This window comes from Streptomyces sp. UF-297 (assembly GCF_058245575.1).
Genome location: NZ_JBSIBZ010000009.1, coordinates 1 through 54,700, shown reverse-complemented (window position 1 = coordinate 54,700; position 54,700 = coordinate 1). Strand labels below are relative to the sequence as shown.

The following is a 54,700-nucleotide window of genomic DNA, read 5'->3' as shown; positions in this document are numbered from 1 at the left end:
AAGCTGTACGAGCTGCGCGACCGCGAGGTGGCCGCCCGCCGCCGCGACATCGGCATGGTCTTCCAGCGCTTCAACCTCTTCCCGCACATGACGGCGCTGGAGAACGTCATGGAGGCGCCGGTGCAGGTCAAGGGCGAGTCCAAGGCCTCGGCCCGCGAGCGCGCCGGGGCGCTGCTGGACCGGGTGGGCCTGAAGGACAAGGCCGGCAACTACCCCTCGCAGCTCTCCGGCGGCCAGCAGCAGCGGGTGGCCATCGCCCGCGCGCTGGCCATGGAGCCCAAGCTGATGCTCTTCGACGAGCCGACCTCGGCGCTCGACCCGGAGCTGGTGGGCGACGTGCTGGACGTGATGCGGGACCTGGCCGCCGACGGCATGACGATGATCGTGGTCACCCACGAGATGGGCTTCGCCCGCGAGGTCGGCGACGCGCTGGTCTTCATGGACGACGGCGTGGTCGTGGAGTCGGGCCACCCGCGCGACGTGCTGGGCAACCCCCAGCACGAGCGGACCAAGTCCTTCCTGTCCAAGGTGCTGTGAGGATCGGCGGTACGGGCCCGCCCGGGCCCGTACCGCCGCGGCCGCCCTGCTACTTCAGGGCCAGCACCAGCGCGTCGGACGGGGAGCGCCACACCGCCCGCGCCTCGGCGAAGCCCGCCTCGCGCAGCACCCGGGAGTGCCACTCCACCGGCGGGGTGTCGCCGTCGGCGTGCTCGCCGTAGATCACGAAGCGCTCGGCGGTCGGCCCGGCCAGCAGCGGGTCGGCGGCGGCCAGCTCCCACCACTGCGCCCAGTCCAGCGCGCCGTCCCGCTTGGCGCGGTCCATCCGCGCGTGCCGGAAGGCGCGGTCGGCGGCGTTGATGCGCTCGGTGCCCTCGTCCGGCATGTGGTCGGCGTTCATGAAGACCCCGCCGTCCCGCACCAGTTCGGCGACCTGCCCGTACAGCTGCGTCAGCGGACCGCTGTGCAGCCAGTGCAGGGCGGTGGCGGTCAAAACGGCGTCATAGGAGTCGTGCGGCAGCTTGCGCGTCCACTGCGGGTCCTTCAGGTCGGCGCGTACGAACGAGGCCCGCGGCTGGTTCGCGAAGTACCCTTCGGCGATGGCCAGCAGCGCGGGGTCCAGGTCCACGCCCACGCTGGTGGCCCTGGGGAATCTCTTGAGGAGCCGGTCGGAGATGCTGCCCGTGCCGCACGCCAGGTCCAGCACCCGGGGCTCGGGGCCCACGGTGGCCTCGACCATGTCGAGCATGACCCGGAACCGCTCCTCGCGGTCGGGCATGTACCACTCCTGCTGGCGGTCCCAACTGCCCTGCCAGGCCTGCCAGTCCGCGCCGGACACGGTCTCGGTCATCGCTCCGCCTCCACCCTGTAATACTCTCTATACGAGAATGCCCATTACCCCTTCGCTCAGCACGATAGACCGCCGTCGTAAGGACTACAAGTGGAACTGGCCTATTACTCGGACTATGCCGTGCGGTTGGTCAACAGCGAGCAGCCCGAGCGCGGCGGCGACACCCTGACCTCCGTCGAGGCGGTGCGCGAACTCTTCGGCGACAGCCAGATGGCCCGGCGGGCCGCGGACTCCGACGTGACCCGGCTGCGGGCCGTGCGCTCCCGGCTGCGCGCCGTCTTCGAGGCGGCCGACACCGGCGACGAGGTCCTGGCGGTGGACCTGCTCAACGCCCTGCTGATGGAGTTCCCCGTCAGCCCGCAGATCTCCGGGCACGAGTACCGCGACGAGGACGGCCGCCCCAAGTGGCACCTGCACATCGCCGACCACGCGGCCAACGCCACCGCCGGCTACACCGCCACCGCCTGCATGGGCCTGGCCGTGCACCTGACGGTGCTGGGCATCGACCGCCTGGGCATCTGCGAGGCAGCGCCCTGCCGCAACGCCTACCTGGACACCTCGACCAACCGGTCGCGGCGCTACTGCTCCGACCGCTGCGCCACCCGCGCCAACGTCGCGGCCTACCGCGCCCGCAAGCGCCGGGAGAGCGGCCGTCCAAGCGCCCCCGAACGCACCGGGCGTACGGGCCTGACGGCCGAGGCCACCCAGGACAGCACCCCGCCCAGCGAGCGCTGAATCTGCCGCGGCGGGCGGACCCGTACCCAGGCCCTGGCGACCACCAACTCGTCCGGCACGGTGCCGAACTCACGGCTGTCGTTCTCCACGAAGGGGTTGTCGCCCAGCACCCACCAGCCGCCCTCGCGCCGCTCCACGGCCCGCTTGACGATCAGCAGGTCCTGCCGGAAGGGGTGCCTGAGCACCACCACGTCCCCCGGCCGCACCGCCGCGCCGTACTGGACCACGAGCTGGTCACCCGGCTCCAGGGTCGGCACCATCGACGGGTTGTAGACCTCGGCGAGCCCGAACGCCCTCAGCAGTCCCTTGCGGTCGCCCTCCCGCTCCTCCTGCTCCGGCTCCCCGCGCTCGTACACCTGCTCCGGCATTCAGCACCTCCCGGCCCGTACCCGGCCGATCCCCAACTTCCGGCCTCCCCGTCCCATACTCCCTCAGTCCCAGCTTGGCACCGGACTTTTGCCCTAAGACCTCCGGGGCACCCGCGAAAAGGCTTCCCGTACCGAGTAATCTCGCACCTGAGAAGACGATCACGAGGAAGGACCGACCATGCTTTCCCGCCTGTTCGCCCCCAAGGTGAAGGTCAGCGCACACTGCGACCTGCCCTGCGGCGTGTACGACCCGGCCCAGGCCCGCATCGAGGCCGAGTCGGTCAAGGCCGTGCAGGAGAAGTACCAGGCCAACGAGGACGCGGACTTCCGCACCCGCGCCGTCCTGATCAAGGAGCAGCGCGCGGAGCTGGCCAAGCACCACGTCTCGGTGCTGTGGAGCGACTACTTCAAGCCCCCGCACTTCGAGAAGTACCCGGAGCTGCACCAGCTGGTCAACGACACCCTCAAGGCGCTCAGCGCCGCCAAGGGTTCCAACGACCCGGCCACCGGCCAGAAGGCGCTGGACTACATCGCCCAGATCGACAAGATCTTCTGGGAGACGAAGAAGGCCTGATCGCGTCGGTGCGCCGCACCGTACGCAACGAGGGGCCCGGCCGCGGCGACGGCCGGGCCCCTTGCCGTGCGCGGCGGGCAGTGCCGGGCCCGGCGCTTTTGGGCTAGGCGGGGGTTAGCGACGGCGGGCGGGTGGGACCTATTGCGCGCCCGGCCCGCGACCGCGCGGGCCCCGAACCGAAGGCGCAGCCATGGCCATTCCCGTCGAGCAGCTCTCCCACCCCGCCGTACGCAACCTGATCACCGCGATCAACGCCAACGACCGGCAGGCCTTCGCCGCCGCGCTCACCTCCGGCGCCACGATGTCCGACGACGGCTCGGACCGGGACCTCCAGCAGTGGGCCGACAGGGAGATCTTCTCCTCCAACGGCCACATGGACATCGAGTCCGAGTCCGACGACGGCCTCTCGCTGGTGGCCGACTACCGCAACGACACCTGGGGCGCGATGCGCACCCGCTGGCAGTTCACCGTCGACGGCGACCGGGTGAGCCGCTTCGAGACGGGCCAGGCCTGACCGCTCCGCTGCGGACGTGGTCATGAAACCGCAGGCCGGCAGGGGCCGGTCGCGCGGTTCCCCGCGCCCCTTCCGGGGCACGCAAGCACTGGGGCCGCTGATCCCCTCGGGGGGGGAGCGCGGGGTGCCTTATAGGGTCGTGGCGAGCCCTGCCGCATCACCCTGGAGCGTTCCCCCATGTCCGCCGACACCGTATTGATCCTGCAGCACGTCGAGGTCGAGAAGCCCGGACTGATCCTGGACGCGCTGCGTGACTGCGGTGCGCGGGTCGAGATCCGCAATCTGCTCGACGAGCCCGGGGCCGCGGCCGACGGCCTGCCGTCCGCCGCCTCGCTGGCGGGGCTGGTGGTGATGGGCGGCCCCATGAACGCCGACGACACGGCCGCGTACCCGGCGCTGCGGCTGGAGCGGGACCTGCTGGCCGACGCGGTGCGCGAGCAGGTCCCCACCCTCGGCATCTGCCTGGGGGCCCAACTCCTGGCCCGCGCCCTGGAGATGGAGGTACGGCCGGGCGCCGCGTGCGCCGGCGGCCCGGAGATCTGCTGGGCGCCGCTGGAGGACGTGGACCGCACGGACCCGGTGCTGGGGCCGCTGGCCGAGGCGCCCGCCGTGCTCCACTGGCACGGCGACCGCATCGTGCCGACGCCCGACGCCCGCGCGCTGGCGAGCACCGGGACCACGCCCTGCCAGGCCTTCCGCGGGGGTCCGGCCGCCTGGGGGCTCCAGTTCCACCTGGAGGTCACCCCCGAGCTGCAGGACGACTGGCTGGCCGAGCCGTCCTTCGCCGCCGAGGCCCGCGCGGCGCTCGGCCCCGACGCGCTGTCCCGCCTGCGCGCCGATGCCCGCGCCGCCGCCCCGGCCCTGCGCCCGCTGGCCGAGCGCAGCCTGTCCGCCTTCCGCGACCTGGTCACGGCCCGTACGTCCACCGCGGCCGCGGCGCACTGACCGGGCCGTACGCAGGCGAACGGCCCGCGCGCCGACTCGGCCCGCACCGACTCCGAACAGCCCGCGCGCCCACCGGCCGCGTACCGGCCCCGAACAGCCCGCGCGCCCACCGGCCGCGCACCGGCCCCGAACGGCCGCGCGCCGTCCGTCCCGTACGCGCTCCGGGCCGCCCCTCCGCTCCGCTCACTCCAACCGGCTTGCCCTGCCCAGCAGATAGCGCTTCTCCGGGAGGCTGAGGGTGGCCTCGGCGGCCAGCCGGTAGGCGGCGTCGGCGGCTCGGTGGTCGCCGCCCATCTCCAGGAGATGGGCGCGGACGGCCGCCAGGCGGTGGTGCCCGGCGAGGCGCCCGTCCGACTCCACCGCGCGCAGCATCTGCAGGCCGGTCTGCGGGCCGTGCACCATGGCTGCGGCGACGGCGTGGTTGAGGGCCACCATGGGGCCGGGGGCCAGGCGGGCCAGCACGCCGTACAGCGCCAGGATCTGCGGCCAGTCGGTCTCCTCGGCGCTCGCCGCCTCGCCGTGCACCGCCGCGATGGCGGCCTGGAGCTGGTACGGGCCCACCGGGCCGCCGGAGCGCAGCGCCCCGGTCACACGGGCCACGCCCTCCTCGATGGCCGCCCTGTCCCAGCGCCCCCGGTCCTGTTCGGTCAGCGGGACCAGTTCACCGTCCGCTCCCGTGCGCGCTTCCCGGCGGGCGTCGGTGAGCAGCATCAGGGCCAGCAGGCCCGCCACTTCGCCGTCCTCGGGCAGCAGCCGGGCCACCTGGCGGGTCAGCCGGATCGCCTCGGCGCACAGATCCGCGCGGCGCAGGCTGCTGCCGGAGGTCGCCGTATGGCCCTCGGTGAAGATCAGGTACAGCACCTTCAGGACGGCCGCCAGGCGCGCGGCGCGCTCCTCGCCCACCGGCTGCTCGAAGCGGAAGTGGCCGCCCGCCGCCCTGACCCGCTGCTTGGCGCGGGAGATGCGCTGGGCCATGGTCGCCTCGGGCACCAGGTGGGCACGGGCGATCTCGGCGGTGGTCAGGCCGCCGACGGCGCGCAGGGTCAGCGCCACCTGGGCGGGCGGCGTCAGCGCGGGGTGGCAGCACAGGAACAGCAGGGTCAGGGTGTCGTCCTCGGCGGGCGTGCGGCTCTCACCGGGCGGCGGCGCCCAGAAGGAGTCCCGCGGCGCCAGCGCGGCGGCCGTCTCCTCCCGGCGGCGGCGCGCCTCCTCGCTGCGCAGCAGGTCCGTCAGACGGCGCGCGGCGACCTTGATCAGCCAGCCGCGGGGGTTGTCGGGGCGGCCCTGGCGCGGCCATTGCCCGGCCGCCGCGAGCAGCGCTTCCTGTACGGCGTCCTCGGCCAGGCCGAAGTTCCCGTACCGCCGCACCAGCGCGCCCAGGACCTGCGGCGCCAGCTGCCGCAGGTCCTCGGGTTCGCCCCGGCTCACGTCCGGTCCCCCCTCACCGGTGCGCGCGGTTCAGCACTCCACGCCGCTCGGCGCCTCGCCGATGGGCCGTACGACGACGGGGTACTCGGGCACGCCCGCCGGGACGGGGCACTCAAGGACCCGGCCCGCGATCTCGGTGACCCGCTCCAAGCTCGCGCAGTCCAGGATCCAGTACCCGGCCAGGACCTCCTTGGCCTCTCCGTAGGGGCCGTCGGTGACCTGGGGCGTGCCGTCGGGGCCCCGGGTGACGAGCTTGGTCTGTGCGGGCTCGGACAGGCCCTGCGCGTCGACCAGCTCACCGGACTCGGCGAGATCGTTGTTGATCGACTCCATGTGGTCGAACATCGCCTTGATGTCCTTCTGCGTCCACACCGGGCCGCCCTCGGGGCGCTCGCCGCTCATCGCGTCGTAGTCGGCCTGGCTGCTGAGAATCATCACCATGTACTTCATCGCTCTCATCTCCCACTCGGGGTTCCGGCGCCCGCGTGAGCGCCTCTCGCATGAGACGTCGGAGGGGGCGGCCGCTTCTCGACAGGCGCGAGGAAACTTTCTTCGGCAATCCCGCCCAAGGCCGTGCGCCCTTTCAGCATGCCGCAGCGGCGCCGCGCGGGCACGGTGTTCAGGTGGCGATCGGCAGCGGGCTGTCGTGGCGGATGAGCCACTCCCGGTAGGCGGCGCTGGCCCAGGCCACCTCCATGTAGGAGGCCTGGAGGTCGGCGAAGAGGGCATCGGTCAGAGCGGGCTCGCCCGTGCCGGGCCGGTGGGCCATGAACAGCCGTACCGCCAGCGGGTCGCCGAGCAGCGGCCGGATCACCATGCCGTGGCGCGGCCGGGAGGTGGGCTGGCAGGGCGTGATCACCTCGCCCGCCGCGACCAGGTCGGCCGCGGTGAGGTAGTCGCCGTGCAGCACACGGGGGTTGAGACCGGCCGCGACGAAGATCCGGCGCAGCCCGGCCCACTCGCCGTCCACGGAAGGGTCGACCATCCACTGGTCGCCCGCCAGGTCCTCCAGGGCGACCACCGGGTGCGCCGCGGCGGGATGGGTGGCCGGCACGGCGACGAACTGCGGCTCCCTGGCGATCAGTTCGCGCTCGGCCAGGCCCACCGGCATCCGCAGCGGCGCCCCCTCCACCTCGTGGACGAAGACCACGTCCAGCTGCCCCATGGCCAAAAGCTGCAGCAGCGCGTTGGCGGAGACGTCGATCCGTATGGTCGTGTCGGTCTCCGGCAGCCGGGCCCGCAGCCTGCGCAGCCAGCCGGCGACCGCGCGGCTGCTGGTGCTGCCGACCCGCAGCCGGGCGCCCTGGGCGGGCAGCGACACCGAGGCGATCTCGTCGACCAGCGCCCGCATCTCGGCCACGATGGGCCGGGCCCGGCACAGCACCGTGTGCCCCAGCGGGGTGGGCCTGCTGCCCGTGCGCTCGCGGAAGAACAGCGCTCCCCCCAGGGCGTTCTCGATGCGGCGGAGCTGGGTCGTCAGGGACGGCTGGGTCATGCCCAGCTGGCGTGCGGCCTTGCGTACGCTGCCGGTGTCGGCGATGGCGCACAGTGCGCGAAGATGCCTCACCTCTAGCTCCACGACCGGAGCATAACGACGTTCGCGCACGTCACACCAGACTCCCAAAGCGCGCGAACTCCCCCTTTCACGGCGGACTCCCACCGCCAAACGCCACGGGGATACGACCGTCGAACGGGTATTGCACGGTCCTATCGCCCTGCTGGCATCTCCGTACGCCCCATGGACTGCCTCCAGACTCTGCGGCACCAAGAGTTCATCCGCAGGGCCCCGGCCGCCGCCCCACACGGCGACCGTACGGCCCCACGGACGAGAAGGAGCCCCCACATGAGATCTCCCAAGACGGCGCTGTCGGCTGCGCTGGGTCTGGGCCTCGCCGCTTCTCTGGCCGCCGCGGTCCCGGCCGCTGCCTCCCCCGCCTCCACTGCTTCCTCCCAGGCCTCCCGCGTCACAGCCGCTGCCTACGTGGGCTCGGCCGCCGAGAAAGCCGACACCAAGGCCTTCTTCCAGGCCGTACTGAAGTCGGCGCTGGCCAAGCAGAAGGCCGACCCGGGCGCGCAAGCGGTCACCGTCACCTACAACCCCTCCGGCGCGCCGACCTTCCAGAGCCAGATATCCCAGAGCGCCCAGATCTGGAACAGCGCCGTCTCCAACGTCAAGCTCCAGGCGGGCGGCGCGGGTTCGGACTTCTCCTACCGCGAGGGCAACGACCCGCGCGGCAGTTACGCCAGCACCGACGGCCACGGCCGCGGCTACATCTTCCTGGACTACCAGCAGAACCAGCAGTACGACTCCACCCGCGTCACGACCCACGAGACGGGCCACGTGCTGGGCCTGCCCGACCACTACGAGGGCCCGTGCAGCGAGCTGATGTCCGGCGGCGGCCCCGGCCCGTCCTGCACGAACTCCCAGCCGGACGCCAATGAGCGCGCCCGGGTGAACCAGCTGTGGGCCAACGGTCTGGCCCGCACCCGCTAAAACGCGCCGCAGTCCGAGGACCGCAGCAGTCGGCGAACGAAGCGGTGGGGTGCCCAGGGGCTCCCCACCGCTTTCGCCTGCGCGCTCTCAGTGTGTCAACGCCCGGCTCCACGCCTCCATTTCGGGCGGCTCGTCGGGCCGGCGCAGCCGTCCGGCGGGCGTCCAGCCCCACGCCTGGCACGCGGAGCGGGCCGGGATGTTCTCCGGCTCGACGAAGGTGACCACCAGCTCGGCGCTGCTGCGGGTCAGCAGCGCCTCCTGGAGGCGGGTGGCGACCCGGCCGCGCCGGTGCGCGGGCAGCACCATCAGCTCGCCGACGACGAACACCCGCCCGGAGGCGGTCAGTTCCTCCAGCTCGCGCGGCATCGCGCCGAGAAACCCCTGCCACCACCGGCCGTCGCGCTCGGCGGGGAAGCCGTAGCAGCAGCCGACCAGCGCGGGTGCGCAGGCCACGACCATGTCGAAGCCGGGGCGCTGGACGTGTTCGGCCAGCCGGCGCAGAAAGGCGTCGCGCCCGCGGAACTCCCTTCCCGTGCCGCCGCGTCCGGCCGCGGCGCCGTCCGCCCGGTACGCCTCGGCGTACAGATCCGCCAGTTCCTCGCGCTGCGCCTCGGCCTGCCATCTGGTCAGCCGCCGCAGGAACACCTCTGCCATACGGTCCTCCCCCGAGGTCCAGGTCACTACTGGATGCGCTCCTTGATCAGGGCACCGTCGATCTCGCCGTCGATGACCTGTCGGGCCAGGTCCGACAGCCGCAGGTGGTGGCTGCGCGCGTAGCGCCGGAAGGCGTCGAACGCCGCGTCCATCGAGACCTGCCAGCGTTCGGCGAGGACACCCTTGGCCTGCTCGATGACGATACGGGACGTCAGCGCGTTCTCCAGCTGCATCTTCTCGACATGTCCGCGCTCGATGCTGCGCTGCTGAAGGATCGTCACCGTCGCCATGTCGGCCAGCGCCTGGGCGAGCGCCACGGCGTCGGGTCCGAGCCGGGAGACCGAGGTGGTGAAGAGGTTCATCGCGCCGATGACCTCGCTGCGCAGCCGTAGCGGTACGACGTGCGTGGTGACGAAGCCGGCTTCCCTGGCGCGTACGGCGAAGCGCGGCCACTGCGCGGCCACGGCCCGCACGCTCAGGTCGATGTCGGTCCTGGAGCGGCCGCTGCGGTAGCAGTCCACGCACGGCCCCTGTGCGTTCTGCAGCGCGAACAGCTCCAGCAGCCGGGTGTTCTCGTCGGATGCCGCGATCGTCTGCAACTCGCCGCGCGCGTCGGCCAGCAGGATGCCGACGGCGGACACATCCAGGAGCTCGACACAACGGGCGGAGAGCCGCTGCAGGAATTCGATGGCGTCGAAGTCCTCGATCAATCCGCCTGCCACCTCGACGAACACCTCCGCAAGACGCTGTTCCCGGGCCATGCCGATCATCCCTCTCCGCCTTCGGCCACATGTGGCCCAGGCCCATGGTCGTCCCATCGCGGGCGCCTGGCTACCACGCGGCGGGCGACGGCCCGGCGCAACACCCGGGACATACCGGCCCATTGGGCTGCGTACGCCGGGCTCGGCCCGTGGGGGCGGTGCCCGCCCGCTCAGTCCGCCACACGGCCCCGTCGCGCCTCGCGCACGCTGGCATACCGGGGGAAGCGCTCCACCAGCCGTGTCACCCGCATCAGCACCGCCACACTGCGGCGGGTGTGCACCACGCGCACCCAGCCGCCCTGCTGGCCGGCCCAGGTCTGGGCCGCGCACAGCTCGCGCAGGCCGGCGCAGTCGATGAAGGTCACCCCGGTCAGATCGACGATCAGCCGGGGCGGGGCACCCGCCGGCCCCTTCCAGTCCCGCAGCTCCGCGTGGAAGCCGGGAGCCGACGCGAGGTCCAATTCGCCTTTCGGGCACACCACTTGGACGCGATCACAAACCCGCCGCAGATGGGTTCCCATGCGCCGCCCCTCCTCGATCCGATGGCCTGAGCCGGTGAGCCGATCGTGCAGCCGGGGTCCGGGGCGCTGTACGGGCAGAGTACGGCCATCAGGGCAGATCGCACCCCCGAAGAAAGGATCCGTCCACAAGCCGGACGCCCCGCATTACCCGTACGGGTGGCTCATCGAACACCTGCCCCCACGACACGCTCAGCCCCACAGCACCCGCGCCAGTGCGGCGCCCGCGTACACCGCCCCCAGGCCCGCCGCCACACTCCCCGCGACATTGGCCGCGGCCCGCCCCCGCGCCCCGCCCTGGGTCAGCCGCAGCGTCTCGTAGGAGAAGGTGGAGTACGTCGACAGCGCCCCGCACAGGCCCGTACCCAGCAGGAGTTGGAGAGGGGAGGAGGCCGCGCCGGCCGCCACCGCGCCGGTGAGCGCGCCGAGCACCAGACAGCCCACGGCGTTGACCGTGAAGGTGCCCCACGGGAAGGCCGTGCCGTAGCGGGCCTGCGCCGCGCGGTCGGTCAGATAGCGCAGCGGCGCCCCCACCATCGCGCCGGCCACCACCAGCAGCCAGTTCACCGCGCACCCCGCTCCCGGCGGGCCGCGAACGCCCGCCGGGTGAGCGCGAAGGCGCACCACACCCCGGCGAGCGCACAGGCGGCGGTGGCCGCCAAGTAGCCCGCCGCCAGAGCCGGTTGGCCGCCTTCCAGCAGCTGCCGGATGTCCAGGGCGTACGCGGAGAAGGTGGTGAAGCCGCCCAGCACGCCGGTACCGAGGAAGGGCCGCAGCAGCCGGTGCGGCGCGGGCCGGGCGGTGATCAGCGCCATCAGGACGCCCATCAGCGCGCAGCCGGCGGCGTTGACGGCGAGGGTCGTGGCGGGAAAGGAGCCGGCGGCGGTCGGCCACAGCAGCGTGACGCCGTAGCGGGCGGCGGCGCCGAGCCCGCCGCCGAGCGACACCGCGGCGACCACGGGCCACTGGCCGGGCGGTGGCGCCGCTTGCCGTGCGGCCTGCGGCGGCGCCGTCGCACCGGTCCGCGGGGCTCCCCTGGGCATGCGTCTCCTCCTCGCAAGGCAACGGCGGGCCCCACCGCCGCTCGGCGCCGAAGAAGATCACCGATCGCTTCAGGCTAACCCCGGGCATTTGACACCACCAAACATGGGATGTTCCCATCACCGGTGGAATCACAAGGGAGGACGGTGCCCATGCCGCTGCGCAACACCACCCGCACCAATCTGGTCGAGCTGGTCATCGAGCAGATGGAGAGCCTGATCGCCGACGGCGAGTGGCAGGTCGGCACGAAGATCCCGGCCGAGCCGGTGCTCGTGGAGAAGCTGGCCGTGGGCCGCAACACCGTCCGCGAGGCCGTGCGCGCGCTGGTGCACACCGGCATGCTGGAGCCGCGCCAGGGCGACGGCACCTATGTGCGCGCCAGCAGCGGCTTCGGCGCCGCCGTACAGCGCAGGCTGCGCCGCTCCGACGACCTGGAGGCCTTCGAGGTGCGCGCCTGCCTGGAGCGCGACACCGCCCGCTTCGCCGCCCTGCGCCGCACCGACGAGGACCTCGCCGCGCTGCGCTGCGCACTGGCCGAGCGCGAGCGCGCCTGGAAGAGCGGCGACGAGTCCGCCTTCATCGACGCCGACATGGACTTCCACCGCGCGGTGGCGGCCGCGGCCCACAACAGCGTGCTGGCCGACCTGTACGAGCACCTCAGCGACGCGCTGCGGGCCACCCTCCAGTCCGTCATCGGCGCACCGGTCCCCGACTCCGTACGCAACCAGTACGACGCGCACGCCGCCATCGTCGACGCCATCGAGGCCCGCGACCCGCAGGGCGCCGAGCGGGCCGCGCTGGCCCACCTCACCGAGGGCATGGAGGCCCTGCGCGAGCCCGACGGCGAGGAGTGGGCCGCGGCGCGCGAGACCACAGGAGCAACACATGACTGACGCCTCGGCCGCCACGGCGGACACCGGGACCGCCGTGCCAACCGCCCCCGCCCACCGGCCGGACCCCAAGGACCTCCCGCTGGGGCCCACCGGCCGCCGCGCCCTGTACCTGGCCGTCGGCGTCGTCCTGCTCGCCCTGAACCTGCGCCCCGCGCTGGTCGCGGTCTCCCCGCTGGCCGACACCATCCGCGTGGACAGCGGCATGTCGGCGGCGGCCACCAGCCTGCTGACCGCGCTGCCGCTGCTCTGCTTCGGCCTGCTGGCGCCCATCGCGCCGCGCCTGGGCCGCCGCCTGGGCATGGAGCGCTCGCTGCTGGCCACCATGGCGCTGATCTGCGCCGGTACGGCCCTGCGCCTGGTGGACTCGGTCGTCGCGCTGTTCGCCGGCACGGTCGTCATCGGCGCGGGCATAGCCGTGGCCAATGTGCTGCTGCCCGGCCTGATCAAGCGCGACTTCCCCGCCAGGGCCGGGCTGATGACCGGCCTGTACTCGATGTCGCTGTTCGGCGGCGCGGCGCTGGCCGCGGGCGTCACCGTACCCGTCAAGGACGCGACGGGCCTGAGCTGGCAGGCCACGCTGGCCTGCTGGGGCGCGCTCGCCCTGGTCGCGCTGGTGGTGTGGCTGCCGCAGACGCTCTCCCGTACGCGGGTCTCGGCCGAGGCCGCGCGGCAGGCGGCGCACCCCGTGCGCGGGCTGTGGCGCTCCCCGCTGGCCTGGCAGGTCACCGGCTACATGGGCCTGCAGTCCCTGAGCTACTACGCTGCCGCCGCCTGGCTGCCGACCATGCTCAAGGACGCCGGGCTGGGCGCGGGCGACGCGGGCTGGATGCTCTCCTTCTCCTCGCTGCTGGGCATCGCCGGGTCCTTCCTGGCCCCCGTGATCGTGGGGCGGCGGCTGCGCCCCGGCGTGCTCTCCGCGGTGGGCGCCGCGCTGTGCGCGCTGGGCTTCGCGGGGATGCTGATCGCCCCGGCGGCGGGCGCGTACCTGTGGATGGTGCTGCTGGGCCTGGGCCAGGGCGCGGCGATCAGCCTCGCGCTGCTGTTCATCGTCCAGCGGGCGCCGGACGCGCGGCACACCGCGCAGCTGTCCAGCATGGCCCAGTGCTTCGGCTACATCCTGGCCGCGACCGGCCCCGCCGTCCTGGGCGCCATCCACGACGCCTCGCACAACTGGACGGTGCCGCTGATCGTGCTGCTGGTGCTGCTGGTGCCGCAGGTGGTCCTGGGCTTCGGCGCGGCGCGCGAGAAGCACGTACAGGTCTGACCCGTACACCAGCGCCTGACCCACCCGGAATCCGGCGATACGGCCGATACCGTACGGCCCCAGCACCCGCCCTGTGCGCGGGTATTGGGGCCGCTGCCGTTTCACCCGGGCGGTCACGGCAATACTGGCTCCGTGTCAGTGATCCGTAACCTCCGCAAGGCGGCCCACCTTCCGCGCCAGCGCAGCCGCGGCGTGGACCTCAGCCACCCGGCCCGCTCGCCGCTGGGCACCGCCGTGGTCAACTGCGCCGTGTACGTGGACGGGGTGCGCCAGAGCGGCGACCACCGGGCCGAGGACGCCGTCCGCCAGGTCCGCGAGTCGGGCAGCGGCTTCGTGTGGATCGGCCTCCACGAGCCCCAGGAGAAGGAGTTCGCGGGGATCGTGGAGCTGTTCGGGCTGCACCCGCTGGCCGTCGAGGACGCCGTGCACGCCCATCAGCGGCCCAAGCTGGAGCGCTACGACGGCTCGCTGTTCACCGTCTTCAAGACCGTCCGCTATGTCGCGCACGACCGGCTCACCGACACCAGCGAGGTGGTGGAGACCGGCGAGATCATGGTCTTCACCGGCGCCGACTTCGTCATCACCGTCCGGCACGGCGGCCACGGCTCGCTCGGCCCGCTGCGCGAGCAACTGGAGTCGGTGCCCGAGCAGTTGGCGATCGGCCCGTCCGCCGTCCTGCACGCCATCGCCGACCTGGTCGTGGACGACTACCTGGAGGCCACCGCCGCCGTCCAGGACGACATCGACGACGTGGAGAGCGAGGTGTTCGCGCGCAGCAGCAAGGGCGAGGCGGGCCGGGCGGCGCGCTCCTCGGGCGCCGACGCCGGGCGGATCTACCAGCTCAAGCGCGAACTGCTGGAGCTGCGGCGCGCGGTGGCCCCGCTGGACCGCCCCCTGCACGCGCTCTCCACCCAGCCCATCGCCCTGGTGGACCCGCGCACCACCACCTACTTCCGCGATGTCGCCGACCACCTGAGCCGGGTCACCGAGCGCATCACGGCCTTCGACGAACTGCTCAACTCGATACTCCAGGCCCACCTGGCGCAGGTGACCGTCGCCCAGAACGAGGGCATGCGCCGCATCAGCGCCTGGGTCGCGATCCTCGCCGTCCCCACCATGGTCACCGGCGTCTACGGCATGAACTTCGACTACATGCCGGGCCGCGACTGGCCCTACGCCTACCCCCTGTGCATGGCCGTCATCCTGACCATCTGCGTCACCATCCACCGAGCCTTCAAACGCAACGGCTGGCTCTGAAGGGGCTCTGGGAACTCCGCAGAAGGGGGCGCGGGGAACTCCGCAATCATGAGGGGCGCGGGGAACTGCGCGAAAAGGGGCGCGGGGAACTGCGCGCCCAGCCCCCACCGCCCCGCACTGTCACCACAGCGCCGCACCGCCACGCACAAGGCGCCCGCGAGCACCGCGACCCGATGCCCACGAACGCCCACGCGCAGAATCAGCCGCGCCGAATCAGCCGACCAGCACCGCCTCATCCGCCTCCCGCACCGGAGCCGCCGCTTGATCGTCCTGAGCCCCGGCGGCAGCCCCCCGCTTCGGCAGGACGAAGAGCAGCCCGAAGATGACCACCAGCCCCGCCGCAACCCACCACAGCGAGTTCACCGCCGCGTCGATCACGGTCGTCCCGGCCTCCCGCAACGCCGGCGCCGCGTCGTCGATGACCCCGAAGTAGGCCACCGAGGACAGCGCCAGACCCAGCGCACTGCCCAGCTGCCCGGTGGTGTTGAAGATGCCGGACGCGGAGCCGGAGTGCTCGCGCGGCACCTGGGAGATGGCCATGTCCGTGATCGGCGCGACGATCAGCCCCATGCCCAGGCCCATCAGGACCATCGGCGGGATCATCAGCCAGGAGGTCATGTCCGTGCCGAAGTGCTCGGCCTCCCCGATGTAGAGCAGCACACCGGACAGCATGATCAGCGCGCCCGCCTGCATCACCTTGCGCCCGAAGCGCGGCACCAGCTTCTGTACGGACATCCCCGCGGCGGCCGAGGTGGCCAGGGAGAACGGCACCCCGGTCAGACCGGCGTGCAGCGGGCTCCAGCCCAGGCCCATCTGCATGTAGAGGGTCCAGATCAGGAAGAACAGACCGGAGACCGCGCCGAAGGTGAGCTGGACGCCGGAGCCCGCCGCGAAGCTCTTGACCTTGAACAGCGACATCTCCATCAGGGGCGAGCCGTCCTTGCGGGCCTTGGCGCGCTCGTACCGTACGAAGACGGCGAAGACCAGCGGGCTCGCGGCCATGGAGACAAAGCCCCACACCGGCCAGCCCAGCTCGCGCCCCTGGGTGAGGGGGTAGAGGACCATCAGCAGGCCGAGGGCCACCAGGACCGTGCCGACCAGGTCCAGGCGCAGCGCCTTGGGGGCCTTGGACTCGGTGATGAAGCGGCGGCCCAGCACGATGCCGAGGGCGCCGACGGGCAGGTTGATCAGGAAGATCGGGCGCCATTCCAGGCCCGCGATGTTCCACTGGGTCAGCAGCGCGCCGATCAGCGGGCCGCAGACCGCGCCGAGCCCGATGACGGCGCCGAACATGCCGAAGACCTTGCCGCGCTCGTGGGCGGGGAAGCTGACGTGGATGATCGCCAGCACCTGCGGGACCATCATCGCCGCCATCGCGCCCTGCAGGACGCGCGCGGCCACCAGCATCTCGGGGCCGGAGGCGAAGCCGCACAGCGCGGAGGCGACGGTGAAGCCGCCCATGCCCAGCAGGAAGAGCCGGCGGCGCCCGAATATGTCGCCGAGGCGTCCGCCGGTGATCAGGCCGACGGCGAAGGCGAGGGCGTAACCGGCGGTGATCCACTGGATGGCGCTGAAACCGGCGCCGAGGTCCTCCCGGATGCTGGGGATGGCGATGTTCACGATCGTGGCGTCGACCAGGTCCATGAAGGACGCGGTCAGCACAACGGCCAGCGCCAGCCAGCGTCTGCGGTCCGCCGTATCGGGGACGGTCATGGTTCTACTTCTCCTGACAAGAGCAAAGGGGAGGAGCGTCGTCGCCCCGTACGCAGTCGACAATAAGCGCCGTGTAGGACAGTTCTCGTCCTATTTATCGCCCCATCATGGGAGGCATGAGTGAGACCTCGGCACGACTGCTGAACCTGCTGTCCCTGCTCCAGACCCCGCGCGAATGGCCCGGCAGCGAACTGGCCGGGCGCCTCGGGGTCACCTCGCGCACCATCCGCCGTGACATCGAGCGACTGCGCGATCTCGGCTATCCCGTGCACGCCACGATGGGCTCCGAGGGAGGTTACCGCCTCGCCGCCGGTACGGCCCTGCCGCCGCTGCTGCTGGACGACGAGGAGGCAGTGGCCATCGCGGTCGGGCTGCGCTCGGCGGCCGGGCACACCGTCGAGGGCATCGAGGAGGCGTCCGTACGGGCCCTGGCCAAGCTCGAACAGGTGCTGCCGTCCCGGCTGCGGCGGCGGGTGGGCACGCTGGGCAGCGCCACCGTCCCCGCGCCGTGGGGCGACGGGCCCACCGTCGACCCCGAGGTGCTGACCGCGCTGGCCGCCGCGATCGCCAACCACGAGCGGGTGCGCTTCGCCTACCGCGCGGGCGACGGGGCGCGGACCAAGCGCCTGGTGGAGCCGCACCGCCTGGTCTCGGCCGGGCGCCGCTGGTACCTGGTCGCGTACGACAACGACCGCGAGGACTGGCGCATCTTCCGGGTGGACCGACTGACCGAGCCGCACCCCACCGGCGTACGGACCCCGCCGCGCGAACTGCCCGCCAAGGACGCCGCGGCCTACGTCACCGAGCGGATGCAGGGCATGAGCACCACCTACCGCGCCGTGGCCACCGTCCACGCCCCCGCGGCCGAGGTCGCCGCCCGGCTGGGCCGCGCCGCCGAATCCGTCGAACCCCTCGACGCCACCTCCTGCCGCGTCCGCACCACCCCCGACTCCCTGGAGTGGCTGGCCATGCGCCTCGCCACCCTCGGCCACGACTTCACCCTCCACGAGCCACCCCAACTGGCCGACTACCTGCGGCAGTTGAGCACCCGCGTCAACCGCGCAACGAGCAACGAGTAACACACCAAGCACCGGACCGACCCCTGCACGACAGCGCCCGCCCCCGGCGGCGGCCGCACCGCAACGGCAGAAAAGAATCCCCACCGCCACACCGCGCAGCCACAACATTGAGGAACCAACGGAACCCCCACCAAGACACGGACCGCACGAGGAACGACCGACCCCGCACGACACCATCCGGCCCCGGCCAAAGCCCGGCGCCGCAGCGTCAGAAAGAATCCCCGCCGACACGGCGCGCAACCACAACGGCGAGGGACCGGCGGAATGGTCACCGGCCCGCGCCACGACGTCCGGTCCGCCTGCGGCAACTACGGCAACAGCAGCGTCTTGCCGAGCGCCCGTCGCCCCTCCATCCCCGCGTGCGCCGCCGCGGCCCCCTCCAGCGGGAAGGTCTGGCCGATGACCGGCCGCAGGCCGCCCGCCGCCGCCAACTCCATGGCGCGTACGGTCCGTTCGCGGGAGAGCGCGGCGAAGCCCGCCAGCTGCTCGAATCCGGTCACCCGCACACCGCGCCGCTGCGCCTCGCCCGGTTCGATCACCGTCGCCGCGCCGGACGCCGCGCCGTGCATCGACAACCGGCCGCCGGGCGGCAGCAGTTCGAAGGCGGCCCGCCCGATCTCGCCGCCCACTCCGTCGAAGGCGAGATCGGGCCCGGCCCCGCCGGTGATCTCCTTCACCCGCCGCGTCCACCCGGGATCGGAGTAGTCGACCGCCGCCTGCGCCCCCAACTCCCGTACCAGCGCCAGCTTGCGCTCACCGCGCGCGACGCCCACCACCCTGGCCCCGGCCGCCCGCGCCAGCTGGACCAGCAGGCTGCCGACGCCGCCGCCCGCGGCCTCCACCAGCACCCACTCCCCCTCCTTGACCCCGGCCACTTCGCACAGCCCCACCGCCGTCGCACCGTCGTCGATCAGAGCCGGCGCCTCGGCGAACCCCAGCCCGTCCGGTACGGGTATCAGCTCCCGCTCCTCGGCCACGGCGCGCTCGGCGTGCGCCCCCTGCCGTCCGACGCTGCCCGTCACCACGCGCCGCCCCACCCACGCCGCGTCCACGCCGTCACCCACGCTCAGCACCCGCCCGGCGAGCGTCCCGCCCGGCACGTACGGGAGCCGCGGCAGCTCGGGTCCGGGCGAGAAGCCGGACCGCAGCTGCGTCTGGACGAAGTCGATGCCCGTCGCCGCGACCCGCACCACCACCTGCCCCGCCCCCGCGACCGGCTCCGGCACCTCACACGTCACCAGCACCTCGGGCCCGCCGAACTCCGTCACCCGTACCGCACGCATACCCCGCACCCCATCCGCTCCCAGTGATCTTCGCTCCGCACACACCCTGACCCCTCAACCTTGGTCGAGGTCAACCCGAAGGCCAGGGGCAGAAAATCGCTCACGCCGCGGAACCCTGCGCGCCCCGCGGCCGGGGCGGCCGGGCGCACGAGCAGGGCCCGGGTGCCCGACGGCACCCGGGCCCCGGAAGCCCGCAGCTACATCCCCGACAAGGCCCGGGTGCCGCCCGGCAGGTCGCCGCCCAGCAGGCTCGCACCGGTTTTGGCTTCCTGCTCCTGCTGGAGCTTGCCCATCACCGTGTCCACCAGCTCGTTCGTCGACCCGGAGACCTCGTCCAGCTCGACCGGCTCGTTCACCTTGGCCTTCGGCAGCGCCGTGTCGAGCTCGGTCAGGCTCTTCTGCCGCGGGCCGGGCTCGCCCGTAGGCGCGTCGGCGGCGTGCGCGGCGGGCGCGGCCAGGCCGATCAGCGCGGCCGAGGCCAGCACACCGAGGGTCGTACGGGAAACGGTCATGAGGGTCCTTTCGGGATCCTTCGGAGGAATACAGGCGGGCCTGTTGTAGCGATCCGGCGCCCCGATACCCCGCTATCCACCTCCCGTGGGCGCGGCGTGGCGGTCGGAAATCTCCAGATCTGACGGCTGAAGATTGGTAGATCACGCAACCTCCACCAGGCCCGTCACCGCCAACACTGGTGACGTACAGTTCCGCCCACGCCCAAGGGGAACCCATGACGGGGTCACGCGTTCTGGCCCTCGGCCACTATCAGCCCTCCCGAGTGCTCACCAACGACGACCTGGCCGCGATCGTGGACACCGACGACGCCTGGATCAGCAGCCGCGTCGGCATCCGCACCCGCCACATGGCCGCGCCCGAGGAGAGCGTGGACTCGATGGCCGCGGCGGCTGCCGCCAAGGCGCTGGCCGCGAGCGGGCTGTCCGCGCACGACATCGACCTGGTGCTGGTCGCCACCTGTACGGCCACCGACCGCAGCCCCAACACCGCGGCGCGGGTCGCCGCCCGGCTGGGCCTGGGCTCCCCCGCCACGATGGACCTCAACGTCGTCTGCGCGGGCTTCACCCACGCCCTGGCCACCGCCGACCACGCCATCCGCGCCGGTGCGGCCCGCCACGCGCTGGTCATCGGCGCGGAGAAGTTCACCGACGTCGTGGACTGGACGGACCGCACCACGTGCGTCCTGGTCGGCGACGGCGCGGGGGCCGCGGTGGTGTCCGCGGCGCCGGAGCCGATGATCGGTCCCGTGCTGTGGGGCTCGGTGCCCGAGATGGGCAACGCGGTACGCATCGAGGGCGAGCCGGCCCGCTTCGCCCAGGAGGGCCAGGCCGTCTACCGCTGGGCCACCACCCGGCTCCCGGCCATCGCCCGGCAGGTGTGCGAGCGCTCCGAGGTACGGCCCGAGGACCTGGCCGCCGTCGTCCTGCACCAGGCCAACCTGCGGCTGATCGAACCCCTCGCGCAGCGGATCGGCGCGGTCAACGCCGTCATCGCGCGCGATGTGGTCGACTCCGGCAACACCTCGGCCGCCTCCGTACCGCTGGCCCTGTCCAAGCTGGTCGAACGGGGCCGAATCCCCTCCGGCGCGCCGGTGCTCCTGTTCGGCTTCGGCGGCAATCTCTCCTACGCGGGCCAGGTCATCCGCTGCCCATGAGCGGCCCGCCGCGCACCGCCCGGTGTCCGATCCGTTCAAGACGGGCGCCGGGCCCGCGGCCTAGCCTCGCGGCATGACGACTCGGTTCTCAGCGATCGGCATGGCCACCGCGGACATGCCCGCCACCCTCGCCTTCTACCGCCGCCTCGGCCTGGACATCCCGGCCGCGGCCGACTCCGCCCCGCACGTCGAGGCACAGCTCCCCGGCGGGCTGCGGCTGATGTGGGACACCCACGAGACCATCCGCTCCTTCGAGCCGGACTGGACCCCGCCGCAGGGCCCCGGCGCGATCTCCCTGGCCTTCGAGTGCGCGGGCCCGGCCGCGGTCGACAAGCTGTACGCGGACCTGGTCGGCGCGGGCCATACGGGGCGGATGGAGCCCTGGGACGCCGCCTGGGGCCAGCGCTACGCCGTCGTCGCCGACCCCGACGGCAACGGCGTGGACCTGTTCGCCCCGCTGTCCTGACGACCGGCGTCAGGGGACCTCGCGCAGATACAGCGCGCCGCAGGAGTGGCAGAAGGGCTCGCCCTCAGGGGTCCCCCAGGCGTCGGACGGCTGGGTGGCGGAGTCCGGCGCCAGTTCGCGGCCGCACATCGCCTGGGTGCCCTCCAGGCGGACCATGTGCCAGATCCTGACGTGGCCGTCCGCCTGCTGGGGCGAGGCGCCCTCTTCGTACTCAGCGCGCATCTCGTGCTCCATGGCGATGCACCTCCTGCCCCCACGATGCGCCCGCCGCGGCACGGCCCGCCACTCATGGTGACCCGCGCCGGGGTCAGAACGCCGACCACCCCGTAAGCGACGTGCTGCACCTCCCGGGGGACGACCCCCGCACCCCCAGCCGGACCGCGCCCGGACCTCAGAACACCGACCACCCGGTCAGCGACGTGAAGTGGTCCAGCGCCGCCGCGCCCGCCACCGAGTTGCCGCGGGAGTCCAGACCCGGGCTCCATACGGCCAGGGTGCAGCGGCCGGGGACGACGGCGACGATGCCGCCGCCGACGCCGCTCTTGGCGGGCAGGCCCACGCGGTAGGCGAACTCGCCCGCCGCGTCGTAGGTCCCGCAGGTCAGCATGACGGCGTTGACCCGCTTGGCCTCGCGGGCCTCCAGCAGCCGGGTGCCGTCGGTGCGCAGCCCGTGCCGGGCCAGGAAGCCGCCGGCCAGCGCCAGGTCCTTGCAGCTCATCTCGATCGAGCACTGCCAGAAGTAGTGCTCGATGACGCTGGGGACGGGGTTCTCCAGATTGCCGAAGCTGGACATGAAGTAGCCCAGCGCCGCGTTGCGGTCGCCGTTGTCGGCCTCGGAGGTGGCGACGGCCTGGTCGAAGGCGAGGTCGGGGTTGCCGCTCTCCTCGCGCAGGAAGTGCAGCATCGTCGTGCTGGCGTCGCCGGTCAGCGTCTGCAGGCGGTCGGTGACCACCAGCGCCCCGGCGTTGATGAAGGGGTTGCGCGGGATGCCGTTCTCCCACTCCAGCTGGACCAGGGAGTTGAACGGCGTGCCGGAGGGCTCGCGGCCCACCCGCTTCCAGATGTCCTCGTTGTCCTGCGCCATCACCAGCGCCAGCGAGAAGGTCTTGGAGATGGACTGGACGGAGAAGGGCACCTGCCAGTCGCCGACGCCGTAGACCTCGCCGTTGATGTCGGCGACGGCCATGCCGAAGCGGTCGGCGTCCACACACGCGAGTGCCGGAATGTAGTCGGCGACTTGTCCCTGTCCCGCGTAGGGCCTCGCGTAGGCCGCTACCTCCTCGAGAACGGCCTGGTAGTCCATGACGCAGAGGCTAACCCGCGCCGAGGATCACTCCCAGCGGGGCCCCCGCCAGCGACTTCACCTCGCGGGCCAGATGCGCCTGGTCCGCGTACCCGGCGCGGGCCGCCACCTCGGCGTAGGGCGTGCCGGCCCGGGCCAGATCCAGGGCGCGTACGAGCCGCAGGACCCGGGCCAGCGTCTTGGGGCCGTAGCCGAACGCCTCCAGGCAGCGGCGGTGCAGCCGACGCTCGCCGTACCCCAGCGAGCGGGCGACCTGGGCCACAGGGCTGCCGCCGGCCAGCGCCCCGGCGATCGCGGCCCGCGCGGGGTCGGGCGGGCCCGTCTCCCGTAGCCGTACTCGGGCGATTTCCTCAAGCGACTGTCCGGGCGATGCACTCTCGGCCAGCCGCTCGGCCATGCGCAGCACCTCGGCGCGCGGCCACAGGTCCTCCAGCGGGACGCGCAGATCGCGCAGCCGGTGGGCGGGTACGCCGAAGACGGCGGGGCCCTGGCCGGGGGCGAAGCGCAGGCCCACGACGCGGGAGCCGGGCGCCGTCCGTGGCAGGTGCGCGTGGGTGTCGGGACCGGCGACGACCAGGCGGCTCTCCATCCAGAGCAGGTCCGTGCAGCCGTCGGGCAGCACCCGCTGGGGCGTGCCGGGCGGGTGCGGCGCCGTCTTGGACCACACCACTGCGCCATGCAGGCGTGAGGCTCGCTCCCGGTACATGACGCAAGCCTGGCATGGGAACCCCTGTGCTGTCCGGGCCGTTGATCCGGTACGTAACGATCTCCCCAGGAGGCAGCAGATGGCAGGGTTCCTCGACCGCGCCAAGGAGCAGGCACAGAGCGCGCTTCAGCAGGGCAAGCAGAAGGTCGACGAGGTGCAGCAGCAGCGCGCGGGCGGCGACCTCCTGAAGAAGCTGGGCGCGGCGTATTACGCGGAGCGGCGCGGCAGCGGCTCGCCCGACGCCACCCAGCAGGCGCTCAGCGCCCTGGAGGCACACATCGCCACCCACGGCGACGGCTTCCTGCGCGGCTGACGGCGGCCGCCGCCCGGCCGCGGCCGAATCCGCTCGCACACGCGACGAACGGCTGGTCCGCGCCTCTGCGTTCCAGTACAAGCGTGGTACGAGGCGGTGCGCGGTCGGCGTCCGCCGCGCACCGAACGGAGGCGGCCATGGCCCCACCCATGTCCGCGAACAGGTTCCTCCAGGCGCTCCAGGACGAAGGTCTGCGGGTCGTCGAGGTCCGCGAGTGGCGTACGCACAACCGCAACCACAAGGGCCCGTGGGGGCCGGTGCACGGCGTGGTGATCCACCACACCGTGACCTCCGGTTCCGAGCGGACCGTACAGATCTGTTACGACGGCTGGCCGGACCTGCCCGGACCGCTGTGCCACGGCGTGATCACCAAGGACGGCACGGTCCATCTGGTGGGCTTCGGCCGCGCCAACCACGCCGGGCTGGGCGACGACGACGTGCTGCGCGCGGTGATCGCCGAGAAACGCCTGCCGCCCGACAACGAGGCCAACACCGACGGCAACCGCCACTTCTACGGCTTCGAGTGCGAGAACCTCGGCGACGGCGCGGACCCGTGGCCCGAGGCCCAGTTGGAGGCCATCGAGAAGGCCGCCGCGGCGGTGTGCCGGGTGCACGGCTGGGGCGAGCGCTCGGTGATCGGGCATCTGGAGTGGCAGCCCGGCAAGGTCGACCCGCGCGGCTTCACGATGGACGCGATGCGCGAGCGGATCGCCGAGCGGCTGAAGTAGCGGCGGCCCGGGCAGCCCCGGGCGGCTGAAACAGCGGCGGCCCGGGCAGCCGGGACCACCGGGCCCGCCGGAGGCGGAGGCAGCGCCGACAATGGGTGCATGACCAGCACCGCTCCCGGCTCCCCCGCCCTCCAAGCGCTGCGGCCGCGCCTGCCCTCCCCGCTCCAGGAGGCGGGGGACGAGCGGTTCGCGCGCCGCGGCGTACGGCTGCTGCTCAAGCGCGACGACCTGATACACCCCGAGATACCGGGCAACAAGTGGCGCAAGCTCGCGCCGAATCTGGGCGCCGCCACCGCGGCGGGCGAGCGCACCCTGCTCACCTTCGGTGGCGCCTACTCCAACCACCTGCGCGCCACCGCCGCCGCGGGCCGCCTCCTGGGCCTGGCCACCATCGGCGTCGTACGGGGCGAGGAACTGGCGGACCGCCCCTACAACCCCTCCCTGGCGCGCTGCGCAGCCGACGGCATGCGGCTGCACTTCACCGACCGCGGCAGCTACCGCCGCAAGGACTCCCCGGAGGTCCTCGACGCGCTGCGCGAGCGCTTCGGCCCGTACTTCCTCATCCCCGAGGGCGGCAGCAACTCCCTTGCCGTGCAAGGCTGTACGGAGCTGGGGCGGGAGCTGGGCGAGGCCTCGCGGGACGGCGGGCGGATCGACACCGTCGCGGTGGCCTGCGGCACCGGCGGCACCCTGGCCGGGCTGGCCGCCGGGCTCGCCCCCGGGCAGCGGGCGGTGGGCTTCGCGGTCCTCAAGGGCGGTTTCCTGGGCGAGGAGACCGAGCGTCTGCAGCGGGCCGCCTTCGGGCGGCGGCGCGGCGACTGGCACGTGGAGGAGGACTTCCACTGCGGTGGCTACGCCCGCCGCACCCCTGAACTGGACGCCTTCGCCGACGACTTCGAGGACCGGCACGCCCTGCCCGTGGAGCGCCTGTACGTCGCCAAGATGCTGCTGGGCCTGACGACGCTGACCGAAGCGGGCGCCTTCGCACCGGGCACGACCCTGGCCGCCGTGATCACCGGCACCCCCTGAAGCACCGCGGGCGCCCGCCGCGGGTCACCCGATCGGCCCCGCCCCGAAGGTAGCGGCGTCCGCGCGCTGATGGGCTGGCACCCGGGACTGTCCACGCACCGCGTGCCAGAGGAGGGACCGCATGACGCCGCCCCGCCCCGACGCGCCCGCCGCCCTCGCGTCCGGCCCGCTGGACTGGTCGCTGACCTCGGGCCCCGTGCCGCTGGTCGTGCAGATCGTGGGCCTGTGCGCGCTGGCGGCGCTGCTCTTCTCGCGCGACCGCCTCTGGTGGCGGCGGTGGGGCCCCGTCGCCGTAGTGGTGGCGGGCCTGGCGACGTACCTGGTGGGCACGGCCGTCGACAGCTGGTGGCGGCCCTTCCCCGACCCGCTGCCCACCGAGGTCCTGGTGTGGATCGGCATCGCCCTCTCGGGCGTGGTGCTGGCGCTCTTCCGGCTGCCCCGGCTGCGCCTGCGGGGCCGCCTGGCCGCCGTGCTCGGCGCCGTACTCGTCCTGCTGCTGGGCATGTCGCAGGTCAACAGGTACTACGACCAGTACCCGACGCTGCGCACCATGCCCGGCCCCTGGGCGCAGAAGACGGTCGACCTCAGCGCCGCCATCGGCTCCAGGAAGCCCGTACTGGAGGTGCCGGCGGGCCGGGCCGTCGCACAGGTGTGGAAGCCGCCGCCGGGCCTGCCCGACAAGGGCACGCTGTCCAAGGTCTCCTTCCCCGCCGCCAAGTCGGGCTACAAGGCGCGCCAGGGCCTGGTCTATCTGCCGCCCGCCTACCAGGCCTCGCCGCGCCCGCTGCTGCCCGTACTGCTGCTGATCCCGGGCCAGCCGGGCGGCCCCGACGACTATGTGCAGTCCGGCCGGCTGGTCCAGAGCATGGACACCTTCGCCGCCGAGCACCAGGGGCTCGCGCCCGTCGTGGTCATGGCGGACGCCAACGGCAGCCAGTTCGCCAACAACCTGTGCGTGAACTCCAGGAAGGGCCAGGTGCAGACGTATCTGGCGCAGGACGTGCCCGACTGGGTCCGCGGCAATCTGCAGACCGCCGCCGGGCGCGGGCAGTGGGCGGTCTCCGGCTACTCCTTCGGCGGCACCTGTTCCCTCCAGCTGGCCGTCAACGCCCCCGAGGTCTTCGGCCGGTTCATCGACATCTCGGGCCAGGACGAGCCCACCCTGGGCAGCCGCAGGAAGACCGTGGACGAGGCCTTCGGCGGGGACGCCACGGCCTTCGCCCAGGTCAACCCCATGGACGTGATGGCCCGCAAGAAGTTCCCCGACACCGCGGGCGTCTTCGTGGCCGGCACCGACGACAGCACGTACGGACCCCAGCAGCGCAAGGTCTACGAGGCGGCGAAGCGGGCGGGCATGAGCGTGGAGCTGGTGCGGCTGCCCGGCGGCCACAGCTGGCAGGTCTGGCGGCCCGGGCTGGTCACCCAACTCCCCTGGCTGGCACGGCAGACAGGACTCACCCCGTGAGCGCACCCGCCGTCTCCCCGGACGACCCCGGCGCCGCCGCCGCGCCCGAGGCCCCGCACACCCTCGCCCCCGAGCGCGGCCCGGTGCGCTGGCTGCACGCCGTCGGCCCCGTCCTGGCCCCCGTACGCAAGGCCCCCGTCACCCTCGGCCTGATCGCCGTCCTGTGGATCGTGGGCGGCGCCACCGCCAGCCTGGGCACCGGCCCGGGCGCCGACCGCCTGGACCGGGTCGGCATGGGCGTCCCCGCCCTGGCCGACGGCCACTGGTGGGCCCCGCTGACCTCCCTGGTCTGGTCCTCCGGCATCGGCAGCTACATCGGTACGACCCTGCTGCTGCTCCTGCTGCTGGCCCCCGCCGAGCAGCGCATGGGCTCCGCGCGCACCCTCTGCGTCCTGATCGCCGGCCAGGTCCTGGGCACCCTGCTGGGCACCGGCGTCATCGCGCTGGGCTCGGCGGCCGGCGAGAGCTGGCTGGCGGTGCTGTCCGGCTACAACACCACCGCCCCCAGCGTGGGCATCCTCGCGGTGGCGGCCGTCCTGTCCTACGAGCTGACGGCCCTGTGGCGGCGCCGCGTCCGCCTGCTGATCACCGTCGTCCCGCTGGTCTTCACGCTGTACGTGGGCCATGTGCAGGGCGTCCTGCGGCTCGGCGGGGTCGTGGTGGGCTTCGCGCTCGGCGCACTGGTCCACCGCGGCACCAGCCACCTGCGGGCCCGCCGCTCCTCCAACGCCGAGGGCCGCGTCCTGGTGGCCCTGGTCCTGGCGGCCTTCGCCGTCGGCCCGGCCATCGCCTCCCTCTACAAGGACTCCCTGGGCCCCTTCGCCCTGATCTCCAACCTGTTCTTCTCCAGCGGCCCCGACCGGGCACAGATCGACGAGTACTGCGCCGCCTCCACCCAGGACTGCAACCTCGTCCACGCCATGGACCACTTCTACGGCTCCCCCGCGCTCCTGATGGGCGCGGTCGTGCCCGCCGTACTGCTGGTCCTGGCCGAGGGGCTGCGCCGCGGCCTGCGCGCCGCCTGGCGCCTGAGCGTGGTCGTGCTGGCCATCTGGACCGCCCTGCTGTCCTACCTGGCCGTGGACATCAACGCCGACCCCGGCCTGTACGGCCTGGACCCCGGCGACACCACGCCCACCACCCAGGCCCTGGTCGAGCAGATCGCGCTGATCCTGATCGTGCTGCTGATGATGGTGCTGACCCGCACCCTGTTCGCACTGCGGCTGCCGGGCGCGGCGCTACGGCGCCTCGCGCTGGTCATCGGCGGCGCGCTGCTGGCGGCCTGCGCCGTCTACGTCGGCGTCGGCCTGGCCGTACGCGACCAGTACGACCCGCCCGCGACCCTCGCCCAGCTGCTGGCCGGGCTGCCCTCCGAGTTCCTGCCGCCGACCTACGACGGCCTGTTCTGGGACACCCCCGTGCCGGTCGGCGGCACCGCGCTGGCCCTGTACGAGTACGTGGGCCTGTGCTTCTGGGCCGTCACCCTCGTCGCGCTGCTGCTCGCCTTCCGCCGCCCCCGCGTACGCCAGGAGGACACCGACGCCCAGCGCGCCCGCGAACTGCTCGGCGCCCACGGCGGCTCGACGCTCTCCTACCTGACCACCTGGCCCGGCAACCACTACTGGTTCGACGAGGCGGGCCGCGCCGCCGTCGCCTACCGCGTCCACTCCACCGTCGCGCTGACCACCGGCGACCCCTTCGGCGCCCCGGACGCCCGGGCCGCCGCCGTCGAGGGCTTCGCCCGGTACTGCGACGCGCACGGCTGGACGCCCGCCTACTACAGCGTCACCGCCGAGACCCGGGCCCGTACGGACGCGCTGGGCTGGCGGTCCGTCCAGGTCGCCGAGGACACCGTCGTCCCGCTGCCCGGCCTCGCCTTCACCGGCAAGAAGTGGCAGGACGTGCGCACCGCCCTGAACAAGGCCAAGAAGGAGGGCATCACCGCCGAGTGGTGCACCTTCCCCGACGCCCCGCTCGCCCTGAAGGACCAGATCCGCTCCATCTCCGAGGAGTGGGTCTCCGACAAGGGCCTGCCGGAGATGGGCTTCACCCTCGGCGGCCTGGACGAGCTGGACGACCCGCGGGTGCGCTGCCTGCTCGCCCTCGACACGGACCGCACGGTGCACGGCATCACCAGCTGGATGCCGGTGTACGAGAGCGGCGAACCCGTCGGCTGGACGCTGGACTTCATGCGCCGCCGCACCGAGGGCTTCCGCGGCTCGATGGAGTTCCTCATCGCCTCGGCCGCCCTCGGCTTCCAGGAGGAGGGCGCCCGCTTCCTGAGCCTGTCCGGCGCGCCCCTGGCCCGCAAGGCCACCGACAGCGCAGAGAGTCCGTCGATCCCCCTCCAGCGCCTCCTCGACTACGCGGGCAGGGCCCTGGAGCCCGTCTACGGCTTCCGCTCCCTGCTCAACTTCAAGGCCAAGTTCCAGCCCGAGTACCGCCCCCTGTACCTCGCCTACCCCGACCCCGCCGCCCTCCCCAGCATCACCCGGGCCATCGGCAAGGCCTACCTGCCCCACCTGTCCCCGGCCCAGGGCTTGCGCCTGGCCCGCAAGCTGTCGTCATAGCCCCACTGCTTCCAGCGGCTCCGGCCCGCCCGGCACACCCCGGCCCCGCCGGCATACGGCTACGCCCCCGCGTCCCGGTAGGCCGCCGCCTCCTCCAGATCCAGCCGCCGCAGCAACGTCCGCAGCATCTCGTCGTCGATCCGCCGCTCGTCCCGCAGCTGCACGAACACCTCCCGCTCCGCCGAGATCACCTCCCGCGACAGCCGCCGGTACGTCTCGTCGGCCGACTCCCCGGTGACGGCGTTCACCGTCCCCAGGCGCTCCCAGACCGCGTTGCGCCGCCGTTCCACCACCGTCCGCAACCGCTCCGCCAACGGCCCCGGCAGCGCGTTCCCCTCGTCGGCCAGCAGCGCCTCCAGCCGCGCCTCCGCCGCCCGCGACGCCTCGCTCTGCGCCTGCGCCTCCGCGAGCGTCGCCGCCTTCGCGTCCCGCCCCGGCAGCTTGAGCGCGCGGATCAGCGGCGGCAGCGTCAGCCCCTGCACCACCAGCGTGCCGATCACCGTCGTGAAGGTCAGGAAGAGCACCAGGTTGCGGGCGGGGAAGTCCGCGCCGCTGTGCACCGTCACGGGGATGGAGAAGGCGATGGCCAGCGAGACCACACCGCGCATCCCGGCCCAGCCGACGACCACCGGCGCGGTCCACCTCACCCCCGGCTCCCGCGCGCGGATACGGGCCGACAGGGCGCGCGGCAGGAACGTCGCGGGAAAGACCCACACGAAGCGCGCCGCCACCACCACGGCGAACACCGCGAGGGCGTACCACGCCGCCTGCGCCCCGCTGAATTCGCCGAGGCCCCCCAGCACGTACCGCAGTTGGAGGCCGATCAGCGCGAAGACGGCGGACTCCAGCACGAAGGAGACCATCTTCCACACCGCCTCCTCCTGGAGGCGCGTCTCGAAGTCCACCTGCCAGGAGCGGTGCCCCAGATAGAGCCCGACGACCACGACCGCGAGCACTCCCGAGGCCCCGACCTGCTCGGCGGCCGCGTACGCCACGAAGGGGATGAGCAGCGAGAGGGTGTTCTGCAGCAGCGCGGAGTCCCGCAGGCAGCGCCGCAGCCAGTGCAGCGGCACCATCAGGACCAGGCCGGCGCCGATCCCGCCCACCGCCGCGATCGCGAACTCCTTGATGCCGCCCGCCCAGGTGGCGCCCTCGCCGACCGCGGCCGCCAGCGCCACCTTGTAGGCGGTGATCGCGGTCGCGTCGTTCACCAGCGACTCGCCCTGCAGGATCGTGGTGATGCGGCCGGGCAGCCCGAGCCGGCGGGCGATCGCGGTGGCGGCGACCGCGTCCGGCGGCGCCACGACCGCGCCCAGGACGAGTGCCGCGGTCAGCGGCAGGTCCGGGATCAGCAGATACGCCGCGTACCCGACCACGAGCGTCGCGAAGAGCACATAGCCGACCGACAGCAGCGCCACGGGCCGCAGATTGGCCCGCAGGTCCAGATAGGAGCTCTCCAGCGCGGCGGTGTGCAGCAGCGGGGGCAGCAGCAGCGGCAGGACGACGTGCGGGTCCAGGGTGTAGTCGGGGATGCCGGGGATCCAGGAGGCCGCGAGCCCGGCGGCGACCAGCAGCAGGGGTGCCGGTACGGGCGTGCGGCGGGCCGCTCCGGCGACCGCCGCGCTCCCCGCGACCAACAACAGCAGCGGCATCACGTCCATCGGCTGTGCCCCGTTCCCCTTCGGCTCCCCGCCGGCGGGCCGCGCCCGCCCGGCCACATGATCGAGTGTCGATCTAACCTGGCCATCATGAGTGAGTGTGCGCACCTTGCCGAACTGCCGCGCCCCGAGCCCGCTCCGCTCGGCGCCACCTGCCCGCAGTGCCAGGCGCTGGGCAGCCACCCCGTACAACTGCGGCTGTGCCTGGTCTGCGGCCATGTCGGCTGCTGCGACTCCTCGCCCTACCGCCACGCCACGGGCCACTTCGAGGAGAGCGGACACGCCGTCATGCGCTCCTTCGAGCCGGGCGAGAGCTGGCGCTGGTGCTTCGTGGACCAGCAGGTGGTGTGAGCCACCGCCGGGGCGTGCCGCCGTCCGCGGTACGGCTGTCAGTGGTGCCCGCTAGCCTTCGGGCATGATCCGTACTGCGACGCCTGCCGACGTCCCCGTGATCCACGCCATGGTCCGCGAACTGGCCGCCTACGAACGCGAGCCCGACGCGGTCGAGGCCGACGCGGAGCAGTTGCACGACGCCCTGTTCGGGGACCACCCGGCGGCCTTCGCGCTGATCGCCGAGGAGGCCGGCGAGCCCGTCGGCTTCGCGGTGTGGTTCCGCAACTTCTCGACGTGGACGGGCACGCACGGTGTCTATCTGGAGGATCTCTACGTCCGCCCCGAGGCCCGCGGCGGCGGCCACGGCAAGGCGCTGCTGGCGGCCCTGGCCCGGATCTGCGTGGAGCGCGGTTACCGGCGTTTGGAGTGGTCAGTCCTGGATTGGAACGAACCGTCCATCGACTTTTACCGGTCGATGGACGCCCGCCCCATGGACGAATGGACAGTCTTCCGGCTCACTGGAGATGCGCTGTGCAACCTCGCAGGCGTCTCAAGCGTCAACAGAGCGTAATCAGTGCCGATTTGGCAGTGCAGACCCCTAGCCACTGTCCGTGCCCGTAGGCTTACAATCAGTGACACTCGCGGGATTGCGGGACACTGCGGGCCCAACTGTCGTGCCGGAAGGCAGCCATGCCCCGCCCGGGCGACACCGTCCCACAGATCGCGATAGCGTCGCAGGCGAACCATGTGCCGCGCCGAATCGTTCTCCTGACGCCAAGGAGGAGATACGACCGGCGCGAAGATCAGCTCAACCAGCTTGTGCCACCTTGGAGGTGAGGGTGTCCCAGATCGCAGGCGAGCCCGGGAACCAGGACTTCGTGGAAGTCCGGCTGCCCGCCGCGGGTGCCTACCTGTCGGTGCTGCGTACGGCCACGGCCGGGCTCGCAGCCCGCTTGGACTTCACCCTCGACGAGATCGAGGATCTGCGCATCGCGGTTGACGAGGCATGCGCGATCCTGCTGCAGCAAGCCGTTCCCGGCAGTGTGCTGAGCTGCGTCTTCCGCCTGATCGACGACGCACTGCAGGTGACCGTTTCGGCCCCGACGACCGACGGCCGTGCCCCCGAGCGCGACACCTTCGCCTGGACGGTGCTCTCCGCACTGGCCGGCAAGGTCAACTCCACCGTCGCCGAGGACCGCACGGTCAGCATCAGCCTGTACAAGGAGCGCGGCGCCGGTCCCGGACCGTCATGACCGAAGAGGGGGCCCCGTGAAGGATCTGGAGCGCGGCGCGCGGATGGCGCACAGGGTGACCATCCCCGAGCAGCAGGCCCGGCCGCACCCGGTGGGCGTAGACGACCTGGGCGGCCACTTGGACGCGGCGGAGCAGGTAGAGCGGGCGGACCACATGGACCAGAGCGAGCAGCAGCGGCATCAGCACGATCCGCACAACCCGCACACCGGCCATGATCCTCATGACCGCAGTGGCGCGCGGGCGATGTTCTACGAGCTGCGCAAACTCCCGCAGGGCTCCGCGGAGCGCGCGGAGCTGCGCAACACCCTCGTGCGCATGCACCTGCCGCTGGTCGAGCACCTGGCCCGGCGGTTCCGCAACCGCGGCGAGCCGCTGGACGACCTCACCCAGGTCGCCACCATCGGCCTGATCAAATCCGTGGACCGCTTCGACCCCGAGCGCGGCGTGGAGTTCTCCACGTACGCCACCCCGACGGTGGTCGGCGAGATCAAGCGGCACTTCCGCGACAAGGGCTGGGCGGTCCGCGTCCCGCGCCGCCTCCAGGAGCTGCGGCTCTCGCTGACCTCCGCGACCGCCGAGCTCTCCCAGCGCCACGGCCGCGCCCCCACGGTCCACGAGCTGGCGGAGCACCTGTCCATCTCCGAGGAGGAGGTGCTGGAGGGCCTGGAGTCGGCCAACGCGTACAGCACGCTCTCCCTGGACGTCCCGGACACCGACGACGAGTCCCCCGCGGTCGCCGACACGCTCGGCGCCGAGGACGAGGCGCTGGAGGGCGTGGAGTACCGCGAGTCCCTCAAGCCGCTGCTGGAGGATCTGCCGCCGCGCGAGAAGAAGATCCTGCTGCTGCGCTTCTTCGGCAACATGACCCAGTCCCAGATCGCCCAGGAGGTCGGCATCTCCCAGATGCACGTCTCCCGGCTGCTGGCCCGCACCCTCGCCCAGCTCCGCGAGAAGCTCCTCGTGGAGGAGTGAGCGGGCGCCGCCGCCCGGCCCCGGCCGTCAACGGGCGCCCTGTGCGCCCCGTACCCCTTCGGGGCGTGCTCCACGGACCATACGGGGCCGCCCCGCCGGCCCGGCACATCCGGCCGGGGCCCCGCCGCGGGCTCTCGCTCCCGCTACTCCCGCGGACCGATGCCCAGCGCCTGGGTGGCGGTCGGATTGACCAGCAGCGCCAGCACCGCGACCGCGACCACGCCCAGCCCGATACCGGCCGCGATCAGCGCGCCACCGCCCTTGATCAGCGTCCAGACCACGGGCAGCGCCACGATCTGCGTGATCAGCGCCGGGCCGCGGCTCCAGCGGCGCAGCAGCCACAGACCGCGGGCCGCGAACAGCGGCAGCAGCCCCAGCGCGATGATCGTCGCCCCGCCCGTCTCGGCCTGCCGCGGGCTGTCGGGCGAGCCGGTCAGCCCCATCACGAGCATGTAGACGCCCATGCCCACCAGCACCGCGCCCTCGGCGGCGGTGAGCACCGCCGCGACGGTCAGCCGGGCCGGGCGCGGCCCGCTCGGCTCGGGGGCGGCGGGTGCGGGGGCGCTGCGGGGGCCGGTCGCGCCCGCCCGGGGGCGCTTCTGCTTGCTGCTCACCCCAGCAGGGTAGCCCCGCCCTCTCGGGGTAACGCAGGGGAGGGAGTGGGTCCGGTACCGGCAGGTAGGTAGTCTGCTGCCCATGCGCGCACTCCTCGTGGTCAATCCCGCAGCAACCACCACCAGTGCCCGCACCCGTGATGTACTCACCCACGCGCTGGCCAGCGACCTCAAACTGGAGATCGCCGAGACGCAGTACCGCGGCCACGCCCGTGACCTGGCCCGGCAGGCGGCCGAGGGCGGCCAGATCGAACTGGTCGTCGCACTCGGCGGCGACGGCACCGTCAACGAGGTCGTCAACGGACTGCTCACCCAGGGCCCCGCACCCGAAGCCCTCCCCCGCCTCGGCGTCGTCCCCGGCGGCTCGACCAATGTCTTCGCCCGCGCCCTCGGTCTGCCCAACGACGTCGTGGAGGCGACCGGCGCCCTGCTGGACGCGCTGCGTGACGGCCGGGAGCGCACCGTCAGCCTCGGCCTGGCGGCGGGCACCCCGGGTACGGAGGACGAGGGCGTACCGCCGCGCTGGTTCACCTTCTGCGCGGGCTTCGGATTCGACGCGGGCGTGGTGGGCCGGGTCGAGCAGCAGCGCGAGCGCGGCAAGCGCTCCACCCACGCGCTCTACATGCGGCAGCTGCTGCGCCAGTTCCTGGGCGAGCCGCACCGCCGGCACGGCACGATCTCCCTCTCGCGCCCCGGCGAGGAGCCCGTGCAGGACCTGGTGATGTCCATAATCTGCAACACCGCTCCCTGGTCCTACCTGGGCAATCGCCCGCTCTACCCCTCACCGGAGGCGTCCTTCGAGACGGCCCTGGACGTGTTCGCGCTCACCAAGATGTCCGCCCCCGCGGTCACCCGTTATGCGACCCAGCTGCTGACGTCAACACCCGAGCGCGGCCCCCGCGGAAAGCACGCCGTCTCGCTCCATGACTTGACGGACTTCACCTTGCAATCGCAGGCTCCACTGCCCTTCCAGATGGACGGCGACCATCTTGGACTGCGTACGAGCGTGACGTTCACAGGCGTACGCCGTGCACTGCGTGTGATTGTGTGAGCAGTAGGGCCTAAAGTCCTTTCAGTCGAACGTTTAGGCTGACTTCCACCCCCTAGAAGTACGGCTGTGACCTAGGCGACACCAAGGAATCAAAAAAAACTTTCCGGAAGGGGTTGTATCCGCCGCCGAGGTTTGCGAGTCTCTTCATGGCGATCGGGACGGCCGCTCTTCGGCCCCCTTGAGAGCCCGAATCCTCCTCCTCATTCCTCAGGACCGCACCAGTTCCTCAACTGGGGCTCGGCCCTTCCCTTGTGGAGGGATTCGTGAAAGCGTTCACATTCACAAGCAACGATCCCGCAATACGAGGAGATGGAGCAGCCATGGACTGGCGTCACCGCGCCGTTTGCCGCGAGGAAGACCCCGAGCTCTTCTTCCCTATCGGCAACACCGGTCCTGCGCTGCTGCAGATCGAGGAAGCCAAGGCCGTCTGCCGCCGCTGCCCCGTCATGGAGCAGTGCCTGCAGTGGGCGCTGGAGTCCGGCCAGGACTCCGGTGTCTGGGGTGGTCTCAGCGAGGACGAGCGCCGCGCCATGAAGCGCCGCGCCGCTCGCAACCGGGCGCGCAACGCCAGCGCCTGACACCAGCCTTCACCACCCCGTGGCTTCCGAGCCGCAGCGCGCAGTACCCCCCGATGCGCATAGCAACGTGAGCCTTAGGCCCCGGACCGTGATCACGGTCCGGGGCTTATTGCTGTGCGCCGGCGCTTTCCGCCCGGCGCCCGCCGGTCCGCTCAGTGCTTTTCGGCGCGTACGGGGATATCGAGAATGACCTTCGTGCCGCGCTCCTGTGCGGGCACCATGTCGAACGTCCCGCCCAACTCCCCTTCCACCAGGGTCCGTACGATCTGCAGGCCCAGGTTTCCGGCCCGGTGCGGATCGAAACCCTCGGGCAGACCGCGGCCGTCGTCCTGGACGGTGACCAGCAGGCGCGGCTCGGTGCGGCTGCCGCCGCGCACCGCGCCGACCTCGACGGCACCCTGCTCCCCCGGCGCGAAGGCGTGTTCCAGGGCGTTCTGCAGGATCTCGGTCAGCACCATCGACAGCGGGGTGGCGACCTCGGCGTCCAGAATGCCGAACCGGCCGTTGCGGCGGGCGCTGACCTTGCCCGGGGAGATCTCGGCGACCATCGCCAGCACCCGGTCGGCGATCTCGTCGAACTCCACGCGCTCGTCCAGGTTCTGGGACAGCGTCTCGTGCACGATCGCGATCGAACCGACCCTGCGCACGGCCTCGTTGAGGGCTTCCCTGCCCTGCTCGGAGTCCATCCGGCGGGCCTGGAGGCGCAACAGGGCTGCCACCGTCTGGAGGTTGTTCTTCACCCGGTGGTGGATCTCCCGGATGGTGGCGTCCTTGGTGATCAATTCGCGCTCGCGGCGCCGCAGTTCGGTGACGTCGCGCAGCAGCACGAGCGAGCCGATGTGCGTGCCCTTGGGCTTGAGCGGGATGGCGCGCAGCTGGATCACCCCTTCGTCGCCCTCGACCTCGAACTCCCGCGGGGCCCAGCCGCTGGCGAGCTTGACCAGCGCTTCGTCCACCGGGCCCCGGGCCGGGGCGAGTTCGGCGGTGGCCCGGCCCAGGTGGTGGCCCACGAGGTCGGCGGCCAGGCCCAACCGGTGGTACGCGGACAGCGCGTTGGGGCTGGCGTACTGGACGACGCCGTCCGCGTCCAGCCTGATCAGCCCGTCCCCGGCGCGCGGCGAGGCGTCCATGTCGACCTGCTGGCCCGGGAAGGGGAAGGCCCCCGCGGCGATCATCTGCGCGAGGTCGGAGGCGCTCTGGAGGTAAGTGAGCTCCAGGCGGCTGGGCGTCCGTACGGTCAGCAGGTTGGTATTGCGGGCGATGACGCCGAGGACCCGGCCCTCGCGGCGCACGGGGATGGACTCGACGCGTACGGGCACCTCCTCGCGCCACTCCGGGTCGCCCTCGCGCACGATGCGACCCTCGTCCAGGGCGGAGTCCAGCATGGGGCGGCGGCCTCGCGGGACGAGGTGGCCGACCATGTCGTCCTGGTAGGAGGTGGGGCCGGTGTTGGGGCGCATCTGGGCGACCGAGACATACCGGGTGCCGTCGAGGGTGGGGACCCACAGGACCAGGTCGGCGAAGGAGAGGTCGGAGAGCAACTGCCACTCCGAGACCAGCAGGTGCAGCCACTCGAGGTCGGAGTCGCTCAGAGCGGTGTGCTGGCGTACGAGATCGTTCATGGAGGGCACACATCGGAGCCTACCGGCGTACGGTATGTGCAGTTCCCCCGGACGGGTTCGCAAGGGTGGGACGCAAGGGCATGGACAGATGAGAATGGTCTAGTCCACAATGACTTGGCACGCATCTTCCGGGGATCTCCCCGGATCCCGAACCTCCGCCCTCCCCGCACAGGAGGGTGGATAGAGGACCGAAGCGCTCTCTGCCCTGACTGCGCCGAGGCCCTCAGATCGGCCCGACGTCCACCACGGGGACCGCACACCCCGCGGCGGGGACGGCCGATGGAAGCTCCGGGCTGCGGTGCCGGACAGGCTGAGGGTCCTGTCCCGGCGCCGCGGCCCGCGGGTGTTTTCGAGGCGGATCCAGCGGCCATGGGGCCCTATCCGCCCGCCCCCTGCCGGGAGTTGGCGGGCCAGGCGCCGAGCGCCGTGCGCGCGACCCCCTCCAGGGCCGTACGGCCCTCGCCGTCCCGGGACAGCTGGGACATCCCCTGCAGGACGGCGGCCGCATAGCGGGCCAGGGCGCCCGCGTCGGTGTCCGCCGGCAGCTCGCCCGAGGCGATGTCGGCGCGGATCTTCTCCTCGTAAGCGCGGATGTTGCGCTGCCTCATATCCCTGAGGGAGTCGGCCACTTCGGCCGAGGCGGCGGTGGTGTTCAGGGCCGCGCTGATGATCAGGCAGCCGTGCGGCCGGTCCGGGGCGGTGTATTCGGCGGCCGCCTCGTGCAGCATCCGCTCCACCGCGCGCCGGGCGGTGGGCTCTTCCTGTACGGCGCGCAGCGTGAAACCGCCGTAGCGCCGCCCGTACTCCACCACCACCTCGCCGAACAGGGCCTGCTTGTCGCCGAAGGCGGCGTACAGGCTGGGCGCGCTGATGCCCATCACTCGGGTGAGGTCGGCGATCGACGTGGCCTCGTAGCCCTGCTCCCAGAACGAGCGCATCGCCTGCTCCAGGGCCGTCTCGCGATCGAAGGAACGGGGGCGGCCGCGCCGCTTGCCCGCCTTCGCGTCTGCCGGGTTCGTCGTCATGCCCAGAATTTTATAGCGGTCGCTAGAAAAACTCTGCTACCGTTCTTTCTGTAGCAACCGATACATAAAGGGGAGGGCGTAGCCATGGGCGCGCTTACGGGCAGGACGGCGCTGGTCACGGGCGGCAGCAGGGGGATCGGGCGGGCGATCTCGCAGCGGCTGGCGAAGGACGGCGCGCGGGTCGCGGTGCACTACGGGCGCGACGAGGCCGCGGCCAAGGAGACGGTGACGGCGATCGAGGAGGCCGGCGGCCAGGCCTTCGCCGTCCGGGCCGAGTTGGGAGTGCCGGGCGGCGTCGAGGAGCTCTGGGCCGCGTTCGACGAGCAGGCCGACGGCCTGGACATCCTGGTCAACAACGTCGGCACGGACGGCACCCGCGACTCCATCGCACACGTCCGCGAGGAGGACTTCGACCGGGTCTTCGCCCTCAACGCCAAGGCCCCGTTCTTCATCACCCAGCAGGCCCTGCCCCGGCTGCGGGACGGGGGCAGGATCGTCAACATCTCCACGGGCCTGACGCGCGGCGCGGCCGTGCCGGAGCTGATCGCCTACTCCATGACCAAGGGCGCCATCGACGTCTTCACCATGACGCTGGCCAAGGAGCTGGGCGCGCGCGGGATCACGGTCAACGCGGTGGCTCCGGGCGTCGTCGACACGGACATGAACGCCGGCTGGCTGCGCGGCGAGGCCAATGCTCCGGCGCGCGAGGCGGTCAGGGCGATATCCCCGCTGGGGCGGATCGCGGACGCCACGGACGTCGGCGACATCGTGGCCTTCCTCGCCTCGGACGACAGCCGCTGGGTGACGGGGCAGTGGATCGACGCCACGGGGGGTGCGCTGATCTGACGCGGCAGCGGCGGGCCGGAAAGAGCGCAGGTGTCCGGCCCCGGAACCGGGCATCCGGGGCCGGACAGGGAAAGCCGGGTGTACGGCCGGGGGTGCGGGGCCGGGTCAGCGGCCGCCGCTCACCGTGCGCCGGTCACGCATCGGTCCACTGGGGCATGTCCCCCTTCGTCGCCTGGAGGTTGATCACGGAGAAGGCCGCGCCCTGCGAGTCGGTGAGCGCCGCGAAGCGGCCGAAGGGGCTGTCCATCGGACCGAAGTGCAGCTTCGCTCCGCGCTTGGTCGCCTTGGACACCGCGGCGTCGCAGTCCTCCACGCCGAAGTACACATTGATGTAGGGCCGGACATCGGGCGGGAAATCGTCCGTCATCTTCATCCGCCCCAGGACGGTGTCGTCGCCGACCTGGAAGACCTTGAAGTCCATGGTGTCGTCCGCCATGCTCTGCGCCCGGTAGGGGAAGACGGCGGAGAAGAAGGCGTCGGACTTCTCGGGTTCGCGGGTGTAGATCTCGGCCCAGGCGTAGGAGCCCACGGTGTTCTGCGCCGCGAACCCCTCGTGGCTGCCCGCCTGCCAGACCCCGAAGCGCACTCCCGTGGGGTCCTGGGCGAGCACCATCGTGCCGAAGTCGCTGACCTGCATCGGCTCCATCAGCAGCGTGCCCTGGTTGTCCCGGATCTTCTGGGCGGTGGCGGCGGCGTCCGTGGAGGCGAAGTACAGGCACCAGGCCGACTGCTCCCCTTCGCTGCCGGGCATCGGGGGGACGACGGCGGCGACGGCCTGCCCGTCCTTGTACGCCTCGGTGTAACTGCCGAATTCCGTCTTGCTCTCACCGAAGGTCCAGCCCAGCACATCACCGTAGAAGGCCTTCGCGCCCTCGAGATCGGTGAACATCGCATCGGCCCAACACGGTGTGCCCTCTGGTCGTGCAGCCATGGCCCCGGCTCCTTCCTTCCAGGCGGGCCCTCCGCTCGGTGGACGGCCCGCCTCATCACGCTAGCCAGTTACTCACCGGTCCGCGTGCGCGGAATGCACCATCTCCCGAAGCCCCACGCCCGCCCCCGGCCCCCGCACTTCCCACCGGCGCACCACACTCTGCCGGTGCCCGGCCCCCACGCCCGGCGCTCCGGCAGAGCCACGCCGAAGCGGAAGCCGTAGCCCCTCCCCCGCCGCGCATCCCCGTCGCCGGAACCGGGCCGGGGCCCACCCGCCACCGGTCTGCCGGGCGTGGTCCACGAGATGCCCTGCCCGCAAGGCCCCGCCGTTCAGCCGATCGCCCGGAGAGCAGGGCGATCGGCGGTCGGCAGGACGGGGCGGTCGACGGTCGGCGGAACGGGGCGGTCGACGGTCGGCGGAACGGGGCGGTCGGCGGTCGGCGGAACGGGGCGATCCGCGGTCGGCGGGACGGGGCGATCGGCGGAACGGGGCGATCCGCGGTCGGTGGAACGGGACGTTCGGTGGCCGATGGGTCATTGTGGGCACGGCCTGAGCGGCCTTGCCGACGTCCGGTGCGGTCCGGTCCGGTCGTGTCCGGGAAGGGCGCGGGGCTGTGTCGATATCGGCTCCGTCGCGTGGGCGCGAGCGGCCGCGACGTGGCCGCGGACGGCGCACCGGGCAGTCGGCGGGGCGCTCAGTGGGTTTCGGTGATCTTGGCCAGGGAGCGGGGGGCGTCGGGGTCCTGGCCGCGGGCGATGGTGACTTCGTAGGCGAGACGTTGCAGGGGGAGGATTTCGAGGATGGGCTGGACCTCCTCGGCGACGCCGTCGGTCGGCAGGGCGAAGCCGGCCGCGGCCTTGTCGGCCTCGGCCCGGTTGCCGATGACGACGAGGTCGGCGCCGCGGCCGCGCAGGCGTTCCAGTACGGGCTGCAGGGCCTGGCCGCCCTTGCCGTCGGTGACGATCGCGATGACCGGGGAGATGTTGTCGACCATGGCGAGCGGGCCGTGCAGCAGATCCGCTCCGGAGTAGGACAGGGCGGGGATGTAGCTGGTCTCCATCAGCTTCAGGGCGGCCTCCTTGGCCGTCGGGTAGCCGTAGCCGCGGGAGGTGAGGACCATGCGTTCGGCGAAGCGGTAGCGGGCGGCGAGCGCCCTGACCTCGTCCTGGCGGGCGAGGACCGACTCGGCGAGGTGGGGCAGCACCTCCGCGACCGGGACTCCCCCGGCCCCCGGGGCGCCGAACTCCCGCTCGCGCAGACCCTCGACGAAGAGGTAGAGGGCCAGCAGTTCGGCGGTGTAGCTCTTGGTGGCGGGCAGTGCCTTCTCCGGGCCCGCCAGCACATCGATGTGGAACTCGCTGACCTTGGCCAGCGGGGAGTGGGCGTTGTTGGTGACCGCGAGCGTGATCGCACCCGCCTTGCGGGCGGCCTCGGTGGAGGCCACCAGGTCGGGCGAGCCGCCGGACTGGCTGACGGTGATCACCAGGCAGTCGGTCAGGTCGGGCCGGGCGCCGTAGGCAGTGGTGGTGGACATGGAGGTGAGGCCGCAGGGCTTGCCGAGGCGCACTTCGAGCAGGTACTTGGCGTACAGCGCCGCGTTGTCGGACGTACCGCGCGCGGTGAGCAGAACGAATCGCGGCCTGCGGACGGCGATCCGCCCGGCGACCTCATGGATGCACGGCGCCCCCTCGTCGAGGACGCGCCGCAGCACGGCGGGCTGCTCGGCCATCTCACCGGCCATGATCCGGCCGGGCATCTCGCCGTACGAAGCGACTGACGTGACGGACATGCTGACTACCTCCCGATAGTTGTGGCTGAGCACGGGGCACAGGTGGGACCGTCGTGGATACCGGCGCACAGCGGAAGTCCCACCGGCGCCGGCGGATGACTCGTACTCGTAGGCGGTCAGAACTTGTACGCGCCCAGGTCCCACAACCGACTCAAGCCTGCGCTCGACCGACTACCGGGACCGCGCCCCGTACACAGCCAACCCCCGCACCACGTACAGCTCGGCAAAGCCCTGGAATCCACCAGAGCAGCGCCGGAACTGCGGCCCTGCCCTGGTCAGGCCCCGTACACGGCACGAGCCCGGCGAAGCTCTGGGAATCCACCAAGGCAACACCGGGACCGTGACCCCTGTGCGGTCTTGGCCACACAAGGGCACAGGATCGGAGGAGCTCTAGGGGTCCACCAAGGCGGCGCCGGGCCCCTTGCCCTCGTGCGGCCAGGACCGTACACGGCGCGGCCCCGACGGAACCTTAGGGACCCACCAGGGCAGCGCCGGAGCTGCGGCCCCGACGTGGTCAGGACCCATACGCGATACAGGCTCGGCGAAGCCTGGGGATGCACCAAGGCACCGTCGGGGCACCTGCCCTTGCGCGGCCAGGACCGTACGCGGCGCGGGTTCGACGGAGCCCTGGAGTTCCGCCAAGGCGGCGCCGGGCCCCTTGCCCTCGTGCGGCCAGGACCGTACGCGGCGCGGCCCCGACGGAACCCTGGGGACCCACCAGGGCAGCGCCGGAGCTGCGGCCCCGACGTGGTCAGGAGACCCGTACGTGACACAGGCTCGGCGGAGCCCCGTGGGTGCGCCAAGGCAGCATCGGGGCACCTGCCCTTGCGCCGTCAGGACCGTACGCGGCGCGGGCTCGGCGGAGCCCTGGGGGTCCACCAGGGCGGCGTCGGGGCTGCGGTCGTGGCCTGGTCAGGACCCGTGCGCGGCGGGCTCGGCGGAGCCCTGGGGTTCCGTCAAGGTGGCGCCGGGGCCGTGGTTGTTGTGCGGTCAGGGTCCGTACGTGGCACGGGCTCGGTGGAGTCCTGGGGATCTGATGGGGTGGTGTCGGGGCTGTAGTGCTGGCGTGGTCAGGGCCCGTGCGTGGTGCGGGCTTGGCGGAGCGTTGGGGATTGTCGGGGCGGCGGGGCGGGCCCCGGACGGCCGTATCGGGGCCGCCTCGACTTCGCTCGCCGGGGGCGGAGCACAGAGCATGGACGGACGGGGGCGGCAGTGTCGGGCAGGACCGGGCTCGCAGCGGGCGGGCCGGGCGTTCACCGGAAGGACCGGCAGGTGAAGGACCGGCGGGTGAAGGACCGGTATGGGTCCGGTGGGCCGGGTTCCTCGTCGTTTGCGGCCTGGGGCGTCCGGAGCACTCCGGACACGTCGTGTGCAGCACGCGTCCCGGCCGCCGGGAGCGGCGGTCCTCGCGGTCGCTGTCCCGGCAACCACCGCGGCCGCTGCCCGGACCATTGCTGTGGTCGCTCCCCGACCACCACCGCGGTCGTGGCCCCGGCCACCACCGCGGCAACCGCCGTGGCCGCCACCGCACCCGCACCCGCACCCGCACCCGCACCCGCACCCGCCGGGACTACCACCGCCCCCGGGACCGCCACCGCACCCATCGCCAGGCCCGGCGCCGCGCACCCACCACGCCCGGTTCCACGACAGGCGCCGGCGCCCACCACGCCCGGCTCCACGCCCGGCGCCACGCACCCACCACGCCCGGCGCCGCGCGACCGTCGCGCCCGTCATCACGCCCGGCGCCGCGCAGGTGCTGTGCGGCCGCTGTGCGGGGCTCGGGGGTGGCCCCTCTGCTAGATTGGTCTATACCACATACCGTCCCCTCTAGATCGGCAGGCCAGCGTGGAAGTTGTCATCGTCCCGGACGCCAAGGCAGGCGGCGAGCTCATCGCCGAGGCCATGGCCGAGCTGCTGCGGCGCAAGCCCGACGCCCTGCTCGGCGTCGCCACCGGCTCGACCCCGCTGCCCATCTACGAGGCGCTGGCGGCGAAGGTCGCGGCCAAGGCCGTGGACGCCAGCCGCGCCCGTATCTGCCAGCTGGACGAGTACGTCGGCCTGCCCGCCGGCCACCCCGAGTCCTACCGTTCGGTGGTGCTGCGCGAGGTCGTCGAGCCGCTGGGGCTGAGCCAGGAGTCCTTCATGGGCCCCGACGGCAGCGCCGAGGACGTCCAGGGCGCCTGCGAGGCCTACGACCGCGCGCTGGCCGAGGCCGGCGGCGTGGACCTCCAGCTGCTGGGCATCGGCACCGACGGGCACATCGGCTTCAACGAGCCGTGCTCCTCGCTGGCCTCCCGTACCCGCATCAAGACGCTGACGCAGCAGACCCGGGTCGACAACGCCCGGTTCTTCGACAGCCTCGACGAGGTGCCGCACCACGTCATCACCCAGGGCATCGGGACGATCCTGGAGGCCCGTCACCTGGTGCTGCTGGCCACCGGCGAGGGCAAGGCCGACGCCGTGGCGCAGACCGTGGAGGGCCCGCTGTCCTCGCTGGTGCCCGCCTCGGCGCTGCAGCTGCACCCGCACGCCACGGTCGTGGTGGACGAGGCGGCGGCCTCCAAGCTCAAGCTCGCCGACTACTTCCGCGACACATATGCGGCCAAGCCGCAGTGGCAGGGTCTGTAGGCGCGCGGAGCGGCACGACGAACGGCTCGGCCGGGGCCCCTTGAGGGGTTCCCCGGCCGAGCCGTTCGTCGTGGGTGGCGCCTGAGCGCTCCACTGGGGGTGCGGTCATGTCACCGCGGGCCGGTGGGGGCCGGTCGCGCGGTTCCCCGCGCCCCTACGGAGCGCTACGGCCGGTGAGGGCCTCGGCGGCGGCCTGGCCGCAGACCCGGGCGGCACCGTGCGTGGCGAGGTGCGGCGCGCCCACCGGCGGCGCCTGCGGTACGCCCATCTCGACCACGGCCGTGTCGGGCCGCGCGGCGACCAGGGCGTCCAGGGCCTGGGCCATCCACGGGTGGCGGTGGGCATCGCGCACGACCGCCACGATCCGGCGCCCGGCCGCGGCGGCCAGCACCTCGGCGGCCAGCGCGTCCGTGCCGTTGGCCACCGCCTGCTCGGCGCCGTACGTGCCGGTCTCGGTGCCCGGCAGCAGCCGGGTCAGCTCGGCGGCCACGCCCCAGGGGGTCTCCTCGCCGACCGCGATGTTCGCGACCGGGGTGAAGGCCGCGACGTACGCGGGGCCGTCGAGCGGCGCGTACGGGGTCTCGGAGCTGACGCGCAGCGCACGGCGGGCCGCCGTCAGGCCGACCTCGGGTGCGGGCGCGGTCCCCTCCGCCGCGCCCGCACTCCGGGTCCACCGCGCCAGTGCGCGCACCCGTGCCGCGGCGTCGGCGAGCCGCTTCTCCGACAGTTCGCCGTCGCGCACGGCGCCCACCAGCGCGTCGCGCAGCCGCAGCACGGTGTCCTCATCGGCCAGTCCCCCGCCGACGCAGATGGCGTCGGCGCCGGCGGCGAGGGCCATCACGGTGCCCCGCTCGATGCCGTACGTGGCCGCGATGGCCCGCATCTCGACGGCGTCGGTGACGATCAAGCCGTCGTATCCGAGACCGCCGTCGGCGACCGGGGCCCGCAGGAGGCCGGTGAGGACGTTCCGGCTCAGGGTGGCAGGCAGGCTGCCGTCCAGAGCCGGAAGCAGGATGTGGGCGCTCATCACGGACTTGGTGTCCGCGGCGATGGCGGCCCGGAAGGGGACGAGTTCCCGCTCCCACAGGGTGGCCAGGTCGGCGGTGATCAGCGGCAGGTCGTGGTGGGAGTCCACTGCCGTGTCGCCGTGCCCGGGGAAGTGCTTGGTGCAGGCGGCGACGCCGGCCGACTGCAGGCCCTCGATGTAGGCGGCGGTGTGCCGGGCGGCCAGGTGCGGGTCGGCACCGAAGGACCGTACGCCGATGACGGGGTTGTCCGGGTTGGAGTTGACGTCGGCGGACGGCGCCCAGTTGAGGTTGACGCCGCACTCGGCCAGGCGGCGGCCCAGCTCGCGGGCGACCGCGCGGGTCAGGTCGGTGTCGTCGACCGAGCCCAGGGCGAAGTTGCCGGGGAAGGAGGAGCCGCCGCGCACCTCGAGGCGGGTGACGTCGCCGCCCTCCTCGTCGATGGCGACCAGCACGTCCTCGCGCTCGGCCCGCAACTGGGCGGTGAGCGCGGCCAGTTGCTCGGGCGAGTGCACATTGCGCCCGAACAGCCCGACCGAGCTGAGGCCCTCGCCGATCCGCCGCAGCAGCCAGTCGGGGGCACTGGTCCCGGTGAATCCGGGCTGCAGGACGGCCAGCGCGTCCCGGGTGAGGGTGTCGGTGGTGTGGGTGAGCATCGTCATGGTCTCGCGTTATCCCTTCACCGCGCCGTCGGCCAGACCGCTGACCGCCTTGCGCTGGAGGAACAGGAAGAGGATCAGGATCGGGAGGGCGAAGAGGGTGGCGGCGGCCATCGACGCACCCCAGTCGGTGCCGAAGTTGCTCTGGAACTGGGACAGCCACAGCGGCAGCGTCGCCATGTGGGCTTCCTTGTTGAGAACCAGGACGAGCGCGTATTCGTTCCAGGCGGTGATGAAGCCGAACAGCGAGGTGGCCATCAGACCGGGCGCCAGCAGCGGGAAGATGACCTTCACGAACGCCTGGCGGCGGGTGCAGCCGTCGACCATGGCCGACTCCTCCAGCTCCTTGGGTACGGCGGCGACATAGCCGCGCAGCGTCAGGAGGGTGAAGGGCAGCACCATGACCATGTAGAAGGCGGTCAGCGGGACGAGGCTGTTCAGCATCCCGGCGTCGCGCACGATCATGTAGTTGGTGATGACCAGGACTTCCCAGGGCGCCATCTGCGCGACCATGAAGGTCAGGACGATGCCCTTGCGGCCCTTGAAGCGCATCCGGGTCACCGCGAAGGCGCCCATGAGCGCGATGACCAGCGAGGCGACTACGGCCAGCACGGTCACGGTGATCGAATTGCCCACCAGCGTCCAGAAGTTGGGCGCGTTCATCGCCGTCGAGAAGTGCTCGAAGGTGGCGCGGATCGGGAACCACACGGGGTCCTCGGTCAGGATGTCCCCGGTCGGCTTGAAGGCCGTGTTGAACATCCAGTACACGGGGAAGACGAACGCGAGGGCGAGGACGAGGGCCGTCAGGTTGGGCCAGATGCGGCGGATCGTCGACGAAGCCGAGCGCTTCACAGCTCGTCCTCCTCTTGCTTCAGGGTCAGGCGGAGGTAGTACGCGGTCATGCCCAGCAGGACCAGGATCGTCAGCACGGAGATCGCGGCGCCCATGCCGAAGTGCTGGGCTCCCACGCCCTCGGTGAAGGCGTAGATCGGCAGGGTCTCGGTCAGCCGGTCGGGGCCGCCCTTGCTGATCGCCATGATCTGCGGGAACGCCTTGAAGACCCAGATGACCTCGAGGAAGGTCGTGGCCAGGAAGAAGGGCTTGAGGAAGGGGAAGGTCACGTTCGTGAAGACCTTCCACGTGCCGGCGCCGTCCATGCGGGCCGCCTCGTACAGCTCCTTGGGAATGGTCGTGGTGGCCGCGTACAGGTTCAGCGCCACGAAGGGCACGGACTGCCACACGATCAGCACGATGATCACGAAGAAGGTGGAGAACTGGCCGCTGGTCCAGTTGTAGCCGGCCATCGAGTGCCAGCCGAGCGCGTCCAGGACCCAGTTGACCACGCCGTAGCGGGAGTCGAAGAGCCACTGGTAGACGGTGGTCGCGGCGATGACGGGCATCGCCCAGGCGAGCACCAGCGCGGCGGAGAGCGTCAGGCGCATCTTCTTGCCGAGCCGGGCCAGCAGCAGGCCGACCAGCACACCGATCAGCATGATCAGTACGACGTTGACCGCCGTGAAGACGATCGTGCGCAGCGTGACCCGCCAGAACTCCTCGCTGGTCAGGACGGCGCGGAAGTTCTCGATCCCGTTCCACTCGGTCAGCCGCTGGATCAGCTGCTTCATGTTGAGGTTCTGGAACGAGAGGACGATGTTGCGCACCATCGGCCAGCCCAGCAGGACCGCGGTGGCCGCCAGCGCCGGGAGCAGCAGCAGGTACGGCGCTCTCCTGGCGGTGCGTCCCTTGCCCTGGCCGCGGCCGGGCGGCGGGGCGCCGCCCTTGCTGATCCGTGGCGCGGTCTTGTCCACCGCGTCTTCGGTCTGCACTGACATGTCCCGCCTTCTCCCCATAAAACCTGTTGTGCTGATGCGTGGGCTGCGCGGGGCCGGGGCAGCCGGCCCCGCGCAGCCGTGAGCGGTTACTGCTTCTGCGCCAGGCGCTTGTTGATCTCGCCCTCGACGCTCTTGGCGGCGTCCTCGGGGGACTTACCGTTCAGGACCGCGGTCATGTAGTCCTTGATCGGGTTCGGCACGTTCTCGACGTTGGCCCACTCGGGGATCGCCGGCGGGGTGCCACCGGACTTCTCGGCCGCCGCGGCGGCGGGAGCGGCGGCCGGGTTGGTCTTGGCGGCGGCCGCGATGGCCGGGGACTTCGGGGTCCAGCCGACCTCCGTGACCATCTGGGTGTCGGCCTTCTTCGACAGGGCGATCCGCAGGAATTCCTTGGCGAGGTCCTGCTTGGCGCTGCGGCCCGCGATGGCGAAGTTGGAGCCGCCCATGAAGACGCCCTCGGGCTTGGCCTCGGTCTCACCGGGGATGGTGAAGAAGCCGATGTTGTCCTTCATCTTCGGGTTGGCCTTGATGGTGGTGCCGGCCTCGTAACCCATGGCGATGACGGCGCCCGTCTTGCCGTTGGCGAAGACGTTGGCCTGCTGCGGGTCGGCCTCGTCCTTGTTCTTGGGGGCCGTGCTGAAGGCCTGGTACTGCTTGTAGGTCTCCATGGCCTTGGAGACCTTGGGGTCGGCGAGGTTGGAGACCCACTTGCCGCCGTCCTTCTTCACCAGCTCGGCGCCGGTGCCGACGGTCAGGCCGCCGAAGAAGTACCAGTTCTGGCCGGGCAGGTACAGCGGCTCGGCGTCGGTCTTGTTCTTGATCTTCTCGAAGGCCTTGAAGAGGTCCGCGCGGGTCTTGGGCAGGTCCTTGATGCCCGCGTCCGCCCAGATCTTCTTGTTGTACATCACCACGCGGTTGCCCGCGTACCAGGGCAGGGCGTACTGCTTGCCGTCGACGATGGACGTCTTGTTGACGTTCTCGTTCCAGTCGGAGCCGATCTCCTTCTTGAGATCGCCCACGTCCAGAAGGGCACCGGCGGTGGCGTACGAAGCGGTCTGGGTGTTGCCGAGCTCGACGACGTCGGGCGGGGTGTCCTCGGACAGCGCGGTGGTCAGCTTCTGCTGGATGCCCGTCCACTGCTGGACCTTGAACTCGACCTTCGCGCCGGTCTTCTTCTCGAAGTCGGCGGAGACCTGCTTGGTCCACTCCGGCGGGTTCGAGCCGTCCATGACCCATACGGTCAGACTCTTGGCGTCCGCGCCGCCCGCGTCGCTGGACCCACAGGCAGCGACACCGACCATCATTCCCGCGACTGCTGTCGCTGCTATGAGCCCACGCTTCATTGCGTACTCCCCTAAAGGCCTGGTGTGGTCTTTAATGGTTTAGACCAGTTCCCGCAGCTTGGCCTAGACCTTTTGGGGTGTCAAGGGTGTATAAGAGTCGCTGTCGGCTCCGTTATCGGACCGACATCTAGTGGGCGCCGACCAGCCAGGGAGCATCGGCACCCACCCGTGCCACGATATTTTCCCAGTGTGCCGCTACGTACGGAGGAGCCGGTGACGGCAGCGCGTCAGGAGTCGGAGAGGCGGGTCATGGAGACCGACGGGGGCAGTACGGAGAACGCCGGTGGTGCCACTCGCACCGCTCGCGTGCCCAAGTACTACCGGCTCAAGCGGCACTTGCTGGAGATGACCGAAACCCTGCCGCCCGGCACGCCGGTACCGCCCGAGCGCACCCTGGCCGCGGAGTTCGACACCTCGCGCACCACCGTACGCCAGGCGCTCCAGGAGCTGGTCGTCGAGGGGCGGTTGGAGCGCATCCAGGGCAAGGGCACCTTCGTCGCCAAGCCCAAGGTCTCCCAGGCCCTCCAACTCACCTCCTACACCGAGGACATGAGGGCCCAGGGCCTGGAACCCACCTCCCAGCTCCTGGACATCGGGTACGTCACCGCTGACGACCGCCTCGCCGGGCTGCTGGACATCGCCGCGGGCGGCCGGGTGCTGCGCATCGAGCGGCTGCGGCTGGCCAGCGGCGAGCCGATGGCCATCGAGACCACCCATCTGTCCGCGAAGAGATTCCCGGCGCTGCGCCGCAACCTCGTCAAGTACACCTCCCTGTACACGGCGTTGGCCGAGGTCTACGACGTGCGCCCGGCCGAGGCCGAGGAGACCATCGAGACCTCCCTGGCCACCCCGCGCGAGGCCGGGCTGCTGGGTACGGACGTGGGCCTGCCCATGCTGCTGCTCTCCCGGCACTCCCTGGACGCCGAGGGCCGCCCGGTGGAGTGGGTGCGCTCGGTCTACCGCGGCGACCGCTACAAGTTCGTCGCCCGTCTCAAGCGCCCGGCCGACTGATCCGCCCGGCCCGCGCGGGCGCGCTGCACGCGCTATAGCCGCGCGGCGGACTCCTGTTCTACGGTCCTTCCCACATCGCGACCATCGCGTCGACGGGAGGACGTTCCGGTGCGCAGTGCCACCCCCCGAACCATCCTTGTCTGGACGGCCGTTGCCCTGCTGGGTGCGGCCGGCTGGACACTGCTGGCACTCTCCCGCGGCGAGGAGGTCTCGGCCGCATGGATGGTCGCGGCCGCCGTGGGCACGTACGCCATCGCCTACCGCTTCTACTCGCGCTTCGTGGCCTACCGGGTGCTGCGGCTGGACGGGAAACGGGCCACCCCGGCCGAGCGCATCAACGACGGCGTCGACTTCCACCCCACCGACCGCCGGGTGCTGCTGGGGCACCACTTCGCGGCCATCGCGGGCGCCGGACCACTGGTGGGGCCGGTGCTCGCCGCCCAGATGGGGTACCTGCCGGGCACGATCTGGATCATCGTCGGAGTGATCTTCGCGGGCGCGGTGCAGGACATGGTGGTCCTGTTCTTCTCCACCCGGCGCGACGGGAAGTCGCTGGGACAGATGGCGCGCGAGGAGATCGGGCCGCTGGGCGGGGCCGCGGCGCTGCTCGCCGCCTTCGCCATCATGATCATCCTGCTCGGCGTGCTGGCGCTGGTCATCGTCAACGCCCTGGCCGAGTCGCCCTGGGGCACCTTCTCCATCGCCATGACCATCCCGATCGCCCTGCTGATGGGCTTCTACCTGCGCGTACTGCGGCCGGGACGGGTCACCGAGGTCTCCCTGATCGGGATCGCGCTGCTGCTGATCGCGCTGGTCGCCGGGCGCTGGGTGGCCGAGTCCTCCTGGGCGGGCGCCTTCACCCTGGAGCCCTCGACGCTGGTGATCTGGCTGGTGGCGTACGGGTTCATCGCCTCCGTCCTGCCGGTGTGGATGCTGCTGGCACCGCGCGACTACCTATCCACCTTCATGAAGGTCGGCACGATCGGGCTGCTGGCCGTCGGCGTGGTCATCGCACTGCCGAATCTGAAGATGGACGCGGTGACCGACTTCGCGGGCCGCGGCGACGGCCCGGTCTTCGCCGGGTCGCTCTTCCCGTTCGTCTTCATCACCATCGCCTGCGGGGCGCTGTCCGGCTTCCACGCGCTGATCTCCTCGGGCACCACCCCGAAGATGGTGCAGAAGGAGCCCCAGATCCGCATGATCGGTTACGGCTCCATGCTGATGGAGTCGTTCGTGGCGGTGATGGCGCTGGTGGCGGCGAGCATCATCGACCCGGGGCTGTACTTCGCGATGAACGCCCCCGCGGGCGTGATCGGCGACACCGTGCAGTCGGCCTCGCAGGCGGTGGCGAACCTCGGGTACACCATCACCCCCGACCAGTTGGCGGCGGCGGCCAAGGCCGTGGAGGAGCACTCGCTGCTCTCGCGCACCGGCGGCGCGCCCACCCTGGCCATCGGGGTCTCGGAGATCTTCTCCCAAGTGGTGGGCGGCGCCGGGATGAAGGCGTTCTGGTACCACTTCGCGATCATGTTCGAGGCGCTGTTCATCCTGACCGCGCTGGACGCCGGCACCCGGGTCGGCCGCTTCATGCTCCAGGACATGCTCGGCAACCTCTACAAGCCCTTCCGCAGGGCGAGTTGGAAGCCGGGGCTGCTGCTGTGCAGCGCCGCGGTCGTCGCACTGTGGGGCTACTTCCTGTGGGTGGGCGTGCACGAGCCGCTGGGCGGCATCAACCAGCTCTTCCCCATCTTCGGCATCGCCAACCAGCTGCTGGCGGCGGTCGCGCTGGCGGTGTGCACCACGCTGCTGGTGAAGTCCGGGCGCCTGAAGTGGGCCTGGATCACCGGGATTCCGCTCGCCTGGGACGCCACCGTCACGCTCACCGCGAGCTGGCAGAAGGTCTTCTCCGGCGACCCGCGCGTCGGGTTCTTCACCCAGCGCTCCATCTATCAGAACGCCATCGAGGACGGGAAGGTCCTGCCGCCCGCCAAGACCATGCAGGACATGCACACCGTGGTCACCAACTCCACCGTGGACGGGGTGCTTTCGGCCGTGCTCGCGCTGCTGATCGTGGTGGTGATCGCGGACGCGCTGCGGGTGTGCCTGCGCCATGTCCGCAACCCCGGAGCGACGGCGCTGAGCGAGGCACCGTACGTGCAGTCCGCCATCGTGGCGCCCGCCGGGCTGCTGGCCTCCAAGCAGGAGAAGGCCGAGCTGGCGGCCGCGCGGACCGCGGGCGGGACGCGGGAGAACGAGATCGGCCGAAGCTGACGTTGTCATACCGATATGCGGACAGGTAGTGACGCGCGGTACGGCCCTGGCCTAGATTTCCTGCCCATTACGCAGGTGATCACGAGGTAACGCCAGGGAACGGAGCCGCGCCCATGCCCGAGCCAGCCGCACCACCGCAGTCCAGACCCGTCCTCACCCCCTCGCGGGTGGTGGCCGGACTGTGCCTGATCGCGCCGTTCGTGGGCGTGCTGTGGGTGAGTTCGTACGCCCGGGTCGAACCCGCCTTCATCGGCGTCCCGTTCTTCTACTGGTACCAGATGCTGTGGGTGCTCATCTCGACCGCGCTCACGATGATCGCGTACAAGCTGGTACGGCGTGAGCAGCGCCTGCGCAAGGAAGGCGCGGCGCGGTGAGGGCACTGGCAGCCGGCGCCACGGGCGGCGTCAACGGCGTCGCCCTCGCCGTCTTCGTCTTCTTCTTCGCGGCCGTGACGGTCATGGGCTTCCTGGCGGCGCGCTGGCGCAAGGCCGCCCAGTCGGAGAATCTGGACGAATGGGGCCTGGGCGGGCGCAGCTTCGGCACCTGGGTGACCTGGTTCCTGCTGGGCGGCGACCTCTACACCGCGTACACCTTCGTCGCCGTCCCCGCGGCCGTCTACGCGGCGGGCGCGGCCGGCTTCTTCGCGGTCCCGTACACGATCCTGGTCTACCCGCTGATCTTCACCTTCCTGCCCCGTCTGTGGTCGGTCTCCCACAAGCACGGGTACGTGACCACCTCGGACTTCGTGCGCGGCCGCTTCGGCTCCAAGGGCCTGTCACTGGCCGTGGCGCTCACCGGCATCCTGGCCACCATGCCCTACATCGCCCTGCAACTGGTCGGCATCCAGGCCGTGTTGGACGTGCTGGGGGTCGGCGGCGGGGAGCACACCAACTGGTTCGTCAAGGACCTGCCGCTGCTGATCGCCTTCGGCGTGCTGGCCGCGTACACCTACTCCTCCGGGCTGCGCGCGCCCGCCCTGATCGCCTTCGTCAAGGACGCGCTGATCTACATCGTCATCGCGGTGGCGATCATCTACATCCCCATCAAACTCGGCGGATTCGGGGAGATCTTCGACGCGGCGGGCAAGGCCTTCGCCGAGCCGGGGCCGACCGGCAAGCCGCGCGGCGAGCTGGCCAGCGGGCCCAACGCGCAGTGGGCGTACGCCACATTGGCGCTCGGCTCGGCGCTGGCACTGTTCATGTACCCGCACTCCATCACCGCGACGCTCTCCTCGCGCAGTCGCAACGTGATCCGCCGCAACACCACGATCCTGCCGCTGTATTCGCTGATGCTCGGGTTCCTGGCGCTGCTCGGCTTCATGGCGATCAAGGCCGGGACCGACGTCAAGGGCAACGCCCAGCTGGCGATCCCGCAGCTGTTCGAGGACATGTTCCCCAGCTGGTTCGCAGGCGTGGCGTTCGCCGCGATCGGGATCGGCGCGCTGGTCCCGGCGGCCATCATGTCGATCGCCGCGGCCAATCTGTTCACCCGCAACATCTACAAGGACTTCCTCAAGCCGGGCGCCACCGCCGCCCAGGAGCACAAGGTCGCCAAGCTCGTCTCGCTGCTGGTCAAGGTCGGCGCGCTGGCCTTCGTGCTGACCATGGACAAGACGGTGGCGATCAACTTCCAGCTGCTGGGCGGCATCTGGATCCTGCAGACCATGCCGGCGCTGGTGGGCGGGCTGTTCACCCGCTGGTTCCACCGCTGGGCGCTGCTGGCCGGCTGGGCGGTGGGCATGGTGTACGGGACCGTCGCGGCGTACGGCGTCGCCAGCCCCACCCAGAAGCACTTCGGCGGCAGCCAGGCCGAGATCCCCGGCATCCAGGAGATCGGCTACATCGGGCTGACCGCCTTCGTCCTGAACGTCCTGGTGACGGTGGTGCTGACGCTGGTGCTGCGGGCCGTCAAGGCGCCGGACGGGGTGGACGAGACCTCGCCGCAGGACTACACGGCGGACGCGGGCGACCCCGTACGGGCCGCGGCCCCCCACACCGCCAAGGGCGCGGACGGCGACGGTCCGACGGATCTGCCGCCCGCCAAGGAGGGTGTGGCGGCGGGCCGTTGAGCACGGCGGGGGGGGGGGGGGGGGGGGGGGGGGGGGGGGGGGGGGGGGGGGGGGGGGGGGGGGGGGGGGGGGGGG

General features: G+C 71.9%; 55 protein-coding genes (1 of these 55 cut by a window edge). 29 read left to right on the top strand and 26 right to left on the bottom strand.

Translation table 11 applies throughout. From position 1 onward, the window contains the following. Positions 1-537, top strand: the 3' portion of a protein-coding gene (locus tag AC4IJH_RS08005; RefSeq protein WP_490850931.1) for an amino acid ABC transporter ATP-binding protein. Its footprint begins 216 nt before the window's first position; only the last 537 of its 753 coding nucleotides appear in the window; the start codon falls outside the window, past its left edge; it ends in the stop codon at positions 535-537. Positions 538-586: 49 nt separating this feature from the next. Here the strand turns inward: AC4IJH_RS08005 and AC4IJH_RS08000 are convergent, their stop codons facing one another. After that, positions 587-1,348, bottom strand: a complete 762-nt coding sequence (locus AC4IJH_RS08000; RefSeq protein WP_490850847.1) for a class I SAM-dependent methyltransferase — start codon at positions 1,346-1,348, stop codon at positions 587-589. Positions 1,349-1,438: 90 nt separating this feature from the next. Here AC4IJH_RS08000 and AC4IJH_RS07995 point away from each other — a divergent pair, with 90 nt between their 5' ends. Next, positions 1,439-2,083 (top strand): CGNR zinc finger domain-containing protein, encoded by a 645-nt coding sequence (locus tag AC4IJH_RS07995; protein ID WP_490850846.1) that lies wholly within the window; start codon positions 1,439-1,441, stop codon positions 2,081-2,083. Here the strand turns inward: AC4IJH_RS07995 and sodX are convergent. Then, complete coding sequence (gene sodX, locus AC4IJH_RS07990) at positions 1,969-2,451, bottom strand: nickel-type superoxide dismutase maturation protease (RefSeq protein WP_490850845.1); 483 nt, start codon at positions 2,449-2,451, stop codon at positions 1,969-1,971. The two genes, AC4IJH_RS07995 and sodX, sit on opposite strands and share 115 nt — an antisense overlap. Before the next feature lie 178 nt (positions 2,452-2,629). On the opposite strand from sodX, the gene sodN reads away from it, so the two are divergent. From sodN to AC4IJH_RS07975, 3 genes are all read left to right on the top strand, one after another. Beyond that, a complete protein-coding gene (gene sodN, locus AC4IJH_RS07985; protein ID WP_030085982.1) occupies positions 2,630-3,025 on the top strand; it encodes a superoxide dismutase, Ni in 396 nt (131 codons plus the stop codon). Positions 3,026-3,215: 190 nt separating this feature from the next. Next, positions 3,216-3,539, top strand: coding sequence for a nuclear transport factor 2 family protein (locus AC4IJH_RS07980; RefSeq protein ID WP_490850844.1), 324 nt, complete (start codon positions 3,216-3,218; stop codon positions 3,537-3,539). Between the two features lie 177 nt (positions 3,540-3,716). Next, positions 3,717-4,484, top strand: a complete 768-nt coding sequence (locus tag AC4IJH_RS07975; RefSeq protein ID WP_490850843.1) for a type 1 glutamine amidotransferase — start codon at positions 3,717-3,719, stop codon at positions 4,482-4,484. A gap of 183 nt (positions 4,485-4,667) precedes the next feature. Here AC4IJH_RS07975 and AC4IJH_RS07970 read toward each other — a convergent pair whose 3' ends face one another. From AC4IJH_RS07970 to AC4IJH_RS07960, 3 genes are all read right to left on the bottom strand, one after another. After that, entirely contained in the window at positions 4,668-5,912 is a 1,245-nt protein-coding gene (locus tag AC4IJH_RS07970; RefSeq protein ID WP_490850842.1) for an RNA polymerase sigma factor, read from the bottom strand. Positions 5,913-5,942: 30 nt separating this feature from the next. Next, positions 5,943-6,362, bottom strand: coding sequence for a YciI family protein (locus AC4IJH_RS07965; RefSeq protein WP_490850841.1), 420 nt, complete (start codon positions 6,360-6,362; stop codon positions 5,943-5,945). Positions 6,363-6,531: 169 nt separating this feature from the next. Beyond that, the gene (locus tag AC4IJH_RS07960) at positions 6,532-7,491 is read right to left on the bottom strand and encodes a LysR family transcriptional regulator (protein ID WP_490850840.1); all 960 of its coding nucleotides are present in this window, start codon (positions 7,489-7,491) and stop codon (positions 6,532-6,534) included. Between the two features lie 264 nt (positions 7,492-7,755). Here AC4IJH_RS07960 and snpA point away from each other — a divergent pair, with 264 nt between their 5' ends. Continuing rightward, positions 7,756-8,406: a snapalysin gene (snpA, locus tag AC4IJH_RS07955; protein ID WP_490850839.1), complete on the top strand. Its 651-nt coding sequence runs from the start codon at positions 7,756-7,758 to the stop codon at positions 8,404-8,406. A gap of 87 nt (positions 8,407-8,493) precedes the next feature. Here snpA and AC4IJH_RS07950 read toward each other — a convergent pair whose 3' ends face one another. The 5 genes from AC4IJH_RS07950 to crcB (AC4IJH_RS07930) all read right to left on the bottom strand — a co-directional run bounded on the left by AC4IJH_RS07950 (position 8,494) and on the right by crcB (AC4IJH_RS07930) (position 11,382). Beyond that, entirely contained in the window at positions 8,494-9,060 is a 567-nt protein-coding gene (locus tag AC4IJH_RS07950; protein WP_490850838.1) for an N-acetyltransferase, read from the bottom strand. Between the two features lie 26 nt (positions 9,061-9,086). Further along, the gene (locus AC4IJH_RS07945; RefSeq protein WP_490850837.1) at positions 9,087-9,821 is read right to left on the bottom strand and encodes a GAF and ANTAR domain-containing protein; all 735 of its coding nucleotides are present in this window, start codon (positions 9,819-9,821) and stop codon (positions 9,087-9,089) included. Between the two features lie 170 nt (positions 9,822-9,991). After that, entirely contained in the window at positions 9,992-10,342 is a 351-nt protein-coding gene (locus tag AC4IJH_RS07940) for an STAS domain-containing protein (protein ID WP_490850836.1), read from the bottom strand. 189 nt (positions 10,343-10,531) lie between these two features. After that, on the bottom strand, positions 10,532-10,906 hold the full coding sequence (crcB, locus tag AC4IJH_RS07935) for a fluoride efflux transporter CrcB (RefSeq protein WP_490850835.1): 375 nt from the start codon (positions 10,904-10,906) through the stop codon (positions 10,532-10,534). Next, positions 10,903-11,382, bottom strand: a complete 480-nt coding sequence (crcB, locus tag AC4IJH_RS07930) for a fluoride efflux transporter CrcB (protein WP_490850834.1) — start codon at positions 11,380-11,382, stop codon at positions 10,903-10,905. Before crcB (AC4IJH_RS07930) ends, crcB (AC4IJH_RS07935) begins: the two co-directional genes overlap by 4 nt. Before the next feature lie 150 nt (positions 11,383-11,532). Between crcB (AC4IJH_RS07930) and AC4IJH_RS07925 the strand changes: the two genes are divergently transcribed. The 3 genes from AC4IJH_RS07925 (at position 11,533) to AC4IJH_RS07915 (ending at position 14,794) form a co-directional block, all read left to right on the top strand. Then, positions 11,533-12,273 carry a FadR/GntR family transcriptional regulator gene (locus AC4IJH_RS07925; protein ID WP_490850833.1) on the top strand — a complete coding sequence of 247 codons (741 nt, stop codon included), beginning with the start codon at positions 11,533-11,535 and terminating at the stop codon, positions 12,271-12,273. Then, positions 12,266-13,537, top strand: a complete 1,272-nt coding sequence (locus AC4IJH_RS07920) for a CynX/NimT family MFS transporter (RefSeq protein ID WP_490850832.1) — start codon at positions 12,266-12,268, stop codon at positions 13,535-13,537. Before AC4IJH_RS07925 ends, AC4IJH_RS07920 begins: the two co-directional genes overlap by 8 nt. Positions 13,538-13,675: 138 nt before the next feature. Beyond that, entirely contained in the window at positions 13,676-14,794 is a 1,119-nt protein-coding gene (locus tag AC4IJH_RS07915; RefSeq protein WP_490850930.1) for a magnesium and cobalt transport protein CorA, read from the top strand. Positions 14,795-15,007: 213 nt separating this feature from the next. Here AC4IJH_RS07915 and AC4IJH_RS07910 read toward each other — a convergent pair whose 3' ends face one another. Next, positions 15,008-16,507, bottom strand: coding sequence for an MFS transporter (locus tag AC4IJH_RS07910; protein WP_490850831.1), 1,500 nt, complete (start codon positions 16,505-16,507; stop codon positions 15,008-15,010). Between the two features lie 116 nt (positions 16,508-16,623). Between AC4IJH_RS07910 and AC4IJH_RS07905 the strand changes: the two genes are divergently transcribed. Further along, entirely contained in the window at positions 16,624-17,586 is a 963-nt protein-coding gene (locus AC4IJH_RS07905; RefSeq protein WP_490850830.1) for a helix-turn-helix transcriptional regulator, read from the top strand. A gap of 308 nt (positions 17,587-17,894) precedes the next feature. Here the strand turns inward: AC4IJH_RS07905 and AC4IJH_RS07900 are convergent, their stop codons facing one another. After that, positions 17,895-18,869 carry a zinc-binding dehydrogenase gene (locus tag AC4IJH_RS07900; protein WP_490850829.1) on the bottom strand — a complete coding sequence of 325 codons (975 nt, stop codon included), beginning with the start codon at positions 18,867-18,869 and terminating at the stop codon, positions 17,895-17,897. Positions 18,870-19,066: 197 nt separating this feature from the next. Then, positions 19,067-19,381, bottom strand: coding sequence for a hypothetical protein (locus AC4IJH_RS07895; RefSeq protein ID WP_490850828.1), 315 nt, complete (start codon positions 19,379-19,381; stop codon positions 19,067-19,069). A 215-nt stretch (positions 19,382-19,596) separates the two neighbouring features. Between AC4IJH_RS07895 and AC4IJH_RS07890 the strand changes: the two genes are divergently transcribed. Next, positions 19,597-20,535, top strand: a complete 939-nt coding sequence (locus tag AC4IJH_RS07890) for a beta-ketoacyl-ACP synthase III (protein ID WP_490850827.1) — start codon at positions 19,597-19,599, stop codon at positions 20,533-20,535. Between the two features lie 73 nt (positions 20,536-20,608). Continuing rightward, positions 20,609-21,001, top strand: a complete 393-nt coding sequence (locus tag AC4IJH_RS07885; protein WP_490850826.1) for a VOC family protein — start codon at positions 20,609-20,611, stop codon at positions 20,999-21,001. Positions 21,002-21,010: 9 nt separating this feature from the next. On the opposite strand, the gene AC4IJH_RS07880 is transcribed toward AC4IJH_RS07885, so the two are convergent. The 3 genes from AC4IJH_RS07880 to AC4IJH_RS07870 form a co-directional block, all read right to left on the bottom strand. Then, positions 21,011-21,235 (bottom strand): hypothetical protein, encoded by a 225-nt coding sequence (locus AC4IJH_RS07880; RefSeq protein ID WP_490850825.1) that lies wholly within the window; start codon positions 21,233-21,235, stop codon positions 21,011-21,013. Between the two features lie 157 nt (positions 21,236-21,392). After that, a complete protein-coding gene (locus AC4IJH_RS07875; protein ID WP_490850824.1) occupies positions 21,393-22,304 on the bottom strand; it encodes a glutaminase in 912 nt (303 codons plus the stop codon). Between the two features lie 10 nt (positions 22,305-22,314). Beyond that, the gene (locus tag AC4IJH_RS07870) at positions 22,315-23,010 is read right to left on the bottom strand and encodes a helix-turn-helix transcriptional regulator (protein WP_490850823.1); all 696 of its coding nucleotides are present in this window, start codon (positions 23,008-23,010) and stop codon (positions 22,315-22,317) included. Positions 23,011-23,089: 79 nt separating this feature from the next. On the opposite strand from AC4IJH_RS07870, the gene AC4IJH_RS07865 reads away from it, so the two are divergent. The 5 genes from AC4IJH_RS07865 (at position 23,090) to AC4IJH_RS07845 (ending at position 29,115) form a co-directional block, all read left to right on the top strand. Continuing rightward, entirely contained in the window at positions 23,090-23,323 is a 234-nt protein-coding gene (locus AC4IJH_RS07865) for a hypothetical protein (RefSeq protein ID WP_490850822.1), read from the top strand. A 137-nt stretch (positions 23,324-23,460) separates the two neighbouring features. Then, positions 23,461-24,051, top strand: coding sequence for an N-acetylmuramoyl-L-alanine amidase (locus AC4IJH_RS07860; protein WP_490850821.1), 591 nt, complete (start codon positions 23,461-23,463; stop codon positions 24,049-24,051). A gap of 99 nt (positions 24,052-24,150) precedes the next feature. Further along, the gene (locus tag AC4IJH_RS07855; protein WP_490850820.1) at positions 24,151-25,080 is read left to right on the top strand and encodes a 1-aminocyclopropane-1-carboxylate deaminase/D-cysteine desulfhydrase; all 930 of its coding nucleotides are present in this window, start codon (positions 24,151-24,153) and stop codon (positions 25,078-25,080) included. A 121-nt stretch (positions 25,081-25,201) separates the two neighbouring features. After that, positions 25,202-26,545: an alpha/beta hydrolase gene (locus AC4IJH_RS07850; protein ID WP_490850819.1), complete on the top strand. Its 1,344-nt coding sequence runs from the start codon at positions 25,202-25,204 to the stop codon at positions 26,543-26,545. Next, positions 26,542-29,115: a phosphatidylglycerol lysyltransferase domain-containing protein gene (locus AC4IJH_RS07845; protein WP_490850818.1), complete on the top strand. Its 2,574-nt coding sequence runs from the start codon at positions 26,542-26,544 to the stop codon at positions 29,113-29,115. Before AC4IJH_RS07850 ends, AC4IJH_RS07845 begins: the two co-directional genes overlap by 4 nt. A gap of 59 nt (positions 29,116-29,174) precedes the next feature. On the opposite strand, the gene AC4IJH_RS07840 is transcribed toward AC4IJH_RS07845, so the two are convergent. Continuing rightward, positions 29,175-30,776: a Na+/H+ antiporter gene (locus tag AC4IJH_RS07840; protein ID WP_490850817.1), complete on the bottom strand. Its 1,602-nt coding sequence runs from the start codon at positions 30,774-30,776 to the stop codon at positions 29,175-29,177. Positions 30,777-30,863: 87 nt separating this feature from the next. Between AC4IJH_RS07840 and AC4IJH_RS07835 the strand changes: the two genes are divergently transcribed. The 4 genes from AC4IJH_RS07835 (at position 30,864) to AC4IJH_RS07820 (ending at position 33,332) form a co-directional block, all read left to right on the top strand. Beyond that, complete coding sequence (locus AC4IJH_RS07835; RefSeq protein WP_490850816.1) at positions 30,864-31,124, top strand: UBP-type zinc finger domain-containing protein; 261 nt, start codon at positions 30,864-30,866, stop codon at positions 31,122-31,124. Between the two features lie 64 nt (positions 31,125-31,188). Continuing rightward, positions 31,189-31,677 (top strand): GNAT family N-acetyltransferase, encoded by a 489-nt coding sequence (locus AC4IJH_RS07830; protein WP_490850815.1) that lies wholly within the window; start codon positions 31,189-31,191, stop codon positions 31,675-31,677. Between the two features lie 268 nt (positions 31,678-31,945). Then, positions 31,946-32,359, top strand: coding sequence for an ATP-binding protein (locus AC4IJH_RS07825; RefSeq protein ID WP_490850814.1), 414 nt, complete (start codon positions 31,946-31,948; stop codon positions 32,357-32,359). A 43-nt stretch (positions 32,360-32,402) separates the two neighbouring features. After that, entirely contained in the window at positions 32,403-33,332 is a 930-nt protein-coding gene (locus tag AC4IJH_RS07820; protein ID WP_490850929.1) for an RNA polymerase sigma factor SigF, read from the top strand. A 143-nt stretch (positions 33,333-33,475) separates the two neighbouring features. Here AC4IJH_RS07820 and AC4IJH_RS07815 read toward each other — a convergent pair whose 3' ends face one another. After that, entirely contained in the window at positions 33,476-33,946 is a 471-nt protein-coding gene (locus AC4IJH_RS07815) for a hypothetical protein (RefSeq protein ID WP_490850813.1), read from the bottom strand. An 82-nt stretch (positions 33,947-34,028) separates the two neighbouring features. Here AC4IJH_RS07815 and AC4IJH_RS07810 point away from each other — a divergent pair, with 82 nt between their 5' ends. Further along, positions 34,029-34,997 (top strand): diacylglycerol/lipid kinase family protein, encoded by a 969-nt coding sequence (locus AC4IJH_RS07810; RefSeq protein WP_490850812.1) that lies wholly within the window; start codon positions 34,029-34,031, stop codon positions 34,995-34,997. A gap of 320 nt (positions 34,998-35,317) precedes the next feature. Further along, a complete protein-coding gene (locus AC4IJH_RS07805) occupies positions 35,318-35,575 on the top strand; it encodes a WhiB family transcriptional regulator (protein ID WP_003983230.1) in 258 nt (85 codons plus the stop codon). A gap of 152 nt (positions 35,576-35,727) precedes the next feature. On the opposite strand, the gene AC4IJH_RS07800 is transcribed toward AC4IJH_RS07805, so the two are convergent. Both AC4IJH_RS07800 and AC4IJH_RS07795 read right to left on the bottom strand, forming a co-directional pair. Then, positions 35,728-37,197: a sensor histidine kinase gene (locus tag AC4IJH_RS07800; RefSeq protein WP_490850928.1), complete on the bottom strand. Its 1,470-nt coding sequence runs from the start codon at positions 37,195-37,197 to the stop codon at positions 35,728-35,730. Positions 37,198-37,574: 377 nt separating this feature from the next. Then, on the bottom strand, positions 37,575-38,222 hold the full coding sequence (locus tag AC4IJH_RS07795; protein WP_490850811.1) for a TetR/AcrR family transcriptional regulator: 648 nt from the start codon (positions 38,220-38,222) through the stop codon (positions 37,575-37,577). Between the two features lie 84 nt (positions 38,223-38,306). Between AC4IJH_RS07795 and AC4IJH_RS07790 the strand changes: the two genes are divergently transcribed. Continuing rightward, positions 38,307-39,068 carry an SDR family oxidoreductase gene (locus AC4IJH_RS07790; protein ID WP_490850810.1) on the top strand — a complete coding sequence of 254 codons (762 nt, stop codon included), beginning with the start codon at positions 38,307-38,309 and terminating at the stop codon, positions 39,066-39,068. 133 nt (positions 39,069-39,201) lie between these two features. Here the strand turns inward: AC4IJH_RS07790 and AC4IJH_RS07785 are convergent, their stop codons facing one another. Continuing rightward, a complete protein-coding gene (locus tag AC4IJH_RS07785; protein ID WP_490850809.1) occupies positions 39,202-39,999 on the bottom strand; it encodes a VOC family protein in 798 nt (265 codons plus the stop codon). Positions 40,000-40,693: 694 nt separating this feature from the next. Further along, positions 40,694-41,788, bottom strand: coding sequence for an SIS domain-containing protein (locus tag AC4IJH_RS07780; RefSeq protein WP_490850808.1), 1,095 nt, complete (start codon positions 41,786-41,788; stop codon positions 40,694-40,696). Positions 41,789-43,633: 1,845 nt separating this feature from the next. Here AC4IJH_RS07780 and nagB point away from each other — a divergent pair. Then, entirely contained in the window at positions 43,634-44,416 is a 783-nt protein-coding gene (nagB, locus tag AC4IJH_RS07775; protein ID WP_490850807.1) for a glucosamine-6-phosphate deaminase, read from the top strand. A gap of 154 nt (positions 44,417-44,570) precedes the next feature. On the opposite strand, the gene AC4IJH_RS07770 is transcribed toward nagB, so the two are convergent. From AC4IJH_RS07770 to AC4IJH_RS07755, 4 genes are all read right to left on the bottom strand, one after another. Next, positions 44,571-46,103 carry a glycoside hydrolase family 3 protein gene (locus AC4IJH_RS07770; protein ID WP_490850806.1) on the bottom strand — a complete coding sequence of 511 codons (1,533 nt, stop codon included), beginning with the start codon at positions 46,101-46,103 and terminating at the stop codon, positions 44,571-44,573. A 9-nt stretch (positions 46,104-46,112) separates the two neighbouring features. Further along, positions 46,113-46,952 (bottom strand): carbohydrate ABC transporter permease, encoded by an 840-nt coding sequence (locus tag AC4IJH_RS07765; RefSeq protein ID WP_490850805.1) that lies wholly within the window; start codon positions 46,950-46,952, stop codon positions 46,113-46,115. Further along, complete coding sequence (locus tag AC4IJH_RS07760; RefSeq protein WP_490850804.1) at positions 46,949-47,932, bottom strand: carbohydrate ABC transporter permease; 984 nt, start codon at positions 47,930-47,932, stop codon at positions 46,949-46,951. The genes AC4IJH_RS07765 and AC4IJH_RS07760 overlap by 4 nt, the downstream gene beginning before the upstream one ends. 86 nt (positions 47,933-48,018) lie before the next feature. Then, the gene (locus tag AC4IJH_RS07755) at positions 48,019-49,275 is read right to left on the bottom strand and encodes an extracellular solute-binding protein (protein ID WP_490850803.1); all 1,257 of its coding nucleotides are present in this window, start codon (positions 49,273-49,275) and stop codon (positions 48,019-48,021) included. Positions 49,276-49,524: 249 nt separating this feature from the next. Here AC4IJH_RS07755 and AC4IJH_RS07750 point away from each other — a divergent pair, with 249 nt between their 5' ends. The 4 genes from AC4IJH_RS07750 (at position 49,525) to mctP (ending at position 54,625) form a co-directional block, all read left to right on the top strand. After that, positions 49,525-50,286, top strand: a complete 762-nt coding sequence (locus AC4IJH_RS07750) for a GntR family transcriptional regulator (RefSeq protein ID WP_490850927.1) — start codon at positions 49,525-49,527, stop codon at positions 50,284-50,286. 108 nt (positions 50,287-50,394) lie between these two features. Further along, entirely contained in the window at positions 50,395-52,557 is a 2,163-nt protein-coding gene (locus tag AC4IJH_RS07745; protein WP_490850802.1) for a carbon starvation CstA family protein, read from the top strand. A gap of 113 nt (positions 52,558-52,670) precedes the next feature. After that, positions 52,671-52,931 carry a DUF3311 domain-containing protein gene (locus tag AC4IJH_RS07740; RefSeq protein WP_490850801.1) on the top strand — a complete coding sequence of 87 codons (261 nt, stop codon included), beginning with the start codon at positions 52,671-52,673 and terminating at the stop codon, positions 52,929-52,931. Between the two features lie 83 nt (positions 52,932-53,014). Then, positions 53,015-54,625 carry a monocarboxylate uptake permease MctP gene (gene mctP, locus AC4IJH_RS07735; protein ID WP_490850926.1) on the top strand — a complete coding sequence of 537 codons (1,611 nt, stop codon included), beginning with the start codon at positions 53,015-53,017 and terminating at the stop codon, positions 54,623-54,625. The last annotated feature ends 75 nt before the right edge of the window (positions 54,626-54,700 follow it).

What these genes read in the sequence shown, in the direction of transcription:
- AC4IJH_RS07890 (WP_490850827.1), top strand. Translation starts at nt 19,597, where the DNA reads ATGACGGGGTCACGCGTTCTGGCCCTCGGCCACTATCAGCCCTCCCGA.
- mctP (WP_490850926.1), top strand. Translation starts at nt 53,015, where the DNA reads ATGGGCTTCCTGGCGGCGCGCTGGCGCAAGGCCGCCCAGTCGGAGAAT.
- AC4IJH_RS07860 (WP_490850821.1), top strand. Translation starts at nt 23,461, where the DNA reads ATGGCCCCACCCATGTCCGCGAACAGGTTCCTCCAGGCGCTCCAGGAC.
- sodX (WP_490850845.1), bottom strand. Translation starts at nt 2,451, where the DNA reads ATGCCGGAGCAGGTGTACGAGCGCGGGGAGCCGGAGCAGGAGGAGCGG.
- AC4IJH_RS07830 (WP_490850815.1), top strand. Translation starts at nt 31,189, where the DNA reads ATGATCCGTACTGCGACGCCTGCCGACGTCCCCGTGATCCACGCCATG.
- AC4IJH_RS07810 (WP_490850812.1), top strand. Translation starts at nt 34,029, where the DNA reads ATGCGCGCACTCCTCGTGGTCAATCCCGCAGCAACCACCACCAGTGCC.
- AC4IJH_RS07790 (WP_490850810.1), top strand. Translation starts at nt 38,307, where the DNA reads ATGGGCGCGCTTACGGGCAGGACGGCGCTGGTCACGGGCGGCAGCAGG.
- AC4IJH_RS07850 (WP_490850819.1), top strand. Translation starts at nt 25,202, where the DNA reads ATGACGCCGCCCCGCCCCGACGCGCCCGCCGCCCTCGCGTCCGGCCCG.
- AC4IJH_RS07900 (WP_490850829.1), bottom strand. Translation starts at nt 18,869, where the DNA reads ATGCGTGCGGTACGGGTGACGGAGTTCGGCGGGCCCGAGGTGCTGGTG.
- AC4IJH_RS08000 (WP_490850847.1), bottom strand. Translation starts at nt 1,348, where the DNA reads ATGACCGAGACCGTGTCCGGCGCGGACTGGCAGGCCTGGCAGGGCAGT.
- AC4IJH_RS07785 (WP_490850809.1), bottom strand. Translation starts at nt 39,999, where the DNA reads ATGGCTGCACGACCAGAGGGCACACCGTGTTGGGCCGATGCGATGTTC.
- snpA (WP_490850839.1), top strand. Translation starts at nt 7,756, where the DNA reads ATGAGATCTCCCAAGACGGCGCTGTCGGCTGCGCTGGGTCTGGGCCTC.
- AC4IJH_RS07760 (WP_490850804.1), bottom strand. Translation starts at nt 47,932, where the DNA reads ATGTCAGTGCAGACCGAAGACGCGGTGGACAAGACCGCGCCACGGATC.
- AC4IJH_RS07740 (WP_490850801.1), top strand. Translation starts at nt 52,671, where the DNA reads ATGCCCGAGCCAGCCGCACCACCGCAGTCCAGACCCGTCCTCACCCCC.
- AC4IJH_RS07770 (WP_490850806.1), bottom strand. Translation starts at nt 46,103, where the DNA reads ATGACGATGCTCACCCACACCACCGACACCCTCACCCGGGACGCGCTG.
- crcB (WP_490850834.1), bottom strand. Translation starts at nt 11,382, where the DNA reads ATGCCCAGGGGAGCCCCGCGGACCGGTGCGACGGCGCCGCCGCAGGCC.
- AC4IJH_RS07875 (WP_490850824.1), bottom strand. Translation starts at nt 22,304, where the DNA reads ATGGACTACCAGGCCGTTCTCGAGGAGGTAGCGGCCTACGCGAGGCCC.
- AC4IJH_RS07800 (WP_490850928.1), bottom strand. Translation starts at nt 37,197, where the DNA reads ATGAACGATCTCGTACGCCAGCACACCGCTCTGAGCGACTCCGACCTC.
- AC4IJH_RS07925 (WP_490850833.1), top strand. Translation starts at nt 11,533, where the DNA reads ATGCCGCTGCGCAACACCACCCGCACCAATCTGGTCGAGCTGGTCATC.
- AC4IJH_RS07870 (WP_490850823.1), bottom strand. Translation starts at nt 23,010, where the DNA reads ATGTACCGGGAGCGAGCCTCACGCCTGCATGGCGCAGTGGTGTGGTCC.
- AC4IJH_RS07910 (WP_490850831.1), bottom strand. Translation starts at nt 16,507, where the DNA reads ATGACCGTCCCCGATACGGCGGACCGCAGACGCTGGCTGGCGCTGGCC.
- AC4IJH_RS07755 (WP_490850803.1), bottom strand. Translation starts at nt 49,275, where the DNA reads ATGAAGCGTGGGCTCATAGCAGCGACAGCAGTCGCGGGAATGATGGTC.
- AC4IJH_RS07920 (WP_490850832.1), top strand. Translation starts at nt 12,266, where the DNA reads ATGACTGACGCCTCGGCCGCCACGGCGGACACCGGGACCGCCGTGCCA.
- AC4IJH_RS07895 (WP_490850828.1), bottom strand. Translation starts at nt 19,381, where the DNA reads ATGACCGTTTCCCGTACGACCCTCGGTGTGCTGGCCTCGGCCGCGCTG.
- AC4IJH_RS07820 (WP_490850929.1), top strand. Translation starts at nt 32,403, where the DNA reads ATGGCGCACAGGGTGACCATCCCCGAGCAGCAGGCCCGGCCGCACCCG.
- AC4IJH_RS07840 (WP_490850817.1), bottom strand. Translation starts at nt 30,776, where the DNA reads ATGGACGTGATGCCGCTGCTGTTGTTGGTCGCGGGGAGCGCGGCGGTC.
- AC4IJH_RS07835 (WP_490850816.1), top strand. Translation starts at nt 30,864, where the DNA reads ATGAGTGAGTGTGCGCACCTTGCCGAACTGCCGCGCCCCGAGCCCGCT.
- AC4IJH_RS07950 (WP_490850838.1), bottom strand. Translation starts at nt 9,060, where the DNA reads ATGGCAGAGGTGTTCCTGCGGCGGCTGACCAGATGGCAGGCCGAGGCG.
- AC4IJH_RS07885 (WP_490850826.1), top strand. Translation starts at nt 20,609, where the DNA reads ATGACGACTCGGTTCTCAGCGATCGGCATGGCCACCGCGGACATGCCC.
- sodN (WP_030085982.1), top strand. Translation starts at nt 2,630, where the DNA reads ATGCTTTCCCGCCTGTTCGCCCCCAAGGTGAAGGTCAGCGCACACTGC.
- AC4IJH_RS07975 (WP_490850843.1), top strand. Translation starts at nt 3,717, where the DNA reads ATGTCCGCCGACACCGTATTGATCCTGCAGCACGTCGAGGTCGAGAAG.
- AC4IJH_RS07795 (WP_490850811.1), bottom strand. Translation starts at nt 38,222, where the DNA reads ATGACGACGAACCCGGCAGACGCGAAGGCGGGCAAGCGGCGCGGCCGC.
- AC4IJH_RS07865 (WP_490850822.1), top strand. Translation starts at nt 23,090, where the DNA reads ATGGCAGGGTTCCTCGACCGCGCCAAGGAGCAGGCACAGAGCGCGCTT.
- AC4IJH_RS07750 (WP_490850927.1), top strand. Translation starts at nt 49,525, where the DNA reads ATGGAGACCGACGGGGGCAGTACGGAGAACGCCGGTGGTGCCACTCGC.
- AC4IJH_RS07945 (WP_490850837.1), bottom strand. Translation starts at nt 9,821, where the DNA reads ATGGCCCGGGAACAGCGTCTTGCGGAGGTGTTCGTCGAGGTGGCAGGC.
- AC4IJH_RS07880 (WP_490850825.1), bottom strand. Translation starts at nt 21,235, where the DNA reads ATGGAGCACGAGATGCGCGCTGAGTACGAAGAGGGCGCCTCGCCCCAG.
- AC4IJH_RS07965 (WP_490850841.1), bottom strand. Translation starts at nt 6,362, where the DNA reads ATGAAGTACATGGTGATGATTCTCAGCAGCCAGGCCGACTACGACGCG.
- AC4IJH_RS07980 (WP_490850844.1), top strand. Translation starts at nt 3,216, where the DNA reads ATGGCCATTCCCGTCGAGCAGCTCTCCCACCCCGCCGTACGCAACCTG.
- AC4IJH_RS07780 (WP_490850808.1), bottom strand. Translation starts at nt 41,788, where the DNA reads ATGTCCGTCACGTCAGTCGCTTCGTACGGCGAGATGCCCGGCCGGATC.
- AC4IJH_RS07855 (WP_490850820.1), top strand. Translation starts at nt 24,151, where the DNA reads ATGACCAGCACCGCTCCCGGCTCCCCCGCCCTCCAAGCGCTGCGGCCG.
- AC4IJH_RS07940 (WP_490850836.1), bottom strand. Translation starts at nt 10,342, where the DNA reads ATGGGAACCCATCTGCGGCGGGTTTGTGATCGCGTCCAAGTGGTGTGC.
- AC4IJH_RS07905 (WP_490850830.1), top strand. Translation starts at nt 16,624, where the DNA reads ATGAGTGAGACCTCGGCACGACTGCTGAACCTGCTGTCCCTGCTCCAG.
- AC4IJH_RS07805 (WP_003983230.1), top strand. Translation starts at nt 35,318, where the DNA reads ATGGACTGGCGTCACCGCGCCGTTTGCCGCGAGGAAGACCCCGAGCTC.